The sequence below is a fragment of the Lactiplantibacillus herbarum genome, from assembly GCF_001039045.1.
GTDB classification, from domain to species: domain Bacteria; phylum Bacillota; class Bacilli; order Lactobacillales; family Lactobacillaceae; genus Lactiplantibacillus; species Lactiplantibacillus herbarum.
This window is the reverse complement of the sequence record NZ_LFEE01000001.1, coordinates 67,180-124,850: the sequence shown is the minus strand read 5'-3', so window position 1 is coordinate 124,850 and position 57,671 is coordinate 67,180. Positions and strand designations below refer to the sequence as shown.

General features: G+C 41.1%; 57 protein-coding genes and 2 pseudogenes (2 of these 59 only partly in view). 39 read left to right on the top strand and 20 right to left on the bottom strand.

Going from position 1 to position 57,671, the window contains the following annotated elements; translation table 11 throughout:
• The 5 genes from gyrB to dnaA all read right to left on the bottom strand — a co-directional run.
• Positions 1–860: the beginning of a DNA topoisomerase (ATP-hydrolyzing) subunit B gene (gyrB, locus tag ACG95_RS00570; RefSeq protein WP_047998622.1), read on the bottom strand. Its footprint begins 1,087 nt before the window's first position; only the first 860 of its 1,947 coding nucleotides appear in the window; its start codon is at positions 858–860; its stop codon lies off the left edge, out of view.
• Positions 857–1,981 (bottom strand): DNA replication/repair protein RecF, encoded by a 1,125-nt coding sequence (recF, locus tag ACG95_RS00565; protein ID WP_047998621.1) that lies wholly within the window; start codon positions 1,979–1,981, stop codon positions 857–859. Before recF ends, gyrB begins: the two co-directional genes overlap by 4 nt.
• On the bottom strand, positions 1,982–2,215 hold the full coding sequence (gene yaaA / locus ACG95_RS00560) for a S4 domain-containing protein YaaA (protein WP_047998620.1): 234 nt from the start codon (positions 2,213–2,215) through the stop codon (positions 1,982–1,984).
• Positions 2,216–2,741: 526 nt separating this feature from the next.
• Positions 2,742–3,881 carry a DNA polymerase III subunit beta gene (dnaN, locus tag ACG95_RS00555; protein ID WP_047998619.1) on the bottom strand — a complete coding sequence of 380 codons (1,140 nt, stop codon included), beginning with the start codon at positions 3,879–3,881 and terminating at the stop codon, positions 2,742–2,744.
• 177 nt (positions 3,882–4,058) lie between these two features.
• Entirely contained in the window at positions 4,059–5,420 is a 1,362-nt protein-coding gene (dnaA, locus tag ACG95_RS00550) for a chromosomal replication initiator protein DnaA (RefSeq protein WP_047998618.1), read from the bottom strand.
• Positions 5,421–5,935: 515 nt separating this feature from the next.
• Here dnaA and rpmH point away from each other — a divergent pair.
• The 8 genes and pseudogenes from rpmH (at position 5,936) to ACG95_RS00515 (ending at position 13,469) form a co-directional block, all read left to right on the top strand.
• The gene (gene rpmH / locus ACG95_RS14110) at positions 5,936–6,070 is read left to right on the top strand and encodes a 50S ribosomal protein L34 (RefSeq protein ID WP_003640225.1); all 135 of its coding nucleotides are present in this window, start codon (positions 5,936–5,938) and stop codon (positions 6,068–6,070) included.
• Positions 6,071–6,180: 110 nt separating this feature from the next.
• On the top strand, positions 6,181–6,525 hold the full coding sequence (gene rnpA, locus ACG95_RS00545; RefSeq protein WP_047998617.1) for a ribonuclease P protein component: 345 nt from the start codon (positions 6,181–6,183) through the stop codon (positions 6,523–6,525).
• A 15-nt stretch (positions 6,526–6,540) separates the two neighbouring features.
• A pseudogene (gene yidC / locus ACG95_RS00540) lies at positions 6,541–7,374 on the top strand (membrane protein insertase YidC).
• Positions 7,375–7,611: 237 nt separating this feature from the next.
• Positions 7,612–8,523: an RNA-binding cell elongation regulator Jag/EloR gene (jag, locus tag ACG95_RS00535; protein WP_047998616.1), complete on the top strand. Its 912-nt coding sequence runs from the start codon at positions 7,612–7,614 to the stop codon at positions 8,521–8,523.
• Positions 8,524–8,754: 231 nt separating this feature from the next.
• Entirely contained in the window at positions 8,755–10,146 is a 1,392-nt protein-coding gene (gene mnmE, locus ACG95_RS00530) for a tRNA uridine-5-carboxymethylaminomethyl(34) synthesis GTPase MnmE (RefSeq protein ID WP_047998615.1), read from the top strand.
• Positions 10,147–10,165: 19 nt separating this feature from the next.
• Positions 10,166–12,079 carry a tRNA uridine-5-carboxymethylaminomethyl(34) synthesis enzyme MnmG gene (gene mnmG / locus ACG95_RS00525; RefSeq protein WP_047998614.1) on the top strand — a complete coding sequence of 638 codons (1,914 nt, stop codon included), beginning with the start codon at positions 10,166–10,168 and terminating at the stop codon, positions 12,077–12,079.
• Between the two features lie 252 nt (positions 12,080–12,331).
• Complete coding sequence (gene lepB, locus ACG95_RS00520; RefSeq protein WP_047998613.1) at positions 12,332–12,919, top strand: signal peptidase I; 588 nt, start codon at positions 12,332–12,334, stop codon at positions 12,917–12,919.
• Between the two features lie 157 nt (positions 12,920–13,076).
• Positions 13,077–13,469 carry a helix-turn-helix domain-containing protein gene (locus tag ACG95_RS00515; protein WP_047998612.1) on the top strand — a complete coding sequence of 131 codons (393 nt, stop codon included), beginning with the start codon at positions 13,077–13,079 and terminating at the stop codon, positions 13,467–13,469.
• 229 nt (positions 13,470–13,698) lie between these two features.
• On the opposite strand, the gene ACG95_RS00510 is transcribed toward ACG95_RS00515, so the two are convergent.
• Positions 13,699–14,565 carry a DegV family protein gene (locus ACG95_RS00510; RefSeq protein WP_047998611.1) on the bottom strand — a complete coding sequence of 289 codons (867 nt, stop codon included), beginning with the start codon at positions 14,563–14,565 and terminating at the stop codon, positions 13,699–13,701.
• A gap of 161 nt (positions 14,566–14,726) precedes the next feature.
• On the opposite strand from ACG95_RS00510, the gene ACG95_RS00505 reads away from it, so the two are divergent.
• Positions 14,727–15,200, top strand: a complete 474-nt coding sequence (locus ACG95_RS00505) for a GNAT family N-acetyltransferase (RefSeq protein WP_047998610.1) — start codon at positions 14,727–14,729, stop codon at positions 15,198–15,200.
• A 164-nt stretch (positions 15,201–15,364) separates the two neighbouring features.
• Here the strand turns inward: ACG95_RS00505 and ACG95_RS00500 are convergent, their stop codons facing one another.
• Positions 15,365–15,901: a phenolic acid decarboxylase gene (locus ACG95_RS00500; RefSeq protein WP_047998609.1), complete on the bottom strand. Its 537-nt coding sequence runs from the start codon at positions 15,899–15,901 to the stop codon at positions 15,365–15,367.
• A gap of 116 nt (positions 15,902–16,017) precedes the next feature.
• Between ACG95_RS00500 and ACG95_RS00495 the strand changes: the two genes are divergently transcribed.
• From ACG95_RS00495 to ACG95_RS14325, 12 genes and pseudogenes are all read left to right on the top strand, one after another.
• Positions 16,018–16,566 (top strand): PadR family transcriptional regulator, encoded by a 549-nt coding sequence (locus ACG95_RS00495; RefSeq protein ID WP_047998608.1) that lies wholly within the window; start codon positions 16,018–16,020, stop codon positions 16,564–16,566.
• Positions 16,567–16,653: 87 nt separating this feature from the next.
• Positions 16,654–17,115, top strand: coding sequence for a universal stress protein (locus tag ACG95_RS00490; RefSeq protein ID WP_047998607.1), 462 nt, complete (start codon positions 16,654–16,656; stop codon positions 17,113–17,115).
• A 276-nt stretch (positions 17,116–17,391) separates the two neighbouring features.
• A complete protein-coding gene (gene adhE / locus ACG95_RS00485; protein ID WP_047998606.1) occupies positions 17,392–19,998 on the top strand; it encodes a bifunctional acetaldehyde-CoA/alcohol dehydrogenase in 2,607 nt (868 codons plus the stop codon).
• Positions 19,999–20,562: 564 nt separating this feature from the next.
• Positions 20,563–21,417, top strand: coding sequence for a triphosphoribosyl-dephospho-CoA synthase CitG (gene citG, locus ACG95_RS00480; protein ID WP_047998605.1), 855 nt, complete (start codon positions 20,563–20,565; stop codon positions 21,415–21,417).
• A gap of 173 nt (positions 21,418–21,590) precedes the next feature.
• Entirely contained in the window at positions 21,591–22,592 is a 1,002-nt protein-coding gene (gene rbsR / locus ACG95_RS00475; protein WP_047998604.1) for a ribose utilization transcriptional repressor RbsR, read from the top strand.
• Between the two features lie 99 nt (positions 22,593–22,691).
• Positions 22,692–23,615 carry a ribokinase gene (gene rbsK / locus ACG95_RS00470; RefSeq protein ID WP_047998603.1) on the top strand — a complete coding sequence of 308 codons (924 nt, stop codon included), beginning with the start codon at positions 22,692–22,694 and terminating at the stop codon, positions 23,613–23,615.
• Positions 23,615–24,010 carry a D-ribose pyranase gene (rbsD, locus tag ACG95_RS00465; RefSeq protein WP_047998602.1) on the top strand — a complete coding sequence of 132 codons (396 nt, stop codon included), beginning with the start codon at positions 23,615–23,617 and terminating at the stop codon, positions 24,008–24,010. Before rbsK ends, rbsD begins: the two co-directional genes overlap by 1 nt.
• Positions 24,011–24,040: 30 nt before the next feature.
• Positions 24,041–24,925, top strand: coding sequence for a ribose/proton symporter RbsU (gene rbsU / locus ACG95_RS00460; RefSeq protein ID WP_047998601.1), 885 nt, complete (start codon positions 24,041–24,043; stop codon positions 24,923–24,925).
• Positions 24,926–25,145: 220 nt separating this feature from the next.
• Positions 25,146–25,421 (top strand): helix-turn-helix domain-containing protein, encoded by a 276-nt coding sequence (locus ACG95_RS00455; protein WP_047998600.1) that lies wholly within the window; start codon positions 25,146–25,148, stop codon positions 25,419–25,421.
• 266 nt (positions 25,422–25,687) lie between these two features.
• The gene (locus tag ACG95_RS00450) at positions 25,688–26,551 is read left to right on the top strand and encodes an ROK family protein (protein WP_047998599.1); all 864 of its coding nucleotides are present in this window, start codon (positions 25,688–25,690) and stop codon (positions 26,549–26,551) included.
• Positions 26,552–26,650: 99 nt separating this feature from the next.
• Positions 26,651–27,529 (top strand): ROK family protein, encoded by an 879-nt coding sequence (locus tag ACG95_RS00445; protein ID WP_047998598.1) that lies wholly within the window; start codon positions 26,651–26,653, stop codon positions 27,527–27,529.
• A 45-nt stretch (positions 27,530–27,574) separates the two neighbouring features.
• A pseudogene (locus ACG95_RS14325) lies at positions 27,575–27,724 on the top strand (family 1 glycosylhydrolase); the annotation flags it as partial.
• 132 nt (positions 27,725–27,856) lie between these two features.
• On the opposite strand, the gene ACG95_RS00440 reads toward ACG95_RS14325, so the two are convergent.
• From ACG95_RS00440 to ACG95_RS00420, 5 genes are read right to left on the bottom strand one after another with little or no spacing between them, the layout of a single operon-like run.
• Positions 27,857–28,579: a class II aldolase/adducin family protein gene (locus ACG95_RS00440; protein ID WP_047998597.1), complete on the bottom strand. Its 723-nt coding sequence runs from the start codon at positions 28,577–28,579 to the stop codon at positions 27,857–27,859.
• Between the two features lie 18 nt (positions 28,580–28,597).
• Positions 28,598–28,846, bottom strand: coding sequence for a hypothetical protein (locus ACG95_RS00435; RefSeq protein WP_047998596.1), 249 nt, complete (start codon positions 28,844–28,846; stop codon positions 28,598–28,600).
• Positions 28,846–30,396, bottom strand: coding sequence for a PTS galactitol transporter subunit IIC (locus ACG95_RS00430; protein WP_047998595.1), 1,551 nt, complete (start codon positions 30,394–30,396; stop codon positions 28,846–28,848). Before ACG95_RS00430 ends, ACG95_RS00435 begins: the two co-directional genes overlap by 1 nt.
• Positions 30,397–30,435: 39 nt before the next feature.
• Positions 30,436–30,741 carry a PTS sugar transporter subunit IIB gene (locus ACG95_RS00425; protein WP_047998594.1) on the bottom strand — a complete coding sequence of 102 codons (306 nt, stop codon included), beginning with the start codon at positions 30,739–30,741 and terminating at the stop codon, positions 30,436–30,438.
• A 36-nt stretch (positions 30,742–30,777) separates the two neighbouring features.
• A complete protein-coding gene (locus ACG95_RS00420; protein ID WP_047998593.1) occupies positions 30,778–31,239 on the bottom strand; it encodes a PTS sugar transporter subunit IIA in 462 nt (153 codons plus the stop codon).
• Positions 31,240–31,540: 301 nt separating this feature from the next.
• Between ACG95_RS00420 and ACG95_RS00415 the strand changes: the two genes are divergently transcribed.
• Positions 31,541–32,320 carry a DeoR/GlpR family DNA-binding transcription regulator gene (locus tag ACG95_RS00415; protein ID WP_047998592.1) on the top strand — a complete coding sequence of 260 codons (780 nt, stop codon included), beginning with the start codon at positions 31,541–31,543 and terminating at the stop codon, positions 32,318–32,320.
• A 123-nt stretch (positions 32,321–32,443) separates the two neighbouring features.
• Here the strand turns inward: ACG95_RS00415 and ACG95_RS00410 are convergent, their stop codons facing one another.
• The 3 genes from ACG95_RS00410 to kduD form a co-directional block, all read right to left on the bottom strand.
• Positions 32,444–33,682, bottom strand: a complete 1,239-nt coding sequence (locus tag ACG95_RS00410; protein WP_047998591.1) for a PTS sugar transporter subunit IIC — start codon at positions 33,680–33,682, stop codon at positions 32,444–32,446.
• Positions 33,683–34,034: 352 nt separating this feature from the next.
• Positions 34,035–34,679 carry a bifunctional 4-hydroxy-2-oxoglutarate aldolase/2-dehydro-3-deoxy-phosphogluconate aldolase gene (locus ACG95_RS00405; RefSeq protein ID WP_047998590.1) on the bottom strand — a complete coding sequence of 215 codons (645 nt, stop codon included), beginning with the start codon at positions 34,677–34,679 and terminating at the stop codon, positions 34,035–34,037.
• A 58-nt stretch (positions 34,680–34,737) separates the two neighbouring features.
• Complete coding sequence (kduD, locus tag ACG95_RS00400; RefSeq protein ID WP_047998589.1) at positions 34,738–35,553, bottom strand: 2-dehydro-3-deoxy-D-gluconate 5-dehydrogenase KduD; 816 nt, start codon at positions 35,551–35,553, stop codon at positions 34,738–34,740.
• 284 nt (positions 35,554–35,837) lie between these two features.
• On the opposite strand from kduD, the gene ACG95_RS00395 reads away from it, so the two are divergent.
• Positions 35,838–36,599: an IclR family transcriptional regulator gene (locus tag ACG95_RS00395; protein ID WP_047998588.1), complete on the top strand. Its 762-nt coding sequence runs from the start codon at positions 35,838–35,840 to the stop codon at positions 36,597–36,599.
• Positions 36,600–36,692: 93 nt separating this feature from the next.
• On the opposite strand, the gene ACG95_RS00390 is transcribed toward ACG95_RS00395, so the two are convergent.
• A complete protein-coding gene (locus ACG95_RS00390) occupies positions 36,693–37,673 on the bottom strand; it encodes a 2-keto-3-deoxygluconate permease (protein ID WP_047998587.1) in 981 nt (326 codons plus the stop codon).
• Between the two features lie 114 nt (positions 37,674–37,787).
• Complete coding sequence (gene kduI / locus ACG95_RS00385) at positions 37,788–38,633, bottom strand: 5-dehydro-4-deoxy-D-glucuronate isomerase (RefSeq protein ID WP_047998586.1); 846 nt, start codon at positions 38,631–38,633, stop codon at positions 37,788–37,790.
• Between the two features lie 231 nt (positions 38,634–38,864).
• Between kduI and ACG95_RS00380 the strand changes: the two genes are divergently transcribed.
• From ACG95_RS00380 to ACG95_RS00335, 10 genes are all read left to right on the top strand, one after another.
• Complete coding sequence (locus ACG95_RS00380; RefSeq protein WP_047998585.1) at positions 38,865–39,857, top strand: LacI family DNA-binding transcriptional regulator; 993 nt, start codon at positions 38,865–38,867, stop codon at positions 39,855–39,857.
• A 91-nt stretch (positions 39,858–39,948) separates the two neighbouring features.
• The gene (locus ACG95_RS00375) at positions 39,949–40,908 is read left to right on the top strand and encodes a sugar kinase (protein WP_047998584.1); all 960 of its coding nucleotides are present in this window, start codon (positions 39,949–39,951) and stop codon (positions 40,906–40,908) included.
• 316 nt (positions 40,909–41,224) lie between these two features.
• Complete coding sequence (locus tag ACG95_RS00370) at positions 41,225–42,244, top strand: sugar kinase (RefSeq protein ID WP_047998583.1); 1,020 nt, start codon at positions 41,225–41,227, stop codon at positions 42,242–42,244.
• Positions 42,245–42,373: 129 nt separating this feature from the next.
• Positions 42,374–42,610, top strand: a complete 237-nt coding sequence (locus ACG95_RS00365; protein WP_047998582.1) for a hypothetical protein — start codon at positions 42,374–42,376, stop codon at positions 42,608–42,610.
• 158 nt (positions 42,611–42,768) lie between these two features.
• The gene (locus ACG95_RS00360) at positions 42,769–43,776 is read left to right on the top strand and encodes a LacI family DNA-binding transcriptional regulator (protein ID WP_047998581.1); all 1,008 of its coding nucleotides are present in this window, start codon (positions 42,769–42,771) and stop codon (positions 43,774–43,776) included.
• Between the two features lie 193 nt (positions 43,777–43,969).
• Entirely contained in the window at positions 43,970–45,220 is a 1,251-nt protein-coding gene (locus ACG95_RS00355) for a PTS ascorbate transporter subunit IIC (RefSeq protein ID WP_047998580.1), read from the top strand.
• A 51-nt stretch (positions 45,221–45,271) separates the two neighbouring features.
• The gene (locus tag ACG95_RS00350) at positions 45,272–45,619 is read left to right on the top strand and encodes a cupin domain-containing protein (protein WP_047998579.1); all 348 of its coding nucleotides are present in this window, start codon (positions 45,272–45,274) and stop codon (positions 45,617–45,619) included.
• Positions 45,620–45,956: 337 nt separating this feature from the next.
• Positions 45,957–47,051: a glycoside hydrolase family 88/105 protein gene (locus ACG95_RS00345; RefSeq protein WP_047998578.1), complete on the top strand. Its 1,095-nt coding sequence runs from the start codon at positions 45,957–45,959 to the stop codon at positions 47,049–47,051.
• A 146-nt stretch (positions 47,052–47,197) separates the two neighbouring features.
• Entirely contained in the window at positions 47,198–48,592 is a 1,395-nt protein-coding gene (locus ACG95_RS00340) for an MFS transporter (protein WP_047998758.1), read from the top strand.
• A 129-nt stretch (positions 48,593–48,721) separates the two neighbouring features.
• Positions 48,722–48,958, top strand: coding sequence for a hypothetical protein (locus tag ACG95_RS00335; RefSeq protein ID WP_047998577.1), 237 nt, complete (start codon positions 48,722–48,724; stop codon positions 48,956–48,958).
• A 63-nt stretch (positions 48,959–49,021) separates the two neighbouring features.
• On the opposite strand, the gene ACG95_RS00330 is transcribed toward ACG95_RS00335, so the two are convergent.
• The gene (locus tag ACG95_RS00330; RefSeq protein ID WP_053072618.1) at positions 49,022–49,861 is read right to left on the bottom strand and encodes a sugar phosphate isomerase/epimerase family protein; all 840 of its coding nucleotides are present in this window, start codon (positions 49,859–49,861) and stop codon (positions 49,022–49,024) included.
• Between the two features lie 157 nt (positions 49,862–50,018).
• Here ACG95_RS00330 and ACG95_RS00325 point away from each other — a divergent pair, with 157 nt between their 5' ends.
• Positions 50,019–50,996, top strand: coding sequence for a helix-turn-helix domain-containing protein (locus ACG95_RS00325; RefSeq protein ID WP_047998576.1), 978 nt, complete (start codon positions 50,019–50,021; stop codon positions 50,994–50,996).
• Positions 50,997–51,008: 12 nt separating this feature from the next.
• On the opposite strand, the gene ACG95_RS00320 is transcribed toward ACG95_RS00325, so the two are convergent.
• On the bottom strand, positions 51,009–51,983 hold the full coding sequence (locus ACG95_RS00320; RefSeq protein WP_047998575.1) for an AraC family transcriptional regulator: 975 nt from the start codon (positions 51,981–51,983) through the stop codon (positions 51,009–51,011).
• A 129-nt stretch (positions 51,984–52,112) separates the two neighbouring features.
• Between ACG95_RS00320 and ACG95_RS00315 the strand changes: the two genes are divergently transcribed.
• Genes ACG95_RS00315 through rhaD form a run of 5 tightly spaced genes read left to right on the top strand, consistent with a single transcriptional unit; the run spans position 52,113 to position 57,403 of the window.
• The gene (locus ACG95_RS00315; RefSeq protein WP_047998574.1) at positions 52,113–53,432 is read left to right on the top strand and encodes an MFS transporter; all 1,320 of its coding nucleotides are present in this window, start codon (positions 52,113–52,115) and stop codon (positions 53,430–53,432) included.
• The gene (gene rhaB, locus ACG95_RS00310; RefSeq protein ID WP_047998573.1) at positions 53,432–54,898 is read left to right on the top strand and encodes a rhamnulokinase; all 1,467 of its coding nucleotides are present in this window, start codon (positions 53,432–53,434) and stop codon (positions 54,896–54,898) included. Before ACG95_RS00315 ends, rhaB begins: the two co-directional genes overlap by 1 nt.
• Positions 54,899–55,213 (top strand): L-rhamnose mutarotase, encoded by a 315-nt coding sequence (gene rhaM / locus ACG95_RS00305; protein ID WP_047998572.1) that lies wholly within the window; start codon positions 54,899–54,901, stop codon positions 55,211–55,213.
• A gap of 17 nt (positions 55,214–55,230) precedes the next feature.
• Positions 55,231–56,502 (top strand): L-rhamnose isomerase, encoded by a 1,272-nt coding sequence (locus tag ACG95_RS00300; RefSeq protein ID WP_047998571.1) that lies wholly within the window; start codon positions 55,231–55,233, stop codon positions 56,500–56,502.
• Positions 56,503–56,557: 55 nt separating this feature from the next.
• Entirely contained in the window at positions 56,558–57,403 is an 846-nt protein-coding gene (gene rhaD, locus ACG95_RS00295) for a rhamnulose-1-phosphate aldolase (protein ID WP_047998570.1), read from the top strand.
• A 132-nt stretch (positions 57,404–57,535) separates the two neighbouring features.
• On the opposite strand, the gene ACG95_RS14565 is transcribed toward rhaD, so the two are convergent.
• Positions 57,536–57,671, bottom strand: partial view of a hypothetical protein gene (locus ACG95_RS14565; RefSeq protein WP_173425496.1) — the 3' portion only. 35 nt of this gene lie beyond the right edge of the window; only the last 136 of its 171 coding nucleotides appear in the window; its start codon lies off the right edge, out of view; it ends in the stop codon at positions 57,536–57,538.

Below are 57,671 nucleotides of genomic sequence, written 5' to 3'. Positions count from 1 at the left end.
ATGTTATTTGTAAAAGTCATCAAGTTACTGTGGTAATCATCAGTATACTGAATCGCAACTTCAACGGTGATCCCGTTTTGTTCACCTTCAACGTAGATTGGTTCGGGGAACAAAACGGTCTTGTTTTTATCTAAATATTCAACGTAATGACGAATCCCACCTTCATACAGGAAGTCATCTTCGGTTGGTTCTTCTGGGCGGTTATCCCGAATCGTAATCCGCAACCCTTTGTTCAAGAATGCTAATTCGCGAATCCGCGTCGTTAAGATATTAATATCGTAAACCGTCGTTTCACGGAAAATATCAGGATCTGGAACAAAATGAACGGCAGTCCCATGAGCATCTTCTGGGGCGTCACCGACGATCTTCATTGGCGTCTTAACTTTACCCCGTTCGAAGTCCATGCCGTAAACGTGGCCGTTACGCGTAACTTTGACATCTAATGTCTCTGACAACGCGTTAACAACGGACGCACCAACACCGTGTAGCCCACCGGAAACTTTGTATCCGCCGCCGCCAAACTTACCACCAGCATGAAGAATCGTATAGACCGTTTCTAGTGCGGGTTTCCCAGTCTTCTTCTGAATATCAACTGGAATCCCACGGCCATTATCAGTCACCGTAATACTATTATCCTTTTCAACGGTCACATGAATAACATCAGCAAAACCAGCTAACGCTTCATCGATCCCATTATCCACAATTTCCCATACCAAGTGGTGGAGTCCTTGACTACTAGTGGTACCGATATACATTCCGGGACGTTTCCGGACAGCTTCTAGGCCTTCCAAAACTTGAATCTGACTGGCATCATATTCACGAGCCTGTTCAAGCTTGGTTTCTTTTTCAATTTCGGTCAATGCGGTTCCTCCTCATGTAAAGTGCCGTGACTAATTTCAAATACTTTAGGCGCGTTAATTAATTTGCGGGCCACCCCGTCAAGACTCGGCGTGGTTAGAAAAGTCTGCACTTTATCTTGAATCGCTGTTAACAGGTGGGTCTGCCGAGCAGCGTCTAATTCTGACAAGACATCGTCCAATAATAAAACCGGATATTCACCGGTTTCTGCTTTCATCAAGTCAATTTCAGCTAATTTGACAGACAGCGCGGTTGTCCGCTGCTGCCCTTGTGATCCAAACGTCTGCACGTTGCGGTCATTAACACTGAATTGCAGATCATCACGGTGCGGCCCAAGTAAGGTCGTTCCTTGAAAGATCTCTTTGGCTTGCTGTTGCGCATAGAGCGTCTGTAATGTCTGATAAATATGTTCGATTGAAGTTTGATCTTCAACCGGAATCTGAGTGACATAATGAAATGTCAGTTGTTCCTGTTGCTGCGTAATTTCACTGTGTACGGCCTGAGCCCACTTTTCAAGCTGTTGTAGTAACTGTAGGCGTTTATGAATAATCTCCGCACCAAATGCGGCTAGCTGGTCCGACAAGACACCTAAGTAAACCTTATCTTTAGCCTGTTGCCGATTCAACTGGCGTAAATACTGATTACGTTGTTTGAGAATGGTACGATACTGGCTTAAATTGTACAGGTACTTAGGACTCATCTGACCAAACTCCATGTCCATGAAGCGGCGCCGAACTGCCGGCGCTCCCTTAACGATCGATAGATCCTCGGGCGCAAAGACAATGACATTTAGGTTGCCCACGTATTGTGACAGTTTTGCCTGCTCCAAGTGGTTAACCCGTGCACGTTTACCATGCCGTCCTATTTCTAACTCCAACGGTACGGATCCGGTAGTTTTGTGTAGCCGTCCTTTAAGCGTTGCCGTGGCTGCTTGCCAACGAATTAATTCCTTGTCATTAGCGGTACGATGACTGCGAGTTAGCGCCAACACGTAGATTGCTTCTAGTAAGTTAGTCTTACCCTGCGCATTTTCACCTAGCAACACGTTAACGCCTTGATCAAAATCAATCGTCAAGTCCGCATAATTGCGAAAATCATGAAGCACTAAATTTTCTAAGTACATCTAATCAGTCGTTTCTCGATCGGTAGTAATTAAAAAGATCCCGTTTTTAGCAACTTCGATTGTATCGCCAGGATAGAGTTTACGTCCGCGACGATTATCTGCTTCTTCATTCACTAAAACGAGCGTTTCCTGTAAAAACCACTTTGCTTGACCACCCGTACTGATAATACCGGTTTCTTTTAAAAGCTGGCCCAACGTAATGTAAGGCGTTATAATTTCGACTTTTTCTTTCACAATGTTCACCTGCCTCTTTCAACTACAAGTTATTACGCGACTATCTGGAGCGCTTAAAGCGACTCCTAACAGAATATATTATACTTGTTTTTTTGTGAAAATTCAATTTTTAACGGTGCTCAGAGCCATTTTAAGCCGATTTAAGCCAAATTAATGTCGGGGTACTGGCCTAGGGGTAAATTTGCTGAAATTCCCATAAATTGCCGTATTTTAATAAAATATATTGTTTTTTACCCATAAATCTAGTTTGAAAGCTAGTTAGTACTCGTTTACTAATGTCAAACTTATGACAATCGACTGATAACCTTATGTTCAGGGTGCTGGTATGACGACTCGAACCGCAACTAGCTGAAACTAGAATTGATGCGTATTAACCAGAATACAGTTATATACATTTGGATAGAACTTCAAAAGTTACATCACATCATACACCCAACAAACAAGGGTTTGTGCGCTAATTATAGCCAAATAAAAAGGTGTGCACGTCAGCTGGCGTGCACACCTTTTTGTATATTTATTCAGTTAATTAAAACGTTCGAACTGGGGTAATCAGCTGAATAAAGTTTTCGCCTTCTTCAGTTGGAACCAGTGTGAATGGCCGTAACGCCATCGTGAATGAAATCTTGATCACGGCTTGCCCAAATGAGCGTAGTGCTTCTTTCATGTAATCAGGATTAAACGAAATTTCAAGTTCTTCACCAGAAAGTTCCGTTGGTTGTAGTTGTTCCGTCACTTCACCGACATCAGGAGAATTCCCGAAGATCGTAATGGTCTTGTCAGTTGGGTTTACTGAGAAACGAACTACGTTATTGCGACTTTCATGAGATAAAAGTGATGCCCGTTCAATTGCAGCTGATAATGCTGGTGCCGCAATTTCAACGATTGTATTCGATTCTTTTGGAATCAAACGGGTTGTATCTGGGTAATTACCTTCCAACAGTCGTGAATAGAACGAAGTGTTACCCAAAACAAAGAGCACTTGGTTTTCAGATAAACGCATTTGAACATCGGGATTGTTGTCACCAATCATTCGTGACAACTCAACTAGGCTTTTACCAGGGATGATAACGTCATAATCGGCATTATTAGCTTCTGGTAATTTGATCTTCCGTTGACTCAACCGGTGTGAATCCGTTGCTACAGCTAAGAATTCACCGTTGGCCAAGATAAAATGAACCCCAGTAAGAATTGGCCGACTTTCTTGAGTTGAAACAGCAATAACGGTCTGGCTGATAAGTTCTTTAAGGACGTCACCAGCTAAAGTAATCGTATTGGTGTTATCAATTTCTGGTAAGTGAGGGTAGTTTTCAGGATCAAGTCCATTAATGGTAAATGATGCGGCCCCAGAAGTAATCTGAGTTTGAAAACCATCGCTGACGTTTACTGTCATTGTGTCTTCAGGTAACTTTTTGACGATTTCACTGAAGAAACGAGCAGGTAAAACGATTGAACCAGCGTCTTCAACGACTAACGTATTGTTGTCATCGTTAGCAGGAATCGTGGTTTCGATAGAAATATCTGCATCGCTACCGGTTAATGTAATGGCATCTGTGTTCACGTCTAACTTTAATCCCGTTAATATGGGAATCGTGGTCTTAGAGGAAATTGCACGTTGGACATTGTTCAATTCTTTAATAAATGCTGATCGGTTGATCGTGAATTTCATATTTGAAAACTCCTTTTACTAGCGACGAAACACTAGATATAGATTAATAAATAAAAGTTCGTAGTAATAGTAGGGCGGTGGGTACTGTGGAAAACAAGTTGAATCCTACAGGCTATAGAGTTTTCCACATGTGTGTAAGCTGTGGAAAACTTTTAGACTTATTCTTTTTTATCCACACTAAGCTTTTAGCTGATTAGTCAAATCGTCGATCGTTTTTTGTAGATTTAAGTCTGTTTTTAACGCAGCTGCAATCTTATCATAGGAGTGAATGACAGTGGTATGATCCTTGCCACCAAACTCGTTACCGATTCGTGGTAGCGAACTGTCAGTTAATTCCCGTGATAGGTACATAGCGATTTGCCGCGGTATGACGATCTGTTTGTTGCGCTTTTTCCCTTTAAGGTCAGCCATAGTAACGTGGAAATGTTTGGCCACCTTTTCCTGAATGATAGGGATCGAGACTTCTGACAGTTTACTGCTTAAGTGCAGGCTCTTCAACGCATCAGCAACTAAACTAGTTGTGATTGGCGAATTATTTAGACGCGAATAAGCTTGAACCCTTGCAAGTGCGCCCTCCAATTCACGGACATTTGAATCAATCTGACCGGCAATATAACTTAACGTATCGTCGGGAATTTCAATTCTTTCGAGATCAGCTTTATTACGCAGAATCGCAATTCGTGTTTCGAGATCTGGTGGGGTAATATCAACGGATAGTCCCCATTTGAATCTTGAAACTAAACGGTCTTGCAGTTGCGGGATTTCATTAGGCAACCGGTCGGATGTTAAAACGATTTGTTTGTCATCTTCGTATAAAGCATTAAATGTATGGAAGAACTCTTCTTGAGTTGCTTCTTTATTAGCAAAAAATTGAATATCATCAACCAGCAGTAAATCAACGTTCCGGTACTCTTCTCTGAACGCTTCTTGTTTCTTAGTTTGAATCGCATTGATCAATTCATTAGTGAAGGATTCACTCGTAACGTATTTGATGTTACAATCTGGATTCGTCTCTAATAATTTGTTACCGATAGCGTGCATTAGGTGGGTTTTACCCAGACCAACGCCCCCGTAGAAAAACAACGGATTATACATCTTGCCGGGTTCTTCCGACACAACTAACGCGGCGGCATGAGCCATTTGGTTCCCTTTGCCGATCACGAAAGTATCAAAAGTATATTTCGGGTTGAGTTTCGTTTCCCGCATAAATGTGGGGGTAGTTACAGTTGGCTTTTTGCCAGTTGCAACGTTACCGGTAGGCGCTTGCGATTCTTTCGTAAGCTGCTGACGTTCTTCTTCCGTTATCATCACCGGCCGAATCTGCTCGTGAGTCGCTTGTAATGCAATGTCCGAAAACTTTGCAGCCAAGTTTTTTTCCCAGTAATCACGATGAAGTTGTGTGGGAACTTCGATCGTCATCTGAGCTTTATCGAGTTGAAGCGGTTTTGCCGGTTCGACAAACGTTTGAAACGTGATCTTTGAAAGATCTTGTTCCATAGAGAACTTAATGAGATTCCATAAGTCATTACGTTCCAGCACGTGGATACCCCTTTTCTTAAAAAACGTAATTCTATTTTAGCATGAACATATTGAGTTTTCCACAAGTGGACAAATGAAAATAGATGAAAATCACAAGAGTGGATTATGAAATTCACAGCTTGTTCAAAAAGAAAAAGGTTTTCAGATTTTTTATAGTTATCCACAAAATTTGGTTGAAAGTCATTCCTAGTATTATTGAGGTTGCGGAGGTTATGCACACGAAAAATGCGTCCTGTGGATAACTAAATAACACCCCGTTATTTTGTCGAAAAAGCTGTGCGTAATCTGAGGATAACGGAAAGTTGTTATTTCATCGTCCACAGCGTAATCCGCAAAAAAATAAATTTATATTACCTTACTTAGCCTAGTTTTAAGGCGAAAATTTGATTTACAGGTTTTCAAATAAAAAAATATATGCTATTATAGTCAGGAAATGCGTTTAGGTTTAAACTGCGTTTTGAAAATAACGACTTAATCGAATTGATTCATGTCATTATAGAGAAGGAGGTGTCATGATGAAGAGAACTTACCAACCAAAGAAACGCCATCGTCAACGCGTTCATGGTTTCCGCAAACGTATGAGCACTAGTAACGGCCGTAAGGTGTTAGCTCGTCGACGCCAACGAGGCAGAAAAGTATTGTCTGCATAGGCCACTGATAATCAGTGGCTTTTTCTTTACAGTCCTAGACCAGGCGTCTAGGGCTGTAAAGTCGTGTAGCAATTCGCTCAAAAGCTTGAGCGCACACATGGAGATGGATTATGCGAAAATCATATCGGGTCAAAAAGGAAACTGAGTTCCAACAAGTTTTTGAAACCCGCAACTCGTATGCCAATCGTCGCTTTGTCATTTACGTTTTGGAAAAACCGGAGCAGCCCCATTTTCGTGTCGGAATCTCAGTCGGTAAAAAGATTGGGAACGCCGTAGCACGTAATTGGGTCAAGCGCCGGATTCGGCAATCGATCACTGAGTTAAAGCCACAGCTTAAACAAGATGCTGACTTTCTCGTTATTGCCCGACCAACCGTTGCCGGTAAGTCGCAAGCCGAAACCAAAGCTTATCTAAGCCATGCGCTAAAGCTAGCGCACCTGCTGGACAATGATTAAAGTGAGGACATTCGTTTGAAAAAGTACAGAAGAATACTGGCAATGCTGGCCGTACTAGCGATCGCACTGGTTTTGACCGGGTGTAGTAATGCCCCGATTACGGAAAATAGCACCGGGATTTGGGATGGCTTGATCATCTTGAACTTCTCACGGGCGATTATCTGGTTGTCAAACTTGTTCGGTCACAGTTATGGACTCGGGATCATCGTCTTCACGTTGATTATTCGAGTAATCATCTTACCATTGATGATCTTCCAAACTCGTAGCATGGTAGCGATGCAATAAGTTCAGCCACAGATGAAGGCTTTACAGAAGCAATATTCATCTCGTGACATGGAAACTCAGCAGAAGCTCCAAGCAGAGATGAAGAAGTTGTACGCCAAACACGGCGTGCATCCAATGGCTAGCATGTTACCATTAATAGTTCAGTTGCCAATTCTGATTGCGTTGTACCAAGCCATCTGGCGGACGCAAGCGTTGAAGACTGGTTCGTTCCTCTGGCTTCAATTGGGTAGTAAGGATCCGTACTACATTTTGCCAATCCTAGCAGCGTTATTCACGTTTGCTAGCTCATGGTTAGCGATGAAGTCGCAACCAGAGCAAAATGGTATGACAACCTCAATGACGTACTTGATGCCGGTAGTTATCTTAATTACTGCCATCAACGTGCCATCCGCGTTGTCACTGTACTGGGTGATCTCTAACGCGTTCCAAGTTGGACAAACCTTAGTTATCCAAAACCCATTCAAGATTAATCGCGAACGGGAAGCAAAGAAGCAAGCAGAACGTGACCGTAAGAAGACGCTTGAAAAAGCAAGAAAACGTGCGGTTCGTAATCATAAACGTTAAATACAAATGGACCTGCCATGTGGTGGGTCTTTTTTTGTGGTGTAAATTTGAAGTGATAGGGAAAGAATAGGAATAGATAGGCTTAGCGTTTTTACTAAACGGTCAAATATAAAAACGTACATAATAATTGCTACTAATAACAGTTTAAATTAGTTGTCGTCGGTAAACCGAACTGTCCCCTGGTTGGATTGTAATGCTATAATGAAAGCATGATTTTTAACGAGGAGGATTTCAGCAATGACTGTATTTAAAGGTGATACCGTCGAGGCCGCCATCGCGGCTGGTCTACAACAGATGAGCCTGACACGCGAACAAGTGGAAATTGAAGTTGTCGCCGAAGCTAAGAAGGGCTTCCTAGGTTTAGGTAAGCAAGTTGCACAAGTACAGTTAACAGCGGTACCCACTTCTGAAACGCTGAGTGCTGACAAGCAAGCGCCAATTAGTCAGGATCAAGCGACACCTAGTAGCAATGCAGGAGCATCAATTGAAGCAGATGCGCAAATGGATCGTGGCAGTCAACCATCGCATGCGGGTTCGGTTGAACCCCAAGCGGCTACGAATGCTCACGTAAGGCCAGCTGTTACCCCGGCTAAACCTGGGATTGATTCTAATGGGACTTCGTCTGCTCCAGTTGCGGCGGCTACGACGTCAGAACGGGAACGGACCCCAGAAGAAATTGCAGCGCGGCAAGCGGCCAATGAACAGGCTGTTCGTGATCTGTGCGAATATATGCTAGCGGTGGTTAAAGAGCTCGGTGTGACCGCTGACCTGGATGTTGACTTTGGCAATCGTTATGCAAACTTAAACTTCGATACGGCTAAACAGGGTCTCTTGATTGGTAAGCACGGTCGGACCATCAATGCTTTACAGGATCTAGCACAAGTCTATATGAATCATCACGGGGCATCGCACGTTAACGTGGTACTCGATGTTGACGATTATCGTGATCGCCGTGAAGCGACACTGGCACGACTGGCTGAAAGTACGGCGCGTGACGTTGTTGCAAGTGGTAAGCAGGTTTTCTTAGACCCCATGCCATCTTTTGAACGTAAATTAATTCACGCAGAATTAGCTAATAATCACCACGTCAGCACTTTTTCTGAGGGTCGTGAACCACCCCGTGCCGTAGTGGTTGCGATTCGGAAATAGTCCATCAAAAGGAACGCAAACAGGCGTTTGACAAACAACTGATGAGCTATTATAGTAAGTGGTAATCATTCTTATCTTTTAGATAAAGTAGTCAAAGTGCTTTATTCACGCTTTAAGGTGGCGTGGACTGGGCGCTTTTTTTCTGCTTTTTGAAACATATTATTAACTAATTGTAAGTAATTTTGGTATGGTATTAGGCGATGAAACGTTGATAGGAAAGGACATGATGGTATGCCAACGACGACAGAATTTGACACAATCGCGGCAATCTCGACGCCGCCTGGTGAAGGTGGTATTTCAATTATTCGAATTAGTGGGGACCAAACGTTTAACGTGGTTACCCAGATATTTAAAGGTAAGGACTTGAGCCAAGCCAGATCACACACGCTCAACTATGGTCACATTATTAACCCTGAAACGCAACAAGAAGTCGATGAAGTGATGGCGTCAGTAATGCGTGCACCTAAAACGTATACGCGTGAAGACGTTGTTGAAATCAATTGTCACGGTGGGTTAGTTGCGACTAACGAAATCTTGCAATTGATTCTCAGTCACGGTGCCCGCATGGCCGAACCGGGTGAATTTACGAAACGAGCCTTCTTGAATGGCCGTTTGGACCTATCACAAGCCGAGGCCGTAATGGACTTGATTCGTGCGAAGACGGATAAATCAATGAAGGTTGCGTTGAACCAATTAGACGGTGATCTATCTAAATTAATTCGGCACTTACGTCGCGACATCCTCGATGTTTTGGCGCAAGTCGAAGTGAACATCGATTATCCGGAATATGATGCGGTTGAAACGATGACGACTAATATGCTCCGAGAAAAGGCGGCTGAAGTCTCTCAAAACATTACTCAGTTACTGGCTACGGCTAAACAGGGTAAGGTACTGCGGGAAGGTTTGGCAACGGCCATTATCGGGCGTCCTAACGTCGGTAAGTCTAGTTTGTTGAATCACTTACTTCACGAAGACAAAGCGATTGTGACGGACGTTGCGGGGACTACTCGCGATGTGATTGAAGAATACGTTAATGTTCGTGGGGTGCCGTTGAAATTAGTTGATACGGCTGGTATTCGCGATACTGAAGATAAGGTCGAAAAGATCGGGGTTGAACGTAGTCGCAAAGCAATCGGCGCGGCCGACCTAGTTCTATTAGTCTTAGATAATAGCCAACCGTTAACGGCGGAAGATCAGGAATTATTGCGTGAAACCGCCGACTCAAAACGGATGATCATCTTGAATAAAACGGATTTACCAACCCAGTTGGACCAAGCTAAACTAGCTGAACTCGTTGACTTAAAAGATGTGTTGAGTATGTCCGTTCTGCAACAGAGTGGTGTGGAGCAGCTGGAACAACGAATTGCTAAGATGTTCTTCAATGAAGGCATTGAAAGCAGTCAAAATAGTGTGATGGTGACGAATGCTCGTCATATCGGACTATTGAACCAAGCTAAGCAAGCCTTAACGGATGTACAAACGGGATTAGCTGCTGGGATGCCCGTCGATTTAGTTCAGATCGACATGACCCGCTGTTGGGAATTTCTGGGGCAGATTACCGGTGATAGCTATGAAGACGAATTATTAGACCAACTATTTAGCCAGTTCTGTCTGGGTAAGTAGTGGCAGGAGGAAATTAGTAATGACAGAAGTAAAGCAGTATCAAGGCCGCGACTATGACGTGATCGTCGTGGGTGCCGGTCATGCCGGTTCTGAAGCGGCCCTCGCTGCCGCTCGAATGGGTAACCGAACCCTATTGATGACGATTAACTTAGACATGGTTGCCTTTATGCCATGTAACCCGTCAGTCGGCGGCCCGGCAAAGGGAATCGTGGTTCGTGAAATCGATGCCCTTGGTGGTGAAATGGGTCGTAATATCGACAAGACCTACGTTCAGATGCGGATGCTAAATACTGGGAAAGGCCCTGCAGTGCGGGCCTTACGAGCTCAGGCAGACAAGCATGCGTACCATTCTGAAATGAAGCATACGATTGAACAGGAACCTAACTTGACGCTCCGTCAGGGAATCGTTGATGGTTTGATTGTTGAAGATGGTATCTGTAAAGGGGTCATTACCAATACTGGTGCCCGTTATAGTGCTAAGAGTGTTGTCCTGACAACTGGGACGGCTGCTCGTGGGAAGATTATTATTGGTGAATTAATGTATTCATCTGGTCCTAACAACTCACAGCCAGCTATGAAGTTATCCGGTGATTTGGAACGATTGGGTTTTGACCTCGAACGTTTCAAGACTGGGACGCCACCACGAGTTGATGGGACGACCATTGATTACAGTGTCACCGAGGAACAACCAGGCGATCCAGAACCTCATCACTTTAGTTTTGAAACTAAGGATGAAGACTACCTGGACTTACAACACCAGTTATCATGCTGGTTAACCTATACCAATGAAACTACGCATAAGATTATTCGTGATAACCTAGACCGCGCACCAATGTTTACTGGTGTGATCGAAGGTGTTGGGCCTCGTTATTGCCCATCAATCGAAGATAAAATCGTCCGTTTTGCGGATAAGAAGCGTCACCAACTCTTCCTAGAACCAGAAGGTCGTAATACGGATGAATGGTACGTCCAAGGCTTATCAACGTCGATGCCCGAAGAAGTTCAACAAGACATCCTGCATTCAATCAAAGGGTTGGAAGATGCTGAAATGATGCGTCCTGGCTACGCGATTGAATACGATGTGGTAGCACCTTACCAGTTGAAAGCCACTTTGGAAACGAAGCGGGTTAAGAATCTCTATACTGCTGGTCAGACTAATGGAACTTCGGGTTACGAAGAAGCCGCTGGCCAAGGGTTAATTGCTGGGATCAATGCTGGTTTACGAGCATTGGATAATGGCCAATTGACGCTCAAGCGTAGTGATGCCTACATCGGTGTGATGATTGATGACTTAGTAACTAAGGGAACTAAGGAACCATACCGCTTGTTGACTAGTCGCGCAGAGTACCGCTTGATCTTACGGCATGATAACGCAGATTTGCGTTTGACGGACCGTGGGCATGAGTTGGGATTGATTGACGATGAACGTTATGCGGCCTTTGAAGCTAAACGCGAACAGATCAAAGCTGAACTTGACCGGTTAGACAAGATTCGAATCAAGCCGGGCGATGAGATTAATGACTTTGTACGTGCGCATGGCTCAGGTGAATTGAAGGATGGCGTGCTAGCTGCCGACTTCTTGAAGCGCCCTGAAGTAAGTTATGCCGACTTGATGAAGTTCATTCCCGCTGCGCCGCAGCCATTGGAACGCCACGTGATTGAACAAGTTGAGATTCAGATTAAGTACGCGGGTTACATTCAAAAGGCTGAAGAGCGCGTAGATAAGCTGAAGAAGATGGAAGCTAAGAGTATTCCAGAACGAATCGACTATGATGCGATTGATGGTTTAGCAACTGAAGCCCATCAAAAGCTGAAGCAGATTCAACCTACTACGATTGCACAAGCTTCACGAATTAGTGGGGTTAACCCAGCAGATATTGCGATCTTGAGTGTTTATATCCAGCAAGGTCGAATCGCTAAGGTTCAAGACTAGCTAAGAAACGACTTGAGATAATTAATTTTATATTAGGTGATCAACTACGCTGTTAGTCGGTTACGCTTAAAGACCGTTTTAACATCTATACGATGTTGAAATGGTCTTTTTTTGGATTAGTTATAGCCTGGGTTCTTTCGACGATTGAACAGCTACTTATAAATTTATAAAACCACTTCATTAAAACCAGACAAGCCGCACAGATTGGACTATAATTGTTGGAAGTTAGAGTGGGGTAAGGGAGAACGTTCGATGAAAATTGTTAAAAATATTATGAGCTGGGTCTTGCCGATCGTGGTTGGTCTGCTAGTAGCCATGGTCATTAGGCACTTTGTGTTCAGCATGGTGCGGGTGGATGGTCCGTCCATGGAACCGAATTTGGAGAATAATGAACGGGTAGCCGTTGTGAAGACTGCTAAGATCAAGCATCTGAGTGTCATTGTCTTCAATGCTTACCATGTGGATCCAGATGCACGTTACAAGTCGGTCAAGTACGTCAAACGAGTGATTGGGATGCCGGGGGATACGGTCAAAGCGCAGGATGGTAAGATCTACGTTAATGGCAAGGCGATTTCTCAAAAGTACATCAGTCAGTTTGAACGAACGCAAGGAACGGGAAGCTGGGACTTGTATGAGTTATCTAATCGCAATAGTTGGACGCTGAAAACAACCAAAGTACCAAAGAATAGTTACTTTGTCCTTGGTGATCATCGGTCAGTCTCTAATGATAGCCGTTATTGGGGATTTGTTCCTGCAGATCGGGTGCTAGGGGTAGTTAAAGTGCCGATTTGGGATAAAGGTAGTACGAAACGACATAATGTTAATTCAATTGGATATTAAAATGGTCGGAGTTAACTCTTCCGGCTTTTTATTTAGAACGAATATTCAGAAAAGTGAACAAAGTTAGTCTCTTAATTGAAATTGGCGCGTAATAAGCTTAGAATAATAGCTAACTTAGAAGCAGTTATCAGAAAATCAAATAAAGGAGGTCATCGTTATGGGTGTTTTTTCAGAACGATTAAAAACAGCAATGCAACAAGCTAACATCACTTCTGCTCAGTTATCTAAACAAACTGGGATTGGGCGGTCGTCAATCAGTCAGTGGTTGAGTGATAAATACGTTGCTAAGCATGATAAGGTTACGGTGCTGGCGACTGTGCTAGGTGTCTCGCCGGAATGGCTATTAGGGACCACGGAGGCCATGGCAGTTAGTACGCCTGCTGATGAAGCAGTTATTGAAGAACAAAGCAGTTCAATTGAACCAGAGTTGCTTACGCTGTGGGAACAGTTGAATTCGAAGCAGCGGACGAAATTGATCAAAAAAGGGTACAAGTTACTAGCTAAAAGTGAGTCCAAGCCCAAGAAGAAAAAGCGCAAACAGAGGAAGTAAATAGTGAGAGTGTGAAAAAAGCCGGTTAGTTGCTGATCATAGCCTAGGAAGCCGAATGATTGTGTTTTTCAATCGTTTGGTTTCCGTAGCTAAGCGGAGGCAACTGGCTTTTTTCGCACGTTTCGGCTATTGACATCTGCAATACAAAAACGAGGCCATGTTCTTAGGGGGGCACCTCTAAGTCATAGTCTCATTTTTTGTATCATCTAATAATTGCTTAATAGCGTGACTAGACTTGCCACTGTTCCCAATCGCGTGCCCAGATCAGGCCCATAGTTCCCTCGCCAACGTGAACGCCGACGACTGGCCCAATGTCACTCTTGTCAATGATTAAATCAGGGAAACTAGCGTGTAAATCAGCTTCCCATTGATCTTGAAGCTTAGGGTTGTTTGCAGCCACAATCGTAACGCGTAAAGGATAATCCGCAGCTTTAATAGCTGCTGCTAATTTCGCTTTAATTGCGGCGTAGGCTCGCCGCATCGTCCGTTCTTTTTCAATCGCAATGATTTTGCCATCTTTAAAAGTTAGGATTGGCTTAATTCGTAAAAGGTTGCCGACTAAGCCAGACGCGTTAGATAAGCGTCCCGTACGGACTAGGTGACTTAAATTATCGACGACAAAATAAACCCCAGTAGTTGCTCGAATCTTAATAAGTTGTTCAATAACTTGCTCAGGAGCATAGCCCTCCGCAACCAATTTGGCAGCTAATAAGACCATGTTTGCTTCACCGGCAGCAGTAATCAGTGAATCGAACGGATAGACCTTGATGTTAGTGATATTAGGTAGGTAGCTTTCCAGATTGGTGATGAAACTAGTAATACCAGAAGAAAGATGAATGCTAATAACTGCATCATAGCCCTCAGCTGCTAACTGGTCGTACATCGTTTGCATCTGACCGAGTGACACCTGAGTCGTTGTCGGTAGTTCTGGCGTAGTACGCATACGTTCATAAAATTCTTTAGCCGTAATTTCAACATTTTCTAAATAGGTTTGTTGACCAAAAATAACTGTGATCGGAACAACGTGAATATGATATTTTTCAACGTCGGCCGCTGATAGGTAGCTCGCGCTATCCGTAACAATTGCGGTTTTCAATTTATTCCCCGCTTTCATATGGTGAAAGTATTGGCTAACATTATACCGCTAGTCGGTAGGTGAAAGCCAGTATGGGTATTGACGATTAATTGTTTTGCAATGTTTGTAATTAACTGGGACTAACGTCATAATGAAAATAAATCAATTGAGGGGGCGTCCTAATGACAAAGCGAATCGAAATTAAACCAGCGACGTCTGCAGATCAAGCAGCTTTAGCTGAAATCTATCTGGTAGATCGGCAACAAGACTTTCCGTGGGTTGCTAACCCACAGTTAGAAGACTTTCAAGATGATAGCCGTGGGGAGCTTGTGTTAGTCGCATGGATTGATGGGCAGCGCGCGGGTTTCTGTTCACTCTATCGGTTAGCTAATTTTATTCACTTGCTATTTGTTGCACCTGACTTTCGACACCTCAAGGTAGGGGAGAGCTTACTGACAGAGATGCGCCAATACGCCACAGCACCGTTAACGTTAAAATGTGTGATGTCGAATGAAAATGCGCTCAAGTTTTACGCCCAAGTAGGCTTCCAGATTGTTAAAGCTGACAGCGACGCATTGCCACCAAACTACACGTTACGTGATACGCGGACTGAACAGTATATTGCACTGGTGGATTTGACAGAAAATAAATACTAATAGCGCTGGCTTTACATGGTTATCGAATACTGCCAGTGATCGAATTAATAAAAGCTGCCAAACCGAATTACTTCGGATTTGACAGCTTTTGTTTTCAGGATATTTAGAATCTAAAAAGGGTAGATTCTTCAAATGTTTCACGTGAAACATTCTGGATTAATTAATTATTTGTTTAAACGGTGGTAGTTTTCGTCAAAGTAGCGACCGTTACGAACATCATCTGGAAGTTCTGCGTAAGGAGCTTCACTGATGACATCTTCGTTGTTTTGGCCAGCATCGCCCATGTACGTGATGTTGGCGAATTCAGGAACGACTAATTTAGGATAAGTAGCGTATTTTTCACGAGACTGTTCCATTAAGTCAATGTGGTCGTTTTGGTAAGTAACGGAAATTTCAGGATGGTCTTGAACCCACTTAGGGAAGAAGATAGTTCCGTTGAGTTTCTTTTCATTAGGAAGAAAGTCTAACGCAACGTCTGTCCCAGTTGGTTCTGTCCAAGCAACTTTGTAGATTCCGGCAGTCAACATAACAATGTTAGCTTCTTGATCGCGAACCCAACGGCCAGCGACCATTCCGCCGTGGATACGGTAGTCAACGGTGTGGTCATTCTTCGCGTACCATTCGTATTCCCAACCATTGTCGTAAGTATAGATAAAGTGGGTGCCTAAGAAATCATCAAGTGTCTTAAAAGTTTTTGTCATTTGAGTTGCCTTCTTAATTTTAGATTATGTCAATTTAATCATGTAATTTATTACATGTTTTAATCAACAAGGTTAGTGTATACTGATATCAGATAATCGTCAAGGAGGAATATCCAATGGCGCAAAAAAATAAGTTGCAATTCATTATTCTCGGTCTGCTCAACCAGCAGCCGTTAACCGGTTATGACCTAACTAAGGCGTTTGATAATGAGATCGGCGAGTTTTGGCAGGCACAGCACAGTCAAATCTATCCGCAGTTAAAACGCTTAGAAGAGCAGGGTTATGTGACTCACGAAATTACGCTCAGTGGTGAGAAGCTAGAGAAGAAGCTATATCACATCACAACGAGCGGAAGTGAACTCTTACATGGTTGGATCAGTGTGGGGACACCAGATCTAACTGCTACAAAAGATGAATTTATTTTAAAACTGTACTTTATTCAAACTAATCATGATCCGCGATTAACCGCGATGCTAAACGAACAATTTCAATTACATTCAGATAAGTTAGCACATCTACAGGAACGCTTGATAACCGTATTTCCCAAGCAAACCGGTGCTAAACAACATTACGGCCACTATCTGATTCTGCAGCACGCAATTGGTCGTGAAACATACTATGTCAATTGGTTGAAAACGACTTTACAGGAGTTGCCAGCCAATTAAGTGTCAATAAGCAAGACGTATCCCCGTGGATGGTTGAAACTGTTATAATGACAGTGGTTACTATCAAGGTAATGAGGAGATGCAATTATGGATAATCAAGAAATGCAAGAGCCGCTAGCGTACCATCGGATTCTGTTAACGGTTGACGAGGACGATAACACCTCTTCTGAACGTGCTTTCCGGTATGCAACAACGGTGGCACTAGACTACAATGTTCCACTAGGAATCTGCTCAGTGCTTGAAAGCGCAGATATGAATATTTTTGACTCGCTGACACCATCAAAGATGCAGGCTAAGCGTGAACACGTTGAACAAGTTGTGGCGGAATACGTGAAGTATGCTGAACAACGGGGAGTTAAACAGGTTGAGCCGCTGGTTTATGAAGGTGGCGATGTGGATGACGTTATCTTGGAACAAGTCATTCCAGAATTCAAACCAGATTTACTAGTAACGGGTGCGGATACTGAATTTCCACACTCTAAGATTGCGGGTGCGATTGGACCGCGGTTAGCACGGAAGGCGCCCATCTCAGTAATTGTGGTGCGTTAAACGTAACTGTTGTAAACTGAACAACTAAATTTGATATTGTTAGTAAGTGTGGTCGGGAAATGTCCCACCACGCTTTTTTATTGTCCCGTTAAGTTCATCAATGAACTTAACAATCTAGATTTACATTGAATGGTTGGTTGAAAGTATTAAGGGTTTACAATGCTGATAACAATGAATTTATTATTTTTTATAATTTATAGTTGCATTATTAAAAAGGACGTATATAATAAAGTTTGTAAATTAATTCACAAGGAATTTGGATGGAGGAAACACTTCATGATTAAAACAACAGAAAAAATAGAAATTAGTAAAGAAGCAGCAGAGGTCGATCAGTTAGTTCAACGCTCAAAGAAAGCATTAGCTGAGTTAAAATCATATACGCAAGAACAAATTGATGATTTATGTGAAAAAGTAGCGGTTGCCGCCCTCGACAGCCACATGAAATTAGCCAAGATGGCCGTTGAAGAAACCAAACGTGGGGTGGTCGAAGATAAGGCCATCAAGAACATCTATGCTAGCGAATATATTTGGAATAGCATGCGCCATGATAAGACGGTCGGTATTCTTAAAGATGACGACGAAGAACAATTAATGGAAATTGCTGAACCAGTTGGGATCGTTGCTGGGGTCACCCCAGTTACCAACCCAACTTCAACGACGGTTTTCAAGACGTTAATTTCCCTAAAGGGTCGTAATACGATCGTCTTCGGTTTTCACCCACAAGCACAAAACTCAAGTTCTGAAGCAGCCAAGATCATGCGTGCAGCAATCGAAGCAGCTGGTGGCCCCGCAGATGCCGTTCTTTACATTGAACATCCAAGTATTGAAGCAACCAATGCCTTGATGCACCACCCAGACGTTGCCACGATTCTTGCAACGGGTGGTCCAAGCATGGTTACCGCAGCTTACTCATCAGGCAAGCCAGCCCTTGGCGTTGGTCCTGGTAACGGCCCAACCTACGTTGAAAAGACGGCTGATAACAAACAAGCCGTTAACGACATGGTCTTATCGAAAACCTTTGATAATGGGATGATCTGTGCTTCTGAAAACAGTGCCATCATCGACAAAGAAATCTACGCTGAAGTTAAAGCTGAATTCATTCGTCTTGGCTGTTACTTTGTTAAACCAAAGGATGTTCAAGCCTTGAGTGACGCTGTTATCGATCCTAACCGTCACACGGTTCGTGGCCCCGTTGCTGGGAAGACTGCTTACGAAATCGCCCAAATGGCTGGTTTAAAAGATGTCGCTAAGGATTGCCGCGTCCTGATTGCTGAAATCAACGGTGTCGGCGTTAAATATCCACTATCTGGTGAAAAATTATCACCAGTCTTGACCGTTTACAAGTCAGATTCCCACGAAGCAGCCTTCAAACGGGCCGATCAATTACTCCACTATGGTGGTTTAGGCCATACGGCTGGGATTCACACGACTGATGATGAACTGGTTAAGGAATTTGGCCTACAGATGCCTGCTTGCCGGATCTTAGTTAACACACCATCTTCAGTTGGTGGTCTGGGTAACATTTACAACAACATGGCACCTTCATTGACACTGGGAACCGGATCATATGGTGGCAACTCGATTTCTCATAACGTTACGGATATGGATCTGATTAATATTAAAACAGTTGCAAAACGCCGCAATAACATGCAATGGGTCAAAATGCCTCCCAAAGTTTACTTCGAACGCAATTCCGTTCGCTACTTGGAAAGCATGCAAGGTATCAAAAAGGTCTTCTTAGTTTGTGATCCTGGTATGGTTGAATTTGGCTACGCTGATCGGGTCACATCTGTCCTAAATAAACGGACTGATCCCGTTGATATCGACATCTTCTCAGAAGTTGAACCTAACCCATCTACAGACACCGTCTATAAAGGTGTTGAACGGATGAAAGCCTTCAAGCCAGATACGATCATCGCACTCGGTGGTGGTTCCGCAATGGACGCTGCCAAAGGGATGTGGCTCTTCTACGAGCACCCAGAAGCTTCCTTCTTAGGTGCTAAACAGAAATTCTTGGATATTCGGAAACGGACTTACAAGGTGCCTGCTGCTAGCAAGGTCACTTACATTGGGATTCCAACGACCTCTGGGACTGGTTCTGAAGTAACGCCATACGCGGTTATTACGGATTCTAAGACCCACGTCAAATACCCAATCACCGACTATGCAATGCAACCAGATATTGCGATCGTTGATCCACAATTTGTGGAAACTGTACCAAAGCGGACGACTGCTTGGACTGGTTTGGATGTCATCACCCACGCTACTGAAGCCTACGTATCAACGATGGCATCAGATTTCACTCGTGGCTGGTCGATTCAAGCCCTACAATTGGCCTTCAAGTACTTGAAAGCTTCCTATGATGGCGACAAATTGGCCCGTGAGAAGATGCACAACGCGTCAACTTTAGCAGGGATGGCTTTTGCCAACGCCTTCTTAGGAATCAACCATTCAATCGCCCACAAACTTGGCGGCGAGTTCAATTTGCCACACGGATTAGCTATTGCGATTACCTACCCACAAGTAGTTCGTTACAATGCTGAAATCCCAACCAAGCTGGCAATGTGGCCTAAATACAACCACAACACTGCCTTAGCCGATTACGCCAACATCGCCCGTGCCCTGGGACTACCAGGCAAGACGGACGAAGAACTCAAAGAAAGCTTAGTTAAAGCTTACATCGACTTGGCTCACTCAATGGATGTTACCCTTTCATTGAAAGCTAACCGGGTCGAAAAGAAGCACTTTGAGGCGACCGTTGATGAGTTAGCCGAACTGGCTTACGAAGATCAATGCACGACTGCCAACCCACGTGAACCACTAATTAGCGAATTGAAAACAATTCTCGAACGTGAATGGGACGGCCAAGGTACTGAAAAATAGCCCTTGAATTAATTTAAAGGAAGCGCACTTGCTGAATTCAGTAGGTGTGCTTCCTTTTTTGTCAGTTCCTTCAAGAAATAATTGAAAGATTACTTACGACTTTCGTCTACAGTGGTCAGCACTAGCTCAGCTGTGGGACCGGGTTAAGCCTGAGGAGCGGTCTTAACCCTCGCCTTGGTCCTCGGCACAATTCGCCAATGACCAAGTGCGTCCGTGGCCTAAGTCCGGGAAACCACCGGCCTAATGCCACCTTCACAGCACCGCTAGTCCTGACCACCTCCGGCTAGACTGGTTGATACTTGTCGTAACAGGGTTAATTCTAGTGTTCATCAAGGAAAAGGTACATAAAAGAGTAATATTTAAGTTGCTTTTAGATAAAAATGCGACTGATATTCGTAATCTTGGATAGCTGAGTGTTGATAATGGTTTTTATACGTCAATTTCGTAGAAGACAAAAAGATGGCAAGTTGTCATAACTGAATGACTTCTGTACACTAAGGTCAAGTTAACTGAAATATAGTCGGTAGCGTCTTTGATGGCTGCCAATTTGAGAGAGGTGCCACCATGCTAACTGATGATCGTGAGTTACCTGCATTAGCCTTGAAATCATTGTTATACGAGGTTTCCGTCACCCCTAAGCCGGGACTAGTTGACCCTGCCAACCCAGGGCCGCATCCTGACATGACTGTTTTCACGTTTATTGATAGCGCTGTCAGTTTGGAATCTTACTTCGAACAGTGCCGCCAAGCTGGTGCTGAATTTAAAGGGACCGATTTAACGGTCTTATTCCAACAGATCCGTCCGGCTGGTATTCGGGCTGAGAAGGCCATGTTTGCGGCAACTAAGGGTGTTAATACCCATAAAGGCGCCGTCTTCTCACTGGGGGTCCTCGTCACAGCCGGGGCTTATACGCTGGCTACAGCATCGGTGTTTGATGTTGACCGATTGTTCAAAACGGTGCGGGCGATGCTAGTTGGTTTGGTCAATCATGATTTAGGTGCTATTCAGCCGAATCAGATGACCACGGCTGGCGAACGTCAGTATGCGAAATATGGTCAAGGCGGGATTCGCGCCGAAGCCGAAGCTGGTTACCCAGTGGTCGCTGATATTGCACTGCCATTTTTGCGCCAACAATCTGGGCCACTGAATTATCGGTTACTCGATACTTTAATGGTGATTGCCGCTCATACGACGGATACAAATCTGATAAAACGGGCCGGAACACCGGATATTTTACCGTGGATGCGTGCACAAACTAAACAATATTTTGAATTAGGCGGCAGCCAAACTACAGCTGGATGGGAATTCTTAGTACAATTAAATCAAGAATTTTTAGTTCGCAACCTCAGTTTAGGCGGTTCGGCCGACTTGCTGATTCTCACGATTTTTGTGGGACTGATTGAAGGTAGTCTCGAATAATCATTATTTTCGATATTGTTGCTGAATATGCTAATTAACTGTGGTGATTGAATTAACGAATATCTGAGTGTTATTTATGGAAGCCAGCTAATTAGTTCGGACATAGTTTAGGCAATTTAAACGTTTATGAGCTACAATATTTGAGAGCACCACTTTGCTTGGAGGAAAGTCTTATGAAGAACAAAGCAGTTACAATCAAAGACGTTGCCCGTTTGGCAGGAAAATCGATTGCCACGGTCTCGCAAGTTCTGAATGGTCACGGGGACAAGTTTAGTCCGGCCACGGTGACAGCAGTGGAAGCTGCTCGTGACGAACTACATTATGAACCGGATTATTTTGCACAACGGATGATCAAAAAAACGAGTAAAACGATTGGGGTACTGGTACCGGACATTACCAATCCCTTCTTTAGTGAGTTAATTCGGGGGATTGAAAACGTCCTCTACCAGCAAAACTTTATTACGATGCTGTGTAACGCAGATCAGGATGAAGATAAGGAACGAGTGTACTTGGATGAATTGAGTCGTCGGGGTGTCGATGGCTTTATTATCGCGAGTTCAGCCGTCTCTAATCAGGCTATCAATGATATTTTACGGCGTAAGCAGCATCCCTTTATCGTACTGGACCAGAAGAAGGCGGAAGGAATTAGTGACGCCGTCTTAACGGATGACTACGATGGTGGTCGGCAGGCAGCTGAGCACCTTAAAGCTTTGGGTCATCAACAAGTCGCGGTCTTGATTCCAGAACGGGCTGCTGCCAATATCCAGAATCGACTTAAGGGATTCTATAGTGTCTATGATCAAGAAGCAGTGACGGTGATTACGACCGCACTATCTAAGGTCGGCGGACGTCAAGCAGTTCCCGCAATCCTAGCAACGAGCGCCACGGCTATTTTTGCGATTAGTGATGAGATGGCGTTTGGCGTCTATCTGGGTCTTGCGGAGCATGGCAAACAGGTTCCCACTGATTATAGTGTGGTTGGCTACGATGATGTTGAGATGTGTCAGTACGTGACGCCGCAATTAACGACGATCGCTCAGCCCATTTTTGAACTCGGTCAAACAACGGCTAACCAATTACTAGCGCGAGTCGCGGAGCCCCAACAACCATGGGAAGAATACCACTTACCAGTTAAATTAATCGAAAGAAATTCAACGACACGTTTGAATTCATAATTCGAATGTGTTATATTTTGGTCAAGTTATTAAAACGTTTTCATAAAACGTTTTAACTGAATAAAATTAGTCATGATTTGACCATTGGAGGGAACCACTATGAACACAGTAACAGTAATTGGCAGCATTAATTTAGACCGAACGATTCGGGTACACCAGATGCCTAAGCCTGGCGAAACGATTCACACTAAAGAAATCTTTTCGGCTGGCGGCGGTAAAGGTGCTAACCAAGCCGTTGCGGCAAAACGTTCGCAAGCTAAGACGCATTTTATCGGAGCAGTTGGCGATGACGATGCTGGTAAAGCAATGCTAGATTTGTTGGCTCAAGAAGAAATTACTTTGGATGGGATTACGACCCTGAAAAATGAGTCAACGGGCCAAGCCTATGTTACGGTGGACGATGCCGGTGAAAATCAAATCATGATCCACGGTGGTGCCAACATGGCGTTTACATCTGAGGATGTTGAAGCGCATCGTGACTTGATCGAAGCGAGTGACTTTTTAGTTGCCCAATTTGAAAGTACCGTTGCTAGTACGGTGACTGCTTTTAAAATCGCTCAGGCTGCCGGTGTTAAGACGATTCTTAATCCTGCACCAGCCATGAGTAAGGTTCCTGCTGAATTATTAGCAGTGACGGACATGATCGTTCCTAATGAGACTGAAACACAAACGTTAACTGGCATTGAGATTACGGATGAAGCCAGCATGATCAAGGCTTCAGCAGCGCTACACGCGCTAGGAATTGCTGCTGTAATTATCACGATTGGTAGCAAGGGTGCTTTCTACGATGTTGACGGTCGCCACGGTATTATTCCAGCGTTCAAAGTGGATGCCGTAGATACCACGTCTGCTGGTGATACCTTTATTGGTGCAATGAGCAGCGTGTTAGATCAAGACTTCAGCAACCTTGAAGATGCAATTCGTTATGGTAACCGGGCGTCATCAATCGCAGTTCAGCGATTTGGTGCCCAACCATCAATTCCTTATAAAAACGAAATTACTGCCGCGGAGGGCGAAAAATAATGAAAAAAAGTAAAGTAATCAATTCAGATTTATCACGTGTTATTGCAACTATGGGTCATTTTGATAAAATAAGTATTGGTGATGCTGGTATGCCAGTACCAAGTACGACTGAAAAGATCGATTTAGCCGTTGATAATGGCATTCCTAGCTTTATGCAAGTATTGAATAATGTTTTAGAAGAACTTGAAGTACAACGAATTTACTTGGCAGAAGAGATCAAGACGCAGAATCCAGCAATGCTAACGGCTATCCAAGACCGTTTGCCAAAGATGCCAATCACGTTTATCCCACACGAAGAAATGAAGCAATCATTAACGGACTGTAAAGCCTTCGTACGGACTGGTGAAATGACACCTTACGCAAACATCATGTTGGAAAGTGGCGTTACTTTTTAATGCTATTCGGCGATTAATGGAGGAAATAGAATGAACACAACCGCTTTACTAATTGGCTTAGGGCCGTTACTAGGTTGGGGCCTTTACCCCACGATTGCATCAAAAATTGGTGGCCGTCCCGTCAATCAGATTCTAGGATCTACGATTGGAACACTGATCTTTGCGTTAGCCTTTGCTGGCATGCAAGGAATCGCGTTCCCACACGGAATGGATCTCTGGTTCTCAATCATTTCAGGAATCGGTTGGGCTAGTGCTCAGATCGTGACCTTCAAGGTATTTACGATGGTTGGGTCATCACGGGCAATGCCAATTACCACGGCCTTCCAGTTATTAGGAGCGTCCCTCTGGGGTGTCTTCGCGCTGGGTGACTGGCCTGGGACGAACGCTAGAATATTTGGTGGCTTGTCACTAGTTGCAATTATTATTGGTGCCTGGTTGACGGTTTGGTCAGAACACAAGGATGCCGGTAATGCTAAAAAGTTGCGGGATGCTGTTATCTTGTTAGCCATCGGTGAAATTGGTTACTGGGCATACTCAGCAGCACCACAAGCAACGAGTATTGGCGGTAAGGAAGCCTTTGTTCCCCAAGCTATTGGGATGGTAATTGTGGCTGTCGTTTACTCGATCTTCCTTGCAATGCGCGGTGAAAAATTAGCGTTAGCTGAAAGCGTGTCATACAAACACATTATTTCAGGTTTGTTCTTCGCATTTGCTGCGTTGACGTACCTGATCTCAGCACAATCAAACATGAACGGTTTGGCAACAGGCTTTATCCTGTCACAAACCTCAGTGGTACTTGCCACGTTGACCGGTTTCTGGTTCTTAGGTCAGAAGAAGACTTCTAAGGAAATGACGGTTACGATTTGCGGGCTAGTATTGATTCTGGCTGCGGCAACGGTGACGGTGCTGATCTAAAGTTAGTTAAATTAAATAATAAGTATGGAGTCGTTGATTTAGCTTTTCTAAGCTAGATCAACGGCTTTTTTTGAGGGCACAGTTAGAATGAAGTTTGAACATTATATGCTATCATGAGCACATATAAAGTGAAATTTGAGTAGCATACATGGTCAAACGGTCAGGAGATTAATCATGCTAAACGGATGCGAGATGAATATAAACGAGGAGGAAAAGAATAATGACTAATATGAATTTTGATGACTATTTAGCAAAGCGAATGAAAAATCCGGGGTTCAAAGCGGCATTTGATAGTGAGGACTCAAAATTAGCCAGTGCCGTTACTTTGATGAAAGCACGTGAAAAAGCTGGACTAACTCAACGTGAACTTGCTGTTAAGGCAGCAATTCCACAATCTACAGTGGCACGGATTGAGCGTGGTGGAAATACGAGTATTGATACTATGTCAAAGATAGCAGTAGCGTTAGGCAAACGGATTGAATTAAAATTTGTGTGATCAAAAATTATACAGAAGGCGGGTTGCTACCGAGTACTCCGTAGTTAAGCAGAGAAAGCAGTCTGTTGTCGCATGTTTCGACTGTAACTATTTGAAATTGCAAAAACGAGTTGGGGTGTCGAGGTGTCCCAAGCTCGTTTTTTTGTGTGACAAATTTACAATTGAAGACACACTCTAGGTAGAAATCTTAAATTAGTACTGCAAAAGAATGCGTTTTCATATATGATTGATTTAATAACTAATTAGAAATGGTGAAGGTGAAAGTAATGAGTAACAAATTAGGTAGTATTGAAGCAGGCGGCACCAAGTTTGTTTTGGCAGTTGCAGATGAGACATATAAGGTTAGTGCCAAAAAACGGATTCCAACGTTAACTCCAGATGAAACCTTAGCAGCATGTATCGATTTCTTTAAAGAAAATCCGGTCGATGCGATTGGATTAGGTTCATTTGGTCCGATTGGTATCAAGACTGGGACTGCTGACTATGGTCACATTCTATCGACACCAAAACCAGGTTGGGCTGGAACGGACATGGTTGGCATTCTAACAGCTGCATTGCACGTTCCTATCTACTTTACAACGGACGTCAATGCGTCCGTCTATGGTGAATATATTGCTGGTTCAGCTAAGGACGTGGATTCGGCTGTTTACTTCACAATCGGTACGGGTATCGGTGGTGGTGCCATTCAAGATGGTCAATTTGTTGGTGGATACTCACACTTGGAAATGGGACATGCACCAGTAATGATGCACCCGGACGATGACTTTGTTGGTAGTTGTCCATTCCACGGCAACCGTTGTTATGAAGGGGTTGCTGCGGGTCCAACCATTGAAGCACGGACTGGTGAACGCGGTGAAAATCTTAAGCGGGACAATCCTGTCTTTGACTATATCAACTACTACGCTGCTCAAATGGCTTTTAGTGCCTACGTTAACTTAACGCCAGAAAAGATTATTTTTGGCGGTTCAGTTATTAACGACGATGATATGGTGAAAGTTCGTCAATACTTTAACGAACTGAACAATGGCTATATCCAAGTCCCAGATGATATGATTGTACACAGTCACTTTGCAGATAATGCATCTGCTACTGTTGGTGATTTTGCATTGGCAGCATCATTATTGAAATAGTTAATAGCAAGACTAATTCGGTTACGACCAATCAATAGGTTGTTACGAAATTGACTGATTGTATTATATGAAAAGTTGTTTGTACAAGGAGGAGCTGTAATGGCAACACTAGGCTTGATTGACATTGGTGGTACAACGATTAAATTTGCGATTTGGCAAGACGAAAAGTTGACTCATCATCATGCAGTGGCAACGCCGACAGACAAAGGTATTTTCATGACCTTACTGGACGATGAAGTTGCACAGATGAAGACGCAGGCACCTATTACGGGTATCGGGATTAGTTCTCCCGGCGCTGTTAATAAAGCAACGGGTGTTATCGAAGGAGCCAGTGCGATTCCATATATTCATAATTTCCCAATTCAAGCTGAATTTGAAGAACGGTTTGGGTTACCAGTTAGTATTGAAAATGATGCTAACTGTGCGGCGTTAGCAGAAGCCTCCAGTGGTGCGGGTCAAGGGTCAACTAGCCTAGCTTTTCTAGTGATTGGAACCGGGGTTGGTGGCGCTCTGATCTTCAATGACCATATCTGGCATGGCGCCCATCTCTTTGGTGGCGAATTTGGTTACACGAAGATCAACGATGTAGGGACATTGAGTGAATTAGGGACAGTACCCAATGCGATCATTCGCTATCAAAACGCTACGGGAAAATCAGAAGCACTTAATGGGCAGCAGCTCTACCAATTAGCTGATGAAGGTGACGTAGATGCTAAGCGTGAAATTGACACGATGTATGCAGCGTTAGCACAAGGCATCTTCAATCTGCAATATAGCTTCGACCCTGAAAAAATCATTTTGGGTGGCGGTGTTTCGAATAACCCTGATTTGATTCCTGGGATTGAACGCGCGTTAACTGGAGTTTATGAGCAAGTTAAGATCGCATCGATTAAACCTGAGTTAGTGCTATGTCAGTATACGGATGAAGCTAACTTACGTGGTGCGGTTGTTGATTTCGAGCAGACAGTTACTAATTAGGAGGAAGTCGATTATGGTTACTTTTCCACCAGGATTCGTCTGGGGAGCTGCATTGATTGCTGGTCTTGGAACCATGCCTACCATAATCGTTATGGCCTGATTCGTGATGATATTCATACGCAGACTAAGACGCTGAAAAAATCGGCCGCGTGGTTTAAGGAACTGGGAATGCGGAATGGGTTTGAAGAAGATTAATAAGTTTTAAAAGGACGTAAAAAGCCTACTGAACTTACAGATGTTGAAATCTGAATAAGTTTGGTAGGCTTTTTGATTAGTATCTAACTGTATGAGGTAAATGATGGTTTATATCCATTTACCGTGCTATTTCTATTCTAAAAAAGCAGAAGTATCTTTGCCACATGACTGATACTGATTAATTAATCCTAATGATTTAAAGATTGTTTCTTGATAAGCAATTTTGGCATTCCATTCAACGGTTTCTAGGATCCGAGTTGCCTCGTGGAGATCAGTACAAGTAATTAGGACGCCGTGACTATTAAGTAAGAAAATATTCTCCAAAGCATTATCGCCTAATGCTACTAGACTCTCATGAACTTGATCGGCTAGTTCTTTTGAGCAAGCTTCTTTGTAAGGGAGACATTTAATTTTACCCAAATTTTGGTTTACGGCAGTGATCTCAGTGACATTAGGCATATCTTGACCAAGCGTTGCCCAAAACATAGACTCCTCAGCGTGTGAATGGTAGACTACTTTGATTTTAGGATTAGCCTCATAGGCACCAATATGCATATTAATTTCGCGAGTCAACCGGCCAACACCATCGATTTGTTGGCCAGTAGCTAGATCAACAACTAAAATTTGTGACCCAGCGAGTTTGCCAAACCAGGCTTCGGACATGAAGGTTGGTGTCATGATAATGTAGTCATGGCCTTTTTCAATGTGAACAGTACCGAAATCAATATTTTCCTTGGCAGTAATCTTTACTGAGATATTCCCGCCAGCAACATTAGTATTTTTACGATTAAACATTTCGCGAGCAACCATGGCTAAGTCACGGCGTTCAGGTTCAAAAACATATTCTTCTGTCATAAGATTAACTCCAATCGTTTATTTGGTATTTGCACGTTGCTGAAGGTAGTTTTTTTTACGTTCTTCATACTTTGCTTTTCGTTTAGCATCAAATTCACCGAATAAATAACGATTTCCTTTAAAGTAAATTATTTCACTCAAAACCATTACAAGTAAACAGGCTCCAATATTATTAGTGCTAAGAGCTTCGATGAAGAGTAGAACGTCAACGAAAAGTAATAGTGACCAAACTACTTTCTGAATGCTCATATGAGTTGTTTTTTTCATTATTTATTACCATTATTCTTAGCAGAATTACTGAAATCCATACCATCTAAGTCTTCAAGCGATGTAGATTTGTTAGCTTGAGCTGCTTTTTTAGAAGTGCTACCAAAATTCATGCCATCTAAATCGTCAAGATCGATATCGTCTGTGCTAGTAGAAGACGCCTCTACTGGGATATTGGCAGTAGTTGCGGTTTCCATACCAGCGAGTGTATATCGTTGGCTAGGCAGTTTTGCTTTGCTCTGATCGATGTATAGCCAGATAAATCCTAATAACCAAAGGATTGACAGACCAATTGCCCACCATTCACCAGTGAATGCTTTTGCAAAGAAGAGCCGGAAATCTGGTCCTTCAAAAGTAGACCATGATAACTGCTGACCAGCGTGAACTTTGACGGTACCGGTAGATTTAGCTAAATTAGTAATGATTGGCGCAAAGTAAGTTGCACTGTATAAGAAAATGGGTGTTGTGATAATGCCTAAAACAATCATGCGCAGTAAGTTAGCACCGGTCAGTAATAGCGCTGCAACTACGAAAGAAAGATTAATAATTCCAGCAAACGGTAATACGGTGTTACCTGGTAAGATCATTGCAAAAATCAACATGACTGGTACTAGAATAACGACAGTAACCCATAATTCATTACGGCCGGCAAGGATAGGCCAATCAAGACCGATGTATACTTCACGGCCATTGAAATGCTTTTTCATGAAATCGCTCATGGCGTCAGCAATTGGTGATAATGCTTGCATGAATAATTTTGAAATCATTGGGAATAGGGTCATCGCAGTAGCTGCTTGAATAGCTAAGTTCAAGGATTTTGAAACGGAATAGCCCGCACCAAATCCAAGTAAGACCCCAATAATGGCACCCATGGCAGTGTTGTCACCAAAAACGCCAATTTTCTTTTGAAGTGCTGCAGAATCAAAAGGACGATTCATAGCAGGAATGAAATCAAGTAATTTGTTGAGTGGTTGTAGAATAACTGCGAATAATGTAACAAGGTGTGGGACAGTGACGCCAGGCATGCCAGTTAGATCTTCAATATGTCGTTGCCACATGTCACCAGATTTAAGTTCTAGTACAATCTGAACACCGGCTACTAAGAAGCCATAAAAGGCATTGTGAGTGAAGTAAAGAACGACAACGTAAGTGAAGATTTTGTTCCAAACATTCCACATATCAACATTCAAGGTCTTAGTCCATTTGAAAGATAGCATTACAAAGTTAATCGCCAGTAACAATGGGAAGAATAAGAATGCTGACTTATAGGACCAAGTGATTGCCGCAACCCCTGTCCAACCAGCGTCAATTGCGTTTAGACTAAGATGAAAGATTTTTGACATTGCTTTAGCAGCTGGTGATATTGAATCCATCATGTAATTTACAACTAAGGTCATCCCACTAAATGCAACCCCTAGTGTCAGTGCTGCTAAGACTGATTTTCTAAGTTTGAGTCCTGCAATGGTCGCAATAATGAACATAATTAGTGGAACGAAAACTGGTCCACCAAGATTTAGAATGTAGTTAACGATGGTTTTTAGTATGTCCATGAAATAATGCCTCCTAAAAATTAAGAAACTAATTTATAATTACATGTTTTTCAATGCAGCAATAATGTCGCGATAAGATATTTCAGGATTCTGTCCAGTAAAGATTGGTAACCCATTAACTGATGCAATATTATTCTTTTCAACAATGGTTTGGATTTCTTCATTAGGACGTGCAATCCAGACATAAATATCATAATTTGCTAAGATGTCGGGTAATTTTTTAAAGTCAGTAGCTTCAACTTCCACACCAGTAATGCTGTGATCATCAAAGAAATCAACAATATGCTTAACTACTAACTCACTCGATGCAACGCCACTTCCACAAGCAACAATAATTTTTGCCATAATAATTCACTCCTTAATTTGTTTGAACATTTATTCCTATTTGAACTTTTTATTTAGATAGTTGAACATTTCAATAGAATCGGAAATGTTGTTGAATTCTTCGACAAATACTTGATCTTGAATCAGTGCCATAAATTTTTGCAAAAGAATTAGTTGATCGTCGGGATGGGTAATTCCTAAAAAGAAAAAGGTATCGGCACGTTCTTCAGTGTTATAGCCCATTTGCAGCATTTGAACCGGCTGTTTGGTAGTGACGACACAAACAAAGGGTTTATTAATGTTTTCTGGATTAGCATGTGGTAGGGCAATAGACATATAGTCACTAACTACTCCGGTTGGAAATTCATCTTCACGGTTGTTCAGAGCTAATTCATATGAGTCCTTAACGTAACCTAGAGTTAATAATTTATTTGCGACTTGTTGATACAGGTCAGTACGATCTTCTGCATCAACGTTTAAAAAGATTAAATCTTGTTGTAACATATCTTGATAGTTCATAAAAAAGCCTCCTAAATTAATGCAAGCGCATACATTTTAGCTAAGGAATTGACCATTGGAATACTTAGTTGTAAAAAATAAATTAATTAAAAGCAATATGCTAAGATGTTAATAACGGTGAAACATCTCTTTAAAAAGCACCTCATATTACCCAGCCAACGCCTTTTCAATATTCAGTATATGTTGGCGTTATGGCGTTTTGTATTCAATTCGACATAACATGAAACTCATTCAAATTTTCTCTGTTTAATCGTTCAAATTGACCAGAGAAAGTTCAGAATTATTCAACCTGGAGGGTAATATGACTAATAGAGATGATCGTGTGTTGCACATACTTAAAGTTTTAAATAAGCATCCTCGAATTAGTGTTAAACGTTTAATTGAATTAACTGGTGAGAGTGTTTCCACGATGAGAAGGGACTTAATTATTCTCGAGCAATCGGGTAAAGTTAAGCGTACTTTTGGAATGGTTTCGCTATTAGCAGATACCAATGTCGAATTTACATCGCCGTTTCGTTACCGAACACACGTTGATGAAAAGAAAGTTATTTGTCGATTATTGGCCAAGGAAATTATAAAAGATAATCAAGCGATGTTTATTGACCCAAGTACTACAGCAGCGTACTTGCCAAATTATTTGACAGATCATCAGAACTTAAAAGTTATAACTGATAATTTACAATTTGCGGTGGCTGCCAATCGAATGACTAATCTAAACGTTTTTGTTACGGGCGGTTCATTGCGCCCAAACTCAGATTCTGTGTTAGGTAGCCATACGATTCAAGATATCACGTTGTTTAGACCGCAGCTTGCAATATTGTCATGTAGTACCTTGGACCAAACCGGAGCGTACATTGCGGATATGGAGCAAGCAAATATTAAGTTTGCAATGATGGAGAACGCCAGAGAAAGTATTCTATTAGCTGACCATACTAAGTTTCGCCTGGATAACTCTGACTATATTCAGTTGGCTAAGTTTCCAGCCTGGTCGACGATTATTACTGATAGAAAACCCGAAAGTAAGTTTTTGGAGTGGATGCAGAAACTAGGTGTAGCTGTGATCTATCCGGGATACAAATAAATTAACTGATTAACAAATAATGTTTATGAGTTAGCCAGTTATTAGATAAATGAAAAAGTGTCATGGACCAGCCACATTAAGGGCTTTTCCATGACACTTTTGATGTTTAAAATCATGATGAGATTATTCGTTAGTACTTTGTTCCTGTGCAACCATCTGTTTTTCAGCAACTTTAAAGAATGGGTAGTAGGCCGCACCAGCAATTAGGAGCTCAATTGCTGACCAAACAGCCGCACGCCAGTCCCAGCCAGTTGCCATCAATGGACCGATGATTGGAGGCATCGTCCAAGGAACCATCGCGACGGGTGCGGAAATCCAGCCTAACGTGATGAATAGGTATGATAATGTAGCTAGAACTAAAGGAACCACGATAAATGGAATCATCGTAATAGCATTCATGACGATTGGGAAACCAAAGATGACGGGTTCGTTGATTTCAAATAAAGCACTTGGAAAAGCGACTTTACCTAAATCACGGTAGGTCTTACTGCGCGAGAACAACATTAAGGCAACTAATGTAATCGTAGCGCCAGTGCCACCAACGTTGACATAGAGACTTGAGAAGCCCGCTGCCGTGACGTATGGCAATGGTTGATGATGTGCTAATGCGGTTCCGTTTGCGGCTAAGAACTGCAGGAAGATCGGATCAGCGATACCCTCTAAGGTCATGTCGCCATGAATCCCACAGACCCATAGTAGACTGACAAGTAATGTGTAGACCAGAATACCAGGTAACGTGTTCATTGCGAACAATAATGGATGGAAAATTGTTTGGACAACTTGGTTGATATCGATGTGTAGTGGCATCCGAACTGTCCAGAATAATAGTAAAATAACAAAACCAGGGAACAAAGCGACAAATGAATTTGAAACGGCAGTTGGAACGCCTGCCGGTAGTTTAATAACAATGTTCTTCTTGACGAAGAAGTTAAAGATTGAAACGGCAATAAATGCCGTGATAATAGCAGTGAATAGGCCTGTTGAGGCGAAATTAGATGTATCAAGTACGAATTTATTGTTAAACGAGCTGATAATAAAGGCCATGGTTGCTAAGCCAGCTCCGGATAATGGATCAATTTCCAATGACTTAGAGAGTTCGTAGCCGATCCCGATAACGGCTAGTAATGAAATAATGCCAAAAGAGCCATTGACCGCGACGCTGATCATGTTAGCGTACGGTTTAATAAAGTTGGTCCAAGCGGTAATTGGAATATTACCAAGAATCAAGAAGACACTCCCACTAATAATAGCAGGTAGTGTTAAAACAAGTCCGTTCCGGACAGCCACCAAGTATTTGTTGTTACCAATCTTAGCCATTGGTGGCATAAGCGTATTTTGAAGCCATTCCATAAAGCGATGCATAAGAATCCCCCCTGTTCTGAATGAGTTAAGAATACTCAGTAAAAACAGCGTTGTAAACCCTTTCAAAACTCGATAAAACTATACATATCCTCGTTTCGGACTAGACCAATGCAGGCGTTGATAATTGGTACCAACAAATTATGATTAGACCTGATTATTTGAAAATGGTTAGAATAGTTCCAAAAAAGTTTACTTTAAAAGCTGTATTGGAAAATTACCATTTCAGATCTGATATAAATGATGTGAAATTGATTTAATGCTAAAAACCCAACAAGGTTGACGAGGCCTTGTTGGGTTTAAAGATAAATTAATATATAGGTTTTTGTAATGTAAATTGGCTGATAATGGAGAACTAAGCGGTCTTAATTCGGTTGAATTCAGCCATGTATTTCTTAGCGTTTTCAGTGACCGTATCAAAATCACCTTTATCGCCAGGTCCAACTAGATTACCACCAGCACCGACAACGGTGGCACCTGCTGCAAACCAGTCTTCCAAGTTATCTAAGTTAACACCACCAGAAGGCATGATGCTAATTTGTGGGAATGGTGCTTTAACATTCCCAATCATCTTAGTTGTTAAAGTATTCCCAGGGAACATCTTAACTAAGCTTGATCCGTATTGCATGGCAGTTTGCATTTCAGTGACGCTCATGCAACCTGGGATGTAAGGGATTTGGTACAAGTTACACAACCTTGCAACGTCAGGATCGAAGGTTGGTGCAACGATGAATTGTGCACCGGCCATTATTGCTAGACGCGCAGTAGTTGTGTCTAAGACAGTTCCGGCACCAATTACAGCGTCAGTGCCAGCAAATTTTTCACTTAAGCCAGCGATAACTTGATCAGCGTGAGGCACTGTAAAGGTTAATTCAATACCTTTAACACCACCCTTGATAGCGGCCTCAGAAGTCTTAGTTGCTTGTTCTGGTGTATTGCCACGAACAACGGCGATAACACCAGCTGCTTCAATATTCTTTAAAATTTCAACTTTTTGCATGTTTATCATTCTCCTGTAATCAATTGAGATTAACTCTCATTAGGATAACTGGTTATTATTAACGTACTAAGTAACCACCATCAACTGCAAGTAAATGACCATTGACGTAATTTGATGCAGGGCTTGCTAAGAATACGGCAACACCCATCAATTCGTAAGTCCCACCCCAGTGACCGGCAGGAATCCGATCAAGAATTTCTTTGTTACGGGCTGCATCTTCACGGATTGGTTCAGTGTTAGCAGTCTTGATGTAGCCAGGAGCAATCGCATTAACTTGAATGTTGTATTCAGCTAATTCGCTTGCAAATGACTTAGTTAAGCCGGCAACCCCATGCTTGCTTGCAGTGTATGAAGGAATGAACTTCCCACCTTGGAATGAAAGCATTGAGCCAATGTTAATGATCTTACCAGATTTTTGTTTAGCCATAACTTTACCAGCAGCTAATGACATATGGTAAACAGTGCTTAAGTTGATAGCAATGACACGGTCCCAATCAGCATCTTTAGATTCAAGTAATGGGTTACGTTTGATCATACCAGCGTTATTAACTAAGATGTCGATGTGGCCAAATGTATCAACAGCCTTTTTAACAACTTTTTCAGCAATGCCTTCTTCGGTCAAATCAACGTCCATAAATTCAACTTTACGACCGCGTTTTTCAACCATCTTACGAGTATCTTCCCAGCCAGCTTGACCAAAGGTTGGAATAAAGATGTCAGCGCCAGCTTCAGCAAAAGCAATACTGTAAGCTTGACCTAAACCGGTATCGCCACCGGTAACGACGGCAACTTTACCCTTCAATGAGTATAAGTCCATATTAAAGTGATCTAAATCTTTTTCACGAGCTAAAATATCTTCGCGTGTATCTGCCATGTAAAACACTCCTCTAATTTATATTATTTCTTTATAGGAAACTTGATTTCCTCTTTACAACTATTAATATAAAGCGCTTACTTAAAAAATGCAAGTACTATTTAAATAAAAGTAGTACCAAATATATATCATTCGAGATAATCGTTGTTATCCTTGTTAATCAGAAAGCTAACCAGTATAATTTATGGTGAATTATTTCCGGATAAGAAATTTCTGTGTTGGAAATAACGTAGGCCTAAAAGGGATTTCAAAGAGAAAATCAAGTGATTTTAGGAGAATGATAGATGGAAAATGAGAAGCCAAAGTTGTATGGTTCTGTATTAATAAAGGCTAAATCTATTTTAGATGCTATTTTAAATAGCGAGGCAGCGCCAACGTTAAATGAAATTAGTCAGTTAGCTGGAATCAATGCGCCAACCACATTAAAGATTTTGACAACGCTAGAAGTGCTAGGATTTGTGCGTCGGGATAGTGAGTCACGTCGTTATTATTTAGGAACCCAGTTTCTGACGTATGGTCAAAAAGCATCTGAAAGTTTTGATATTCGTTCTGTTACGCATGAACCGTTGCAACGCTTGCGTGACGCTACTGGTGAGACAGTTAATTTAGGAATTTATCAGGATGACCATGTTGTTTTAGTTGAAAAGCTTGAGAGTCCTTCAAGTATTAAGTTGAAGTCAACAATTGGTGGTCGTATGAGTTTATACTCGTCTTCGATGGGGAAAGCCATGCTATCACAATATTCTGACGAGCAATTGAAGGCCTATATTACCCGTACTCATTTTGAAGCGATTACAGCAAATACGATTGTAAAAGCAAGCAAACTGCGTGCAGATGTAACAAATATTCGTAGTGTGGGCTTTTCGGTTGATGATGAAGAGAATGAGCCCGATGTTTATTGTATTGGTGCGGCGATCGTTGGCGACAATCATATCTACGGGGCGTTCAGTGTCAGTGCACCGAAATATCGTGTACCAGAAGATCAACGAAGAAACTTTATTCGTTTAGTTTTAGAGACTCAGCACCAGATTCAACAGTTATTGTAGTCAAAAGAAAGTGAAGACTCATGCAACTTGCATGAGTCTTCACTTTCTTTTGAGCTTATTTTAATAATGTTTTTAAATTAACAAACAGTTAGTTTATCTTGCCGAATCGTTTTGAACAATACCTTTACGTTGTAAACGACGGTAATGCCACATGGTAACAATCGGCGTTAAGATAGCTGTAATTAGGACACAGGTTGCAACAATGGCAGTTGCAGAAGCAGCTACTGGTTTAAATGTTTTATCCATCTCAGCAATAACTACTGGAACAGAAATGGCAGCTCCGGCAGTTGAAGAAGCAGCCCAACCGGCTAAACCATCAGAACGAACAATGTAACGATCTGCAAGGTAAAGAACAAAGCCACTGATAAATACTACGGCCACGCCCATTAGAATCCCTACGAGTCCAGACTTTAGTAACATTGCAAAGTTCATACTATATCCAATTGTAAAGGCGAAGAATGGAATTAGGGCCCCACCCACAGGTTGAAACATTTTACGAATTTCAGGATCTAAGCCACCTAGGATTAGTCCAAGTGCAAATGGTACTAGTGTTGAGACCAAAGCTTGCCATGGAAAGGCACCAATCCCTGCAATACCTAATGTTAACATGGTGAAAAATGGGCCTGACTGGATACTGAAGAAAGGATAAGCTGCTAAATCAATTTCACGATCAGGAATGGTCGACATAAGAGCTGTGTATAGACCACCGTTGGCGGCATTAAACGAAGCAATTACGGCTAACGTTGAAAAACCAGAAAAGATACCACTGGTAATCCCGGTTATTGGCAACAACTTATTAATAATAATTCCGATCATTGCGGCTAATAGTACTTTTACGACTAATAGTGTAACGCCTTTGGCTGCAATTTTTCCTGATGCTTTTAGATTGATACCAGTCCCAATACAGAAGAAGAAGACGAATAGTAGTACTGAAGTTCCGGTCATAAATGTACCCGTAACACCAGTTAGTTCTACATCCAAGTTAGGCCATAGTGTGTGTACTAAAGCACCAATGATCAGTGGCACGATCATAATACCACCGGGGACTTTATCGATATTTTTTTTAATTGACATACTGAAAATCTTCTTTCCATAATTTATTAAATGGAAGCGTTGACATTTGCTGTGAATAATAAATGCAGAGCCGTGGCCCTGCATTTATCAGAACTATTAAAATTACTAATAAAATTAACGTAAGTCGTGCATGTCGACTTGATCCATATCATCGTATGTTTGGTTTTCGCCACACATTGCCCAAATAAAGGCATAGTTAGTAGTACCAACACCACAGTGAATAGAGAAGCTAGGGTTAACGATAGCTTGGTCTGGTTCAAGGAGAACATGTTTAGTGTTATTAGGAGTACCCATAAAGTGAACAACACGGGTATCAGGATCGGCGAATTCAGTGTAAAGATAAGCTTCCATTCGACGAGCATGAGTATGTGCTGGCATGGTATTCCATGAGTTACCTGGTTCAAGAACCGTATAACCCATTTGTAATTGACAAGTATCCATTTGGGAAGCATCGATATACTTGTGAATGGTACGCTTGTTCATATGTTTTTGATCGCCTAATGGCATTGAAATTGAGTCTTTATAAGCTAATTTCTTAGATGGGTAAGTCTTATGTGCAGGAGTTGAAACAACGTAGAACTTAGCTGGTTTGTCAGCATCATCAGATTCAAAGACAACATGTTTAGTTCCCATACCGATATAATAACCATCGTGTGGTTCAATATGTTCTTTCTTACCATCAATAGTTACGGAACCAGCTTCACCAATGTTGATAAAGCCAAGTTCGCGACGTTGTAGGAAGAATTCAACACCAAGTTGTTTGTCCAATTCGATTTCCAATGGTTCAGTGGTAGGCGTAACACCACCAAAGATCATACGATCGTTGTAAGTATAAGTTAAGTAAATATCACCAGCACTAAAGATCTTTTCCATCAGGAATTGTTCACGCATCTGATCAGTGTTGTAGTGATCCATATCTTCAGGACTGTGAGCATAGCGAGTAACCATATTAAATGACATAAATTAAAGCCTCCGTTTTCTAAATAAGAAATTGCATTTCTTGTTTGCGCTTACAAATTCAGTATAACGACTAATTTTAAAAAATCAAGCCTAAAATGAAACTCAAGAAGAAGTTTTTTCATAGCTAGATAATCATTTTATTTGTTAAAGTTTAGGGCGAGAGATGTTTTACAATTAAGATTAGTTGTTATTAAATAGACTTAGTAGGGAAATAGAAAGGTAATAACGACTATGGGAAAAATAACCATTCAAGAAGTAGCCCAAGCAGCAGGAGTTTCAAAAGCAACACTATCAAGATTCTTAAACCAAAATTATTCTCACATGTCAGAAAAAACACGACAACGGATTGCAGAGACTGTCAAAGCAATGGATTATCGCCCCAGTCGACGGGCACAGTCATTGAAGACCAATCATAGCCGGTTAATTGGAATAATGATCGCAGATATTTCAAATGTATATGTTTCACTATTGTTGAAAGGGATTACATCGTACTTAAAGACACGAGATTATCAAACACTAATTATGGAGTCTGGTAATTCGTTAGAGCAGGAGCAACAGCAACTCAATCAAATGCTGGATCAATCGGTAGAAGGGATTATTCTGCAGCCTAATTCTAGAAAATCATCAGATTATGACTTTATAGCAGCTGCCACAGTTCCGTTAGTTTTGATTGACCGTGAAACTTGGCCACCACAATGGGATACGATTGTAACCAATAATTTCCATGCATCTTATTTATTAGGTCAACAGGCCCAATGGTCATTGAAACCATATACGATGGGATTAGTAGTCAGTGAAAATATTCATGCTGTCTCAACACGGGAACAGCGTTTAGCTGGTTTTATTGAAGGTGTAGCGCCACTTAATGTAGAAACATTAGAATTGCAAGATATAGCAACACTTGGAGATCGAGTAGTGGAGCTGGTGGAACAAAAAGAGCATCCATTGATTTTTGCTAATAATGGTCAAGTTCTCGCTGCGATATTACAAATAGTGCAGACGCTCACCTTAAAAATACCGATAGATGTTGGTGTTGCGGGCTATGATGACTGGAATTGGGCGGGATTAGTTAGTCCAGGTATCTCTACAATTGAACAACACCCAGATAAAATTGGCTATTTAGCAAGTCAAACCTTAGTAAAATTGATTCAATCACCTGATCAATCTGAAGTCGCTAGAATACACTCCTATCCTGCAACGATTAAATTACGATCATCAATTTGAGAGTTGACAGATAAATACTTTGACAGTAACCTAGATTTTGTGAAAACGCTTTATTTATTTTTCAGCTAATAAAAGGTGGAGGAGCAATCAAATGAGCGAAATTTTAACAATTGGTGAACCGATGGCATTATTTGCAGCGCAAGATAGCGATGTTGAGCTCAAAGATGTTCAACATTTTCAACGATTTTTAGCAGGTGCAGAAGTGAATGTGGCAATCGGTGTTTCGCGGTTGGGACATTCAGTAGAGTATGTGACGCGCTTGGGTGCAGATCCCATGGGTGATTATATCAAGGATCAATTAAAGTTGAATCAGGTAGGGACCAATTATATTGATACAACCTCAGACTATTTAACGGGATTTCAAATGAAACAACACGTTACTGTGGGTGATCCAGCGACGTTTTATTTTCGTAAAGGCTCGGCGGCTTCACATTTAGAGAAGACACAGCTTGATCAGATTAATTTTGCTGAATTAAAATTAGCACACCTCACTGGTATTTTTCCGGGAACTTCTCAGCAGGCATTAGCTGCATTCAATTATTTGATGCCGTTACTGCGTCAACATCACATTCCGGTAACTTTTGATCCTAATTTACGACCTCAACTTTGGTCAGATACAAAGACGATGGTTCGAACCATCAATGGATTAGCGGCACAGGCCGATGTCATTCTGCCAGGAATTCATGAGGGTGAAGTGTTGGTCGGTTCTCGTGATCCGGAGACAATTGCTGACTTTTTTCTGAATAATGGTGAGGTCACTAGAACTGTTGTCGTTAAAGTAGGCCCAGATGGTGCATTCATCAAGACCAAGGATGGACAGCGAGCGACAGTACCAGGCTATAAAGTTGCCAAGGTTGTGGATACCGTTGGTGCTGGAGATGGCTTTGCTGCGGGCTTTATTACTGGCCAACTAGAAGGATTATCTATCGAAGGTTCAGCTAAGCGGGGGAATGCGGTTGGTGCGTTCGGTGTGCAATCTCGTGGTGATAATGACGGTTATCCAACGCCTACTGAACTTGAGCAATTTATGACGGCTTATGAGCGATTATAAAAAAATCAGTCGACAATTTCTAATTGTTGACTGATTTTTTTATTAGACAGATTACGGTATATACATTGTAAATTGCATATACTAAGTTAGTGTCGTGCGATTAAATGACTATTAAAGCGTTTTATTTTAGCTTTAAAACAATCTGGCAGACTGTATTGAAAAATTTGAATTAAGATCAAAATAGTGCCAAATTTAAAGTATTAGTGCAATTTTAGGTATGCGGTTACATTAAGAACTAACAGAAAATATAAAAAAAGGTTATGATGGTGAATACGGAGAGCAAGTATTTATAAATTAGACTGGATGTGGTGTTTTTATGAAAGTAGCAACTTTTGGTGAAATGATGTTACGGCTTAAGCCAAGTGAAAGTAAACGGATTTTGCAATCGGATAGCTTTGAAGTCGCTTACGGTGGCGCAGAAGCTAATGTTGCAGTATCACTTGCGTTACAGGGAGATGAATCCGCTTACATAAGCAAACTTCCTAAAAATCTGTTGGGAGATTCAGCGTTAGGGACGTTGCGGAAGTTTGGTGTTGATACTGAAAAAGTGCATCGTGGAGGTTCCCGTCTAGGTATCTATTTCTTTGAAAAAGGAGCTAGTGTCCGTGGCACGAATGTTGTTTATGATCGTGAGGGCAGCTCTTTTGCAACGGCCCAATCGGATGAATTTGAGTGGTCAGAAATTTTAACTGGTGTGAATTATTTTTACTTCTCAGGGATTACAGCAGCAATTTCTAATGAATTGCGACTCGCGATTTTAGATGCTTGTAAATATTGTGGTAAACATGATATTGAAGTGATTTTTGACACGAATTTTAGAGGCAAGATGTGGACGCCGGATGAAGCCCAAGCATTTTCAAAAAAAGTAATGCCCTATGTTAACGTGGTTTTAGCCAATGATGAGGATTTTGAAGCTAGCCTAGGAATTAAAGCATTTGATGGTGATATGCGGCATGGGCTTGATCAAAAGGATAGCTTTAAAGCTGGTATGCGGGAAGTTATTCACCAGTATCCAAATTGTCATACGGTTGCTAGTATTTTGCGTAATATTAACTCTGTGGAAGATAGTAAATGGTCCGCGCTATTGTTGCGTGATGGCGATTTCTTTGAAAGTGTGGTTTACAAATTGCATATCTACGAAGGTGTCGCGAGTGGTGATGCATTTGGAGCTGGGTTGTTACATGGATTTTTACACGAATTCAAGGGTCAAGAACAAGTTGATTATGCTATTGCAGCTAGTGTATTGAAATTAACGGTTAGTGGTGATTTGAATTTAGTTAGTGAATCTGAAATCCGAAGCATCATGCAAGATGGTGGTTCAGCAATGAATCGATAATCTAAAATAGCATAACCGTACTAAATATATAGATAATTAATATTCAATTTATGTGACTTAGTCTGTGCAACGTTGACATAGCACTTTTCCGTTGCTTATGATTGAATGGAAAGGGATTGAATATTAGTCATGGCAAAAGATAAAGTAATTATTGATCCGGATGAGTTCGCACGAGCTGTAGTGAGTGGCTCGAATTTAACAGCCGAGGATGATGTACGCGCTAGTAAAGATGCATTGAAACGCTATTTGGCCGCATACTTTTTAATTGAGAAGTTCAATAAGTTAGAATCAGAACCGTTCAAAATTAGTAATAGTACTAATTTTGAATATTTAATGAAAGCATTAGACCATATCAAAATGAGTTAAGGTGCTGAGATAAAGGAGGCTAGTAATAATAAGCCTTCTTTTTATTTTGCTTAATTTGAGACTCAAGCCGTATAATTTAAACATGCTAATTTTAAGCCTGTGTCTAAGGCGTAAAGTGAATGATTAGTGTCGAATTGAAAAACTTGGGGTAATTAAGTATGAAACCAACAATGAAAGATGTTGCGGAACAGGCTGATGTTTCTAAAAGTACTGTTTCACAGTATCTAAATAAGCGTTACTCATACATGAGTTCCGCTACAAGAGAAAAAATTCGGGTGGCCATTGAGGAACTTGGCTATTATCCGAATCAAATTGCGAAGAGTTTAAAGCAAAAAAATACGCATGTCATTGCATTTATATGTGCAACCTTATCGTCACGTTTTTCGTTGGAATTGCTTGCGACTATTGAAAGTGTTTTTCAGGATGCTGGGTACTCAGTTATTATTGCTGCTACTGAAGATGACCCTAGTAAGGAGCGGTCATTAATTAATTCTTTTATAGCAAGGCAAGTTGACGGAATAATTGTATTTCCAACGGAAGAAAATCGTGATTTTTATCAAAAACTACAGCAACGTAAATTTCCGGTGGTTTTTATTGATCGTTTACTTGATAACGTGGAGATTCCGAGTGTCCTTTTAGATAATAAGCGTGCAGGCTATGAAGCAACTCGAGAATTACTAAAGCAAGGACATCAAAATATTGGGATTGTGACGTTTCCTTTAGGTGATAATATAACGACTCGTGTGGAACGCATTCAGGGCTACAAACAGGCCTTGGCAAAATTTAATATTGAAATGAATACTGCTAATGTAATTAGTTGCTTATCCAATCAAGTGGATACTGAATTAACAAGCCTGTTAAAACAAAAGAATGCTCCTACGGGGTTAGTGCTAACGAATGATATTTTACTTGAAAAGACGTTGATGTGGGTTAAGCGGCATCATATCAAGATTCCAAATGAATTATCATTAGTGGGAATAGACGACGTTGTCTTTGCACAACTGTTTGACCCAGAAATTACAACATTAGCGCAACCGATAACAAAAATTGGGGTGCGTGCTGCTAAGCTTTTATTAAAAATGTTAGCGACAGATAGCAGTCTAATCGTTGAGGACTATCAGTATGCACCTGTGTTGAAACAGAGAAACTCAATAAAAAGTTTGTGAAAACGCTTGCAATTTAAAGGCGTGTGATTATAATTAGCTTTAAGTAAATCGGTTTAGTAATAAATTTTAGCTGGCATTTAACGATTGGTGGAGCGATTCACCAATTAATTTTTGGAAGTTTAGTAAACCGGTTTACAAAAAACAACCTCTTTGCGCAGAGATGGCCGTTAAACTATAAATGGAGGACCTTGATATGGACATTTTTATCGAAATTATCAAGAAACCGGCAATTATAATCGCTTTAGTAACGTTAGTTGGGTTAATCGCAATGAAAAACAAACCGTCAAAAGTGATTACGGGGACCATTATTTCGTTTGTTGGTTTTTCAATGATTAAGCTAGGTAGTAGTATTCTAGCAACTGTTTTAACCGCTTTTAGTAAGCTGTTTGATAGTGCATTTAAGTTGCAGGGGGTTGTTCCGAGTAACGAAGCCATGATGGCGATGACAATGAAGGACTTTGGCAGTGTGGCGTCCTTGATTCTGATTGTAGGTTTAGTTACAAATATTTTAGTCGCACGTTTCACGCGTTTTAAGGCTGTTTACCTGTCACTTCATTTAGCCTTATTTACATCGTTTGCAATTGCCGCAGTTTTCAAGATGATGGGCTTTAGTACTGTAATTGCAATTATTGTTGGAGGAATTGGTTTAGGATTATATATGGCAATTTCACCAAGTCTATTAGGACATTACACTAAAGACGTTGTTAACTCTGAGGATTATACGATTGCACATTCTGGAACACTGGCGTACCTATTAGGTTCAGTAACGGCTAAGAAATTTGGTAATAAGTCGCATGATGCCGAAGAAGTTCAAGTTAGTGATAAGGTCATGTTTTTGAAGGATCCAATTGTTGCAACGACGCTGACTATGTTTATTCTGTTTGCTGTCGCAGCGTTATTTACAGACGCCACGACATTAAACAAAGTGACGTTAAATGAAAACGCTTTTATATTTTCGTTAGAGCAAGCCGCTACTTTTGCCGCTGGTCTATACATTGTTAAAGCCGGAATTAAGATGTTTGTTGACGAAATTGTGCCTGCTTTTAAGGGGTTTGCGAAAATTTTTGCACCTGGTGCAATTCCTGGTGTCGATGTCTTAGTATTATTCGATAAGTCACCAAATACAGCGTTAATAGGTTTTCTGACTTCATTTGCAGTGGGTGTTGTAATGATTGTGGTACTACCGCTATTAGGGATGCCGGTGATTGTGCCAGGATTGATGGCTTGTTTCATCACTGGGGGTGCCTCAGCGATCTTAGGTAATGCTGAAGGTGGTATTCGCGGCGCTATAATTGCTAGTGCGATTGACGGCCTATTACTGGCATTGATGCCTGTGATCTCGATTGCGTTGTTTGCTAAGTTAGGAGTGCATGGGACAACCTTTGCGGACCCTGATATGATTGGTATGGCAGGTTTGTTCTGGCTGATTTTTCACTGGTTCTGAGTTTTAGGTAATTAAAATTATAAAAGGTAAAATTTGAAAGGATGATGGATTATGTTTTTTAAAGATAGCGAAATTAAATTAGACCGGGTTGATGATAACACGTTACGCAAGACATTGGCTTATGGAGATGGGTTGATGAATACGTTGTGTATATTCGAACATGGTTTGGCTCCAGATACCACCATTCCGTTTCATCATCATATTCATGTGCAGACAACATACGTTTTGAAGGGTTCATTCAAATTCGCAATTAAATATGCAGATCATACGGATATTCAAGAAGTACATGTTGGCGATAGTATTTACTTCCCAAGTGATCATGAACACGGTTGTATTCCGTTAGAAGATGATAGCCGGTTGCTTGATTCGTTTACGCCCATCCGGGAAGACTTTCTCTAATTATTACAAGTAAACAAAAAGCAGATCATTGATTGTGTCAATGACCTGCTTTTTTGTACAAGTGAAAAAGATATTAGTGGTTGGATTATGTCGTAGGTCTAGTTTTTGTGAGCTGCTTCCATATGAGGCCCACTGTCTATGAATGCTGTTATATAAGTGTTTATAAGAGATTGCGGAGGGATAGGAAAACTTTGTAAACCGGTTTCCTGCATATGTGGTACAAAGAGCATGTAATACTGATATTGCGGAGAATGTGAAATTGTTATTAAATGTAACTTGTAAGCGGTTGCAATTGAGCGATATCAATACTATTTAAGGTTTAGGGAGTGGATATAGCATGGCACAATACGAAAAAAAAGACATCGAAAGTAAAATCGATTTACTTGTCGATAATGAAATTCATTTGAGTGATCCAACTGGTGAATTTTCAATTAAAGTTGCGGATGGATCAATTATCGATAATAAGAGTTTCGACTTCTGGGAATGGACTTCTGGCGTAGGTTTATACGGAATGATGAAGTACTACAAGCTAACGCGTAAGCAATATGTTCTAGATAGACTTGTTAAATGGTATGATGATCATTTTGCACTGGAACCTGTTGAAAAGAACATTAACACGATGGTGCAAATGTTGACACTAGCTTATCTTTATGAGGAAACCGGTAACCGTAGCTATATTCCACATCTTGAAGCTTGGGGAGACTGGTTATACTATCGCTTGCCCCGTACGGAAAAAGGTGGCTTCCAGCACGTTACGTTTGGGGATTTAAACCCTGATGAAATGTGGGCTGATACGCTAATGATGAGTATTTTGACGCTGGCAAAATTGGGTAAAACATTGAACAAGCCGGAGTACATTGAAGAAGCCAAAAAACAGGTTCTGTTACATATTCAGTTCTTACAAGATAAGCAGACTGGACTTTGGTACCATGGCTGGAGTTTCAAACGACGTGATAATTTTGCCGGTGCATTCTGGGGTCGCGGAAATTCTTGGATCACAATTGCCTTCCCTGAACTACTATGCTTGTTAGATTTGCCTGAGGGTGATTCATTCCGTGAGTTTGTGACCATGAATCTCGAGTATCAAATCGAAGCACTAGCTAAGTATCAAGATGAGAGTGGTTTGTGGCATACGTTAGTTAACGATCCAAACACTTATCTTGAAGGCTCTGCAACGGCTGGATTTACTTATGGGATTTTGAAGGCAATGCATGAACATCTTATTGATGACACCTATCGCGACGTTGCGATGAAAGGGATTCATGCATTGTTCGACAATATCGATGAAACTGGTGCCTTGGATAAGACCTCTGCAGGAACGCCCATGGGTGAAACCAAAGACTTCTACAATGGCATCAAGATTTCAAATATGCCTTATGGACAATCAATGGCTGCTCTGGCATTAACTGAATATTTAAAGGAATTTTTCTAAAATGACAGCGCTTACTAAATGGCGAATGAGTACCCAAGCTGTTCAGTAAGTCTAACAGACTCAATATAGTAAGGAGCGTTTTAAACATGAAAGTAGCTGATTCAGCAACAACGACCGATGTTTCACCAGCCACGGCTGGCGTCCAAATGGTTAAAAAAGATTTTAAGCCCTTTGGGATGCGAGACAAGATTGGTTATATGTTTGGCGATTTAGGAAATTGTTTTATTTTAGGATTGGTCAATAGTTTCTTAACTATTTACTATACGAATGCATTAGGAATTTCAGGTGCAATTGTTGGGATCTTGTTCTTAACAGCCCGGATTATTGATGCTTTCGCGGATGTTACCGTTGGTCGGATGGCCGATGTGGCTAAATTAACAGATGCTGGACGTTTCCGTCCTTGGGTTCGTAAGATGAAATACCCATTCTGTGCAATTACAGTTATTCTTTTCTTACCATTTGTTAACAACTGGGGTATGACCGCAAAAATTATTTACATTTTCATTACTTACCTGGTATATGGGGTTGTGAACTCTTGTATCAACATTCCTTACGGTTCAATGGCTAGTGCTATTAGTGATAATCCTGATGATCGTGCTTCATTATCAACATTCCGTAGTGTTGGTTCTGCCATTGGTGGTGCAACTACTGGTTTTATGATTCCTCTATTGGTATACAAAACCTTAGCTAACGGTCAACAAGTTGTTTCAACTAATCGTTTCTTCATGGTTTCTATGCTCTGCGCCATTATTGCATTTATTGCTTATAACGTTACTTATCGCTTAACTACTGAACGGGTTCAGGTTGAAAAGACTGAAAAGGTTAGTGCGGGTAAATTAATTAAAGGTTTATTTACAAACCGTGCACTGATGTCATTGGTTGTGTGTGACCTGTTTATTGTTATTAACCAAAACTTGTCAGGAACCTTAGCAACTTATCTCTTTACAGACTATTTTAAAAATAAACAAGCTTTATCAATTGCCTTATTGTTCACGTATGGGACTGTGGTTGTATTAGCTCCATTTGCCACAAAATTGATCAAAAATGTTGGTAAACGTGAAGCTTCAATTGTTTGCTTACTATTTGGGGCTGCAATGTACTTATTGATGTACTTCATGCACATTACAAATCCTTGGTTATATTTAGTTCTCTTATTCTTGGCTACTTTAGGTTCGGGGATGTTTAACTTGATGGTTTGGGCATTTATTACAGATGTTATTGACTACCATCAATATCTAACTGGTTTCCGGGAAGATGGGACTGTTTATGGTGTTAACTCCTTTGCCCGAAAAGTTGCTCAAGCAATTGGTGGCTTTGTTGGTGGATTTATGTTAACTGCTATTGGCTACATCTCATCGACTACTGGTGGGGCAACACAACCAACAGCAGTTGTTAACAGGATATATACAATTGCTAACCTGATTCCAGCAACGTGTTTAGCCATTGGTGCTCTAATTCTTATTTTCTGGTATCCATTAAGTAAGAAGAAGATTGACGCAGTGGATGCTGAATTAGCAGCGCGCCGTGCTAAAGAAGCTTAAGCAATTAGGTCAAAAAATAAACGGTGCACTCAATATTTGAGGCGCCGTTTATTTTAATTGAGGTGCAATTAACTATCTAATTTAGAAAATTAGGATTAGTAATAAACTTGAAATGGAGTGTGTTTCACTATGGCCAAAGATAAAATTAAATTGGACAAAGAGAAATTTGCGTATGCGGTTGTGAATAATTTTCATCCTGAAGAATCGGATGATTTAAAGGCATCAAAGGAAATTTTGAAGCGATATTTAACAGCTTATTATATGGCGGAGCGATTTAATACGTTGGAAGATCGCCAATTTGATGCTGCTAAAGGCTTAGATTTCAGCTTGTTAGCGTCTGGAATTGATGCAATTACATTACGGTAACGTATAAAAAGACTTGATCCGAGTTGGGTCAAGTCTTTTTGATGTTTAGAGTTCCTGATGTTATTAATTTATATTTTGAGCAATTTCTTGTAGTCGAGTTAATGATTGTTCAATTTTATCGGCTGAAAGTTCGTCGGCGATGGCATAGGCATTGGGTTGTGCCTCGTTAATTGTTCTTAGCATACTTTCAATATCGACGCAGCCTGAACCGATCGGCGTAATTTCAATATGATTATCATGATAGATGTAATCTTTTATGTGATAGGCGTAGATTCGTTCTCCGAAGTCATGAATGCTTTGTTGCAGAATCTGAATTGGATCATCGTCAGCATCCATTACAAGCGATCCTGGATCTAAAATAATCTGTAGATTAGGTGAAGGGATAGATTGTAATAATTTTTTAGTAGTTGCCAGCGAATAGATTGGATGATTTACACCGGGTTCGATGCCAACTAGACAACCCACTTTTTCAGCTGTTGCCACCAGATCACGAATAACCTCAATCGTTTCTTCTATTTTAATTTTTGTGAAATTATTAGGGGTTTTATGAAAAGTAGGATCAACGCTGCCTGTCTCAGTTGCAACTAATTCAGTACCGAATGTATTGGCAGTCGCTAAGTATTTTTTGAACTGCGCAAGAACCCGTTCTCGTTTAGCTGAGTCAGGATCGATAATATTAACGTAGCAGCCTAAAACAGCGATTTTGATTTTATGCTGATCAAAGGCTTGTTTCACGCGATTAGCAAGTCCAAAATTAATGCTAGCACCATCATGAGTCAATCCAGCGAGGGAAACGCGAGGAGCGAATTGGACATAATGGAAGTTATGTTCACCGAGGCTGAGTGCCAGTTTTTCTGGATCGTCAAAAATATGAATATCATGTGCACGAATACCAATTTTCATTTATAATCGTCTCCTAGTTTTAATTAATCATCTATACAATGAAGTTGCTTTAAATCAGCGTTGACAACGTTTTCATTATCAATTAAACAATGATACAATAGTATTTACAATATGGTATTTCAATCTTATTTGTATCTAATTTACAGGGGTGCTTATTTTGAATAAACAATTAGATGATTTATTACACCAATTAACGGATGTTGAAAAAATCCAAAAGCAAACGCATGAATTTGTACAAGATTTGCCAGACGATACAATTGATGCTAGCGATGACAGTTTCATACATTTGAATAATCGTCATTTTTTTAGAAATAAAGATATTTATGTCAGTAAGCATAATCGCTATGCGAAATATCCATTACATACACATCAGTTTCTGGAATTAAATTACATGTACTCAGGGCATTGTACGCAATATATTGATGGTAATCGTGTAGAGCTTAATACGGGAGACGTTGTTTTGCTGAATGTTGGTAGTTCACATAGTTTGGAAGAACTTGGTGATGACGATATTTTAATTAATATTTTGTTTAGGAATAAAGCAATTCATCTTGATTTATTGGATAAACTGTACGATTCAGAAAGTGTCTTGTTTAATTTTTTGATGAATACACCCACGCGTAACCAGACAGAACCGCTTTTTATTTGCTTTAAGAAGCATGGCGATTCAGAAGTTACGCATATCATTGATACGGTTTTGTTAGAGTATTTCTTTTCCAGAAATTTCTCAAATCAAATTATTAGTAGCTACCTACCAATTCTGTTAATTACGCTAGTCAGAGACTATCAAAGTGAAATTATGGATAAATCAAAGCAGCGATTGAATGATCACGTTGTCTTGACTGTTTTGAAGGATATTGAGAAAGGTTACGCCACGGTATCTCTTCAGTCAGTAGCTAAAGAATTAAACTATAATCGGTATTATCTAAGTAATTTAATCAAGAAAAAGACGGGCAGTACGTTTACAGAATTGCTTAATCAGCAAAAATTATTACAGGCGCAATTACTTATTACCTCTACTAAGTTGCCAGTTTCGCAAATTATTCGGCAAGTCGGCTTCTCGAACAAGAATTATTTCTACAACAAATATCAAGAGAAGTATGGGCATTTACCTACAGAAACGCGTAATCATTAATTATTGGTGTTGTTAACGATCGTTGCTTGGTGTGGAGTGATAGAACTCTTTATACTTCTTATAAAAAAAGGTTTTATTAGTTATACCAACCTGGCTCATAATAGAGGTTACAGGAAGTGAAGTTGATGTGATTAGTGTTCGCGCTTGTATAAGACGTTGTCTGGTTAGTACCTCACTAAAAGTTTGGCCAACTTCGCTCTTAAAGATATTACTTAAATAGTTTTTATTGTAGTTATAACGATCAGCTAGATCATTCAGGCTGATCGTTTTATATTCGGCAGCGACATCTTTTAGAATTTGAATCGCAAGCAAACGGGTTTTACTTTCTTGGTGAGGGTGATTGAGTGGATACTCGCGAACTAATTGAACCAGTAATATAGATAAATAAGACTTGATGATGCTGTTAGCAAAGTCATGTTTCAAGTAGTACTCGTCAATAATACGATCAAGGGTTTCTTGAATCGCAGTACTACGTTTTTTGGGGAACAATAAATAATCTCTTTTCTTGCTAGTATCGCTGATAACTTGATTTAGCAGAAACTCATAGAGAATATTGTTACTTCGACGTAAATCACTCAGTAAATTAATGCTGATATTTTTAGTTCTAAATAGAATATTGATTAATATGTCATTGTTGCTAAGCGCTGCAATTGAATGTGTGGAACCAACATCTAGTAAAAGCAAATCACCCGTATGAAGTGTAATTGATTTACCGTCAACGACTTCATGAACGCTTCCTTGTAGAACATAATTCATTTCCAGGAAGGTATGAGTATGAGACGGGTAATCTGCGTAACGGTTGTGTCGACTGATGTAGATATCTTTATTTCTAAAAAAGTAGTTGCTCAGTACTCGAGTATGTTCTTCTTGTGAAAGTTCTGTGTTAATGGCATAGGACGGCATGTCTTCAACAAATTCATGCGATGTTGATTGCTCTTTTTCAATTAATGTTGGCTGCTTTAAAAGATTTAAAACACGTGTGTTCATTCACAATCCTCCCTGTAAATATGATACGAACTATCCTTATAAATGTCATTGTAGCACCTAGATGATAATAGGTAAAATGTATTTATAAATTAATGAAAGCGGTTACTTTATATAGGAGGTTGTTTTGAAATGAGCAATGATAATGGTAAATCACACGGTTCCACAATTGCTGTATCAATCACAAACTTTTTAGATTCAGGTTCGATTGTCGCAGGTGCTAGTGGGTTAACGCTTTGGACGAAAGCGTTGGGCTTATCTAGTTTCCAAGTTGGATTGTTAGGTGCATTGAGTGCCAATGCGTTTGGCTCTGCAATTGGGGCGTTAATTGGTGGTCATTTGTCAGATAAGTATGGTCGAAAAGTCATTTACACTTACGACATGTTAGTTTACATGGTCGGAACGATCATCGTTGCGTTGTCCGTTAACTTTCCAATGTTACTAGCTGGTTTTATGATTACGGGGATTGCGGTTGGTGCCGGAGTACCAGCATCCTGGACTTATATATCTGAAACATCAGGTTCAACTAACCGAGCTGAAAATATCGGAATTTCACAGTTTGCATGGTCACTTGGTCCCGCTATTATTTTTGCCGCCGGGGTTGCATTATCACCACTTGGTGTAATGGGTAACCGGATCTTATTTATTTTCTTAACCATCGTCGCCTTTATTGCATGGCGTATGCAAAGCAAACTGGAAGAATCACCCGTTTGGGTTGAACAGAAGCAGTTGGAAAAAGCAACGGGCGAAAAGCCACATCCATACCGCGATTTGTTCTCTAACATGATTAATATTAAAACATTATTATTCTTGATTGGTGTATATATGTTCTGGAACCTGGTTGCCGGAGCAATGGGCTTCTTCATGCCATTTGTTTATGAAACAGCAGGTGGCTTAACTAATATGCAGGCCAACTTATTACAAGCAGTTCTCTGGGTATTCACGGCCATTGCCACTTATCTAGGCTTTGCCAAGTATGGTGATCGTGCTAACCATCGTATTTTCTTCGGTGTTGGTGGTGCAATGGCAGTCGCTTCATGGATTATCTTAACTTATTCTGGAATGAACTGGATTAGCCTTTGGATCTTCGTTGCTGTTTGGGGTATCTCTGCTGGTATCGGTGCGCAAGCTTGGTATGCACTCTGGGCGACCGAATTGTTCCCAACTAAGTACCGAGCCGGATCACAAGGTGTGATGTTCTTCATTGTCCGGGGATCGGCTGGTATTTGGTCAATTATCTTCCCAACAATTCTGACAACAATGGGCTTCAAAGCTGCCGGAACGTTCATGATTGGTTTACTAGTTATCTCTCTAATCATCGGAATTATCTGGACACCACAAACACGGGGAAAATCGTTAGATCAAATTACGAAAGAACGTTATGGTGATGAACTTGATCAAAGCAGTCATGTAGAAGAAATTAAATCAGAAACTACTGAGGATGTGAAGTAATGGAATCTTATATTGCCGTTGACATTGGAGCGTCGAGTGGTCGATTGATGCTTGGTCAACAAAAATCAGGTCAAATAACCTTACAGGAAGTTCATCGTTTTTCAAATGGATTTGCGTTGCGAGATGGCCATGATCGCTGGGATGTTGATCATCTAATTCACGAGATCTTTAGTGGTCTTGAAAAAGTTAAACAGATGGGTATTAGTGATGTAAAGCTTGGTATTGATACCTGGGCAGTGGATTACGTGCTAGTGGGTGCGGATGGTCAAAAATTGGAAGACCCAATTAGCTATCGTGATAAACGTACGCACAATGCCATTCAGCAATTAACTAGTGATCTGCCTAGAGAGTACATCTATGAGAAAACGGGTATCCAATTTCAGGATTTTAACACGTTGTATCAGCTCTATAAAGAGAACCATGAGTTACTATCTAAGACCGATAAAATCATGATGATGCCTGATTATCTGGCTTACGTTTTGACTGGCAATGCGGTTACTGAAATTACAAATGCATCAACGACGCAAATGCTCAATCTACGTGTAGGCCTATTTGATAAGGATTTGCTAGGAAAGGTCAACGTTTCTCAAGACCAGTTCCCAAGATTAGTTGAATCAGGGACTATCTTAGGCAACGTTAGTCATAAGTGGCATGAACAGTATGATATTCCAGATGTTGAAGTCATTACAGTTGCGACTCATGATACAGCCTCAGCCGTAGTAGGAACGCCGGGTGAAGGTGATCGGTGGGCATTCTTAAGTTCTGGAACGTGGTCATTACTAGGAACAGAATTGAATGTTCCAGAAAACGGTCTCCAAGCCTTTCATGAGAATTATACGAATGAATGGGGCGCTTACGGAACTTATCGCTTCCTGAAAAATATTATGGGACTATGGATTGCACAGTGTGTCCGGCATGAATTAGATGATCAGTATAACTTTGGTGATCTAGCAGCTTTGGCTCAAGAGGTTCGACCATTTGAACAATTCATTGACATCAATGATGACCGGTTTACCAATCCCGATAATATGATTCAGGAATTACAAAACTACTGTCGTGAAACGAAGCAAAAAGTACCGGAGACACCGGGTGAGTTATTCCAAGCAATTTATTCTAATTTATCGTTATTCTACGCAAACGAATTGACGAAACTTGATACTATTTTGGGCTACCATATCGATACGTTAAACATTGTTGGTGGTGGTAGTAATGTAGCGCTCATGAATCAACTAACGAGTACGTTAGCGGACGTTACGGTGATTGCGGGACCAAGTGAAGCAACGGCGGTGGGTAACATCATGGTCCAAATGATTGCTGCAGATGAAGTAGAAAACATCAACGCAGGACGGCAATTAATTGCTAAATCGTTTGATTTGAAACGCTACTTACCAGAAACCAATAAGTACGGTGACATGCTAACGAAGTATCAACAATTCTTGAAAAATCAGTCTAAGGAGCTGGTATAAATGGTTCGATTAGGTCAAGTGATGTATCTCCACAAGGATGCGTATGCAGAATATGAGAAGCGGCATGCGGAATTATGGCCAGAAATGAAACAAGCTTTGAAGGAATACGGTGCGACTAATTATTCAATTTTTCTGAACAAATTGAATGGTCAAACACTTGCTTATCTAGAAGTTCCGGATGAGGCAGCCTATAACAAGATTGCTGAAACGGATATCTGTAAGAAGTGGTGGGCGTACATGGAACCACTCATGGATACTAACGAGGACAACAGCCCCGTCACGACGGATCTTCAAGAAGTCTTTCACTTAGATTAATTTAGGAGGAATTACTAATGGTTAAAACTAATGAAGTAGAACAAGCGTATCAAGTTGCTAAGGATCGTTACGCTGAATTAGGCGTTGATACTGATAAGGTTATCGATGAATTAAAGAAAGTTAAATTATCTGTTCATTGCTGGCAAGGAGACGATATCCATGGTTTCTTGAATCCTAACCAAGAATTAACTGGTGGGATCGGCGTTTCTGGCGACTATCCTGGGATTGCACGGACACCTGATGAATTGACTGGTGACTTACACGAAGCCCTCTCATTGATTCCAGGGAGTCATAAAGTCGCATTACATACATTGTATGCGGTTACAGACAAACAAAAAGACTTCAATGAAGTTGGTCCAGATGACTTTAAGTACTGGGTTGATTGGGCTAAACAAGAAGGAATCGGCTTGGATATGAACCCAACCTTCTTCTCACACCCAATGGTCAAAAATAACTTTACTTTAGCTAGCCCTGAAAAGTCGGTTCGTGATTACTGGATCGAAGTTGGTAAGAAATCACGAGAAATTGCCAATTACTTTGGTCAAGAATTAGGCCAACAATCAGTTAATAACTTCTGGATTCCAGATGGTTTTAAGGATAACCCAATTGACAAACAAGCTCCTCGTGAACGCTTGATCGAATCACTCGATGAAGTTTTTGCTAAGGAATATGACGAAAAGAACACGATTGAAGCCGTTGAAGGTAAGTTGTTCGGTACTGGAATCGAATCCTACACGGTTGGTTCACACTTGTTCTACAACAACTACGCTATCAGTCGTAAAAAGTTATGGACGATCGATGCTGGTCACTGGCACCCAACCGAAGACGTTTCAGATAAGTTCTCAGCCTTCATGCCATTTGGTAAGGGCTTGATGTTACACGTTTCTCGTCCTGTTCGCTGGGATAGTGATCACGTTGTTATCTTCGACGAAGCACTACAACGTATCACCCGTTCATTAGTTCGTGATAACGAATTAAGTCGAACTAACATTGGTTTGGACTTCTTCGATGCAACAATCAACCGTGTTGCTGCTTGGGTTATTGGTGCACGCGCTACTCAAAAAGCTTTATTACAAGCCATGTTAGCACCAATTGATGACTTGAAGAAGGCTGAATTGAACTATGACTTTACGAAACGTTTGGCTGTTACTGAAGAACTGAAATCATATCCATTCGGCGCTGTTTGGGATGAATTCTGTTTGAAGAATGATACCCCAGTAGGTACGGATTGGCTCAATGAAATTCATGACTACGAACAAAAAGTTCAATTTCCACGTACTCAAAAATAATTATTAACGACGGTTAGTTACAATAAAAAATTAAGAGAAAAGGTTGGTAATAAACATGACAGACTTTACTGATTCATCATATGTACGCGACATGGCTAAGACAACGGAGAACCTATATCGGCATGGTTGGGATGAACGTAACGGCGGTAACGTCAGCTTACGCTTAACTAAAGAAGAAGTAGAAGCTTATGCTGGTACGGACAAGGTTCTGCGTCAGATTCCAATCAAATTCGATGCTAGCGAATTAGCTGGTAAGTACTACTTAGTAACGGGTACTGGTCGTTACTTCAAGAATATGGTTGAATTCCCAGATCGTGACATGGGCTTGATTCGGATCAGTGAAGTTGGTAACAGTGTTGATTTGATGTGGGGCTTCAATGACGGCGGCGAACCAACTAGTGAATTCCCTGCCCACTTGATGAGTCACATTGCCCGTTTGAAGAAGAATCCTAATCAACGGGTTATCATGCATTGTCACCCAACGAACCTTGTTGCAATGACCTTCACGATTCCATTATCTTCAAAACGTTTCAGCCGGACGCTTTGGAAGATGCATCCTGAATCAATCGTGGTCTTCCCAGAAGGTATCGGCGTAATCCCTTACATGTGCCCTGGGACTAACGACATTGGTGAAAAGACTGCGGCTAAGATGGAAGATTACCGCGTTGTTGTATGGCCACACCATGGCGTCTTCGCTGCTGGTGATTCCCTTGATGAAACTTATGGTTTAGTAGAAACAGTTGAAAAATCAGCTTTGATCTACACGACTATCCAAGCACAAGGTGGGGAAATCTTACAATCATTAACGGATCAAGATTTCCGTGATCTAATCAAACGTTTTGATCTTAATGTTAACGAAGACTTTCTAACACCTGATGCTGTAACTGCAACAGTCGACTAGAATATCTGAGTAAAGTAGTCGCTTTAAGCTGTTGATAGTAGTAAGATAATAATTACTTTAATAATGATTGTTCCAAACAAAGGGGCCACCGTAACTAATTAAGTTGCGGTGGCCCCTTTGTCGTTTACGCTGTTAGTGGCGATAAGGTTTTAGTTCGTCTTCAGTATAGTAGAGCTGTTGAACGCCGCTAAAACGAACTAAGTATTTCTGATGCTTACTATCAATCTGAACAATCGTACCAACCAATGGTAACGTACCATAGGTTGCA

What these genes read in the sequence shown, in the direction of transcription:
- recF (WP_047998621.1), bottom strand. Translation starts at nt 1,981, where the DNA reads ATGTACTTAGAAAATTTAGTGCTTCATGATTTTCGCAATTATGCGGAC.
- dnaN (WP_047998619.1), bottom strand. Translation starts at nt 3,881, where the DNA reads ATGAAATTCACGATCAACCGATCAGCATTTATTAAAGAATTGAACAAT.
- rpmH (WP_003640225.1), top strand. Translation starts at nt 5,936, where the DNA reads ATGAAGAGAACTTACCAACCAAAGAAACGCCATCGTCAACGCGTTCAT.
- rnpA (WP_047998617.1), top strand. Translation starts at nt 6,181, where the DNA reads ATGCGAAAATCATATCGGGTCAAAAAGGAAACTGAGTTCCAACAAGTT.
- jag (WP_047998616.1), top strand. Translation starts at nt 7,612, where the DNA reads ATGACTGTATTTAAAGGTGATACCGTCGAGGCCGCCATCGCGGCTGGT.
- mnmE (WP_047998615.1), top strand. Translation starts at nt 8,755, where the DNA reads ATGCCAACGACGACAGAATTTGACACAATCGCGGCAATCTCGACGCCG.
- mnmG (WP_047998614.1), top strand. Translation starts at nt 10,166, where the DNA reads ATGACAGAAGTAAAGCAGTATCAAGGCCGCGACTATGACGTGATCGTC.
- lepB (WP_047998613.1), top strand. Translation starts at nt 12,332, where the DNA reads ATGAAAATTGTTAAAAATATTATGAGCTGGGTCTTGCCGATCGTGGTT.
- ACG95_RS00515 (WP_047998612.1), top strand. Translation starts at nt 13,077, where the DNA reads ATGGGTGTTTTTTCAGAACGATTAAAAACAGCAATGCAACAAGCTAAC.
- ACG95_RS00505 (WP_047998610.1), top strand. Translation starts at nt 14,727, where the DNA reads ATGACAAAGCGAATCGAAATTAAACCAGCGACGTCTGCAGATCAAGCA.
- ACG95_RS00500 (WP_047998609.1), bottom strand. Translation starts at nt 15,901, where the DNA reads ATGACAAAAACTTTTAAGACACTTGATGATTTCTTAGGCACCCACTTT.
- ACG95_RS00495 (WP_047998608.1), top strand. Translation starts at nt 16,018, where the DNA reads ATGGCGCAAAAAAATAAGTTGCAATTCATTATTCTCGGTCTGCTCAAC.
- ACG95_RS00490 (WP_047998607.1), top strand. Translation starts at nt 16,654, where the DNA reads ATGGATAATCAAGAAATGCAAGAGCCGCTAGCGTACCATCGGATTCTG.
- adhE (WP_047998606.1), top strand. Translation starts at nt 17,392, where the DNA reads ATGATTAAAACAACAGAAAAAATAGAAATTAGTAAAGAAGCAGCAGAG.
- citG (WP_047998605.1), top strand. Translation starts at nt 20,563, where the DNA reads ATGCTAACTGATGATCGTGAGTTACCTGCATTAGCCTTGAAATCATTG.
- rbsR (WP_047998604.1), top strand. Translation starts at nt 21,591, where the DNA reads ATGAAGAACAAAGCAGTTACAATCAAAGACGTTGCCCGTTTGGCAGGA.
- rbsK (WP_047998603.1), top strand. Translation starts at nt 22,692, where the DNA reads ATGAACACAGTAACAGTAATTGGCAGCATTAATTTAGACCGAACGATT.
- rbsD (WP_047998602.1), top strand. Translation starts at nt 23,615, where the DNA reads ATGAAAAAAAGTAAAGTAATCAATTCAGATTTATCACGTGTTATTGCA.
- rbsU (WP_047998601.1), top strand. Translation starts at nt 24,041, where the DNA reads ATGAACACAACCGCTTTACTAATTGGCTTAGGGCCGTTACTAGGTTGG.
- ACG95_RS00455 (WP_047998600.1), top strand. Translation starts at nt 25,146, where the DNA reads ATGACTAATATGAATTTTGATGACTATTTAGCAAAGCGAATGAAAAAT.
- ACG95_RS00450 (WP_047998599.1), top strand. Translation starts at nt 25,688, where the DNA reads ATGAGTAACAAATTAGGTAGTATTGAAGCAGGCGGCACCAAGTTTGTT.
- ACG95_RS00445 (WP_047998598.1), top strand. Translation starts at nt 26,651, where the DNA reads ATGGCAACACTAGGCTTGATTGACATTGGTGGTACAACGATTAAATTT.
- ACG95_RS00440 (WP_047998597.1), bottom strand. Translation starts at nt 28,579, where the DNA reads ATGACAGAAGAATATGTTTTTGAACCTGAACGCCGTGACTTAGCCATG.
- ACG95_RS00435 (WP_047998596.1), bottom strand. Translation starts at nt 28,846, where the DNA reads ATGAAAAAAACAACTCATATGAGCATTCAGAAAGTAGTTTGGTCACTA.
- ACG95_RS00430 (WP_047998595.1), bottom strand. Translation starts at nt 30,396, where the DNA reads ATGGACATACTAAAAACCATCGTTAACTACATTCTAAATCTTGGTGGA.
- ACG95_RS00425 (WP_047998594.1), bottom strand. Translation starts at nt 30,741, where the DNA reads ATGGCAAAAATTATTGTTGCTTGTGGAAGTGGCGTTGCATCGAGTGAG.
- ACG95_RS00420 (WP_047998593.1), bottom strand. Translation starts at nt 31,239, where the DNA reads ATGAACTATCAAGATATGTTACAACAAGATTTAATCTTTTTAAACGTT.
- ACG95_RS00415 (WP_047998592.1), top strand. Translation starts at nt 31,541, where the DNA reads ATGACTAATAGAGATGATCGTGTGTTGCACATACTTAAAGTTTTAAAT.
- ACG95_RS00410 (WP_047998591.1), bottom strand. Translation starts at nt 33,682, where the DNA reads ATGCATCGCTTTATGGAATGGCTTCAAAATACGCTTATGCCACCAATG.
- ACG95_RS00405 (WP_047998590.1), bottom strand. Translation starts at nt 34,679, where the DNA reads ATGCAAAAAGTTGAAATTTTAAAGAATATTGAAGCAGCTGGTGTTATC.
- kduD (WP_047998589.1), bottom strand. Translation starts at nt 35,553, where the DNA reads ATGGCAGATACACGCGAAGATATTTTAGCTCGTGAAAAAGATTTAGAT.
- ACG95_RS00395 (WP_047998588.1), top strand. Translation starts at nt 35,838, where the DNA reads ATGGAAAATGAGAAGCCAAAGTTGTATGGTTCTGTATTAATAAAGGCT.
- ACG95_RS00390 (WP_047998587.1), bottom strand. Translation starts at nt 37,673, where the DNA reads ATGTCAATTAAAAAAAATATCGATAAAGTCCCCGGTGGTATTATGATC.
- kduI (WP_047998586.1), bottom strand. Translation starts at nt 38,633, where the DNA reads ATGTCATTTAATATGGTTACTCGCTATGCTCACAGTCCTGAAGATATG.
- ACG95_RS00380 (WP_047998585.1), top strand. Translation starts at nt 38,865, where the DNA reads ATGGGAAAAATAACCATTCAAGAAGTAGCCCAAGCAGCAGGAGTTTCA.
- ACG95_RS00375 (WP_047998584.1), top strand. Translation starts at nt 39,949, where the DNA reads ATGAGCGAAATTTTAACAATTGGTGAACCGATGGCATTATTTGCAGCG.
- ACG95_RS00370 (WP_047998583.1), top strand. Translation starts at nt 41,225, where the DNA reads ATGAAAGTAGCAACTTTTGGTGAAATGATGTTACGGCTTAAGCCAAGT.
- ACG95_RS00365 (WP_047998582.1), top strand. Translation starts at nt 42,374, where the DNA reads ATGGCAAAAGATAAAGTAATTATTGATCCGGATGAGTTCGCACGAGCT.
- ACG95_RS00360 (WP_047998581.1), top strand. Translation starts at nt 42,769, where the DNA reads ATGAAACCAACAATGAAAGATGTTGCGGAACAGGCTGATGTTTCTAAA.
- ACG95_RS00355 (WP_047998580.1), top strand. Translation starts at nt 43,970, where the DNA reads ATGGACATTTTTATCGAAATTATCAAGAAACCGGCAATTATAATCGCT.
- ACG95_RS00350 (WP_047998579.1), top strand. Translation starts at nt 45,272, where the DNA reads ATGTTTTTTAAAGATAGCGAAATTAAATTAGACCGGGTTGATGATAAC.
- ACG95_RS00345 (WP_047998578.1), top strand. Translation starts at nt 45,957, where the DNA reads ATGGCACAATACGAAAAAAAAGACATCGAAAGTAAAATCGATTTACTT.
- ACG95_RS00340 (WP_047998758.1), top strand. Translation starts at nt 47,198, where the DNA reads ATGGTTAAAAAAGATTTTAAGCCCTTTGGGATGCGAGACAAGATTGGT.
- ACG95_RS00335 (WP_047998577.1), top strand. Translation starts at nt 48,722, where the DNA reads ATGGCCAAAGATAAAATTAAATTGGACAAAGAGAAATTTGCGTATGCG.
- ACG95_RS00330 (WP_053072618.1), bottom strand. Translation starts at nt 49,861, where the DNA reads ATGAAAATTGGTATTCGTGCACATGATATTCATATTTTTGACGATCCA.
- ACG95_RS00320 (WP_047998575.1), bottom strand. Translation starts at nt 51,983, where the DNA reads ATGAACACACGTGTTTTAAATCTTTTAAAGCAGCCAACATTAATTGAA.
- ACG95_RS00315 (WP_047998574.1), top strand. Translation starts at nt 52,113, where the DNA reads ATGAGCAATGATAATGGTAAATCACACGGTTCCACAATTGCTGTATCA.
- rhaB (WP_047998573.1), top strand. Translation starts at nt 53,432, where the DNA reads ATGGAATCTTATATTGCCGTTGACATTGGAGCGTCGAGTGGTCGATTG.
- rhaM (WP_047998572.1), top strand. Translation starts at nt 54,899, where the DNA reads ATGGTTCGATTAGGTCAAGTGATGTATCTCCACAAGGATGCGTATGCA.
- ACG95_RS00300 (WP_047998571.1), top strand. Translation starts at nt 55,231, where the DNA reads ATGGTTAAAACTAATGAAGTAGAACAAGCGTATCAAGTTGCTAAGGAT.
- rhaD (WP_047998570.1), top strand. Translation starts at nt 56,558, where the DNA reads ATGACAGACTTTACTGATTCATCATATGTACGCGACATGGCTAAGACA.